At 49.8% G+C, this 57,671-nt stretch carries 49 protein-coding genes and 1 riboswitch (2 of these 50 cut by a window edge); of the genes, 38 read left to right on the forward strand and 11 right to left on the reverse strand.

Annotated elements, in window-relative coordinates; all coding sequences use genetic code 11:
* The 14 genes from mraY to FYJ34_RS09685 form a co-directional block, all read left to right on the forward strand.
* Window positions 1–164: the end of a phospho-N-acetylmuramoyl-pentapeptide-transferase gene (gene mraY / locus FYJ34_RS09620; protein ID WP_154478204.1), read on the forward strand. 793 nt of this gene lie to the left of the window's left edge; the window shows 164 of its 957 coding nt (coding positions 794–957); its start codon lies off the left edge, out of view; its stop codon occupies window positions 162–164.
* A gap of 12 nt (window positions 165–176) precedes the next feature.
* Window positions 177–1,517 carry a UDP-N-acetylmuramoyl-L-alanine--D-glutamate ligase gene (murD, locus tag FYJ34_RS09625; protein WP_154478206.1) on the forward strand — a complete coding sequence of 447 codons (1,341 nt, stop codon included), beginning with the start codon at window positions 177–179 and terminating at the stop codon, window positions 1,515–1,517.
* A gap of 12 nt (window positions 1,518–1,529) precedes the next feature.
* Window positions 1,530–2,294 (forward strand): cell division protein FtsQ/DivIB, encoded by a 765-nt coding sequence (locus FYJ34_RS09630; RefSeq protein WP_154478208.1) that lies wholly within the window; start codon window positions 1,530–1,532, stop codon window positions 2,292–2,294.
* Between the two features lie 138 nt (window positions 2,295–2,432).
* Window positions 2,433–3,635, forward strand: a complete 1,203-nt coding sequence (gene ftsZ / locus FYJ34_RS09635) for a cell division protein FtsZ (protein ID WP_154478210.1) — start codon at window positions 2,433–2,435, stop codon at window positions 3,633–3,635.
* Between the two features lie 177 nt (window positions 3,636–3,812).
* Complete coding sequence (locus FYJ34_RS09640) at window positions 3,813–5,429, forward strand: MBL fold metallo-hydrolase RNA specificity domain-containing protein (RefSeq protein ID WP_154478211.1); 1,617 nt, start codon at window positions 3,813–3,815, stop codon at window positions 5,427–5,429.
* Between the two features lie 138 nt (window positions 5,430–5,567).
* Window positions 5,568–6,254, forward strand: coding sequence for an HAD family hydrolase (locus FYJ34_RS09645; protein ID WP_334296368.1), 687 nt, complete (start codon window positions 5,568–5,570; stop codon window positions 6,252–6,254).
* A complete protein-coding gene (locus FYJ34_RS09650) occupies window positions 6,241–6,504 on the forward strand; it encodes a glyoxalase (RefSeq protein WP_154478214.1) in 264 nt (87 codons plus the stop codon). Before FYJ34_RS09645 ends, FYJ34_RS09650 begins: the two co-directional genes overlap by 14 nt.
* 12 nt (window positions 6,505–6,516) lie before the next feature.
* Window positions 6,517–7,104, forward strand: coding sequence for an aminoacyl-tRNA hydrolase (gene pth, locus FYJ34_RS09655; protein ID WP_154478216.1), 588 nt, complete (start codon window positions 6,517–6,519; stop codon window positions 7,102–7,104).
* Window positions 7,101–10,433, forward strand: coding sequence for a transcription-repair coupling factor (gene mfd, locus FYJ34_RS09660; RefSeq protein WP_154478218.1), 3,333 nt, complete (start codon window positions 7,101–7,103; stop codon window positions 10,431–10,433). The genes pth and mfd overlap by 4 nt, the downstream gene beginning before the upstream one ends.
* A gap of 81 nt (window positions 10,434–10,514) precedes the next feature.
* Window positions 10,515–11,564 carry a peptidyl-prolyl cis-trans isomerase gene (locus FYJ34_RS09665; protein ID WP_154478220.1) on the forward strand — a complete coding sequence of 350 codons (1,050 nt, stop codon included), beginning with the start codon at window positions 10,515–10,517 and terminating at the stop codon, window positions 11,562–11,564.
* Window positions 11,565–11,576: 12 nt separating this feature from the next.
* Window positions 11,577–12,554, forward strand: coding sequence for a LacI family DNA-binding transcriptional regulator (locus FYJ34_RS09670; protein WP_154478222.1), 978 nt, complete (start codon window positions 11,577–11,579; stop codon window positions 12,552–12,554).
* A 381-nt stretch (window positions 12,555–12,935) separates the two neighbouring features.
* On the forward strand, window positions 12,936–14,906 hold the full coding sequence (locus FYJ34_RS09675) for a PTS sucrose transporter subunit IIABC (RefSeq protein WP_330582577.1): 1,971 nt from the start codon (window positions 12,936–12,938) through the stop codon (window positions 14,904–14,906).
* Window positions 14,878–16,254 (forward strand): glycoside hydrolase family 32 protein, encoded by a 1,377-nt coding sequence (locus FYJ34_RS09680; protein ID WP_154478224.1) that lies wholly within the window; start codon window positions 14,878–14,880, stop codon window positions 16,252–16,254. The genes FYJ34_RS09675 and FYJ34_RS09680 overlap by 29 nt, the downstream gene beginning before the upstream one ends.
* Before the next feature lie 245 nt (window positions 16,255–16,499).
* The gene (locus tag FYJ34_RS09685; RefSeq protein WP_154478226.1) at window positions 16,500–18,296 is read left to right on the forward strand and encodes a glycerophosphodiester phosphodiesterase family protein; all 1,797 of its coding nucleotides are present in this window, start codon (window positions 16,500–16,502) and stop codon (window positions 18,294–18,296) included.
* 319 nt (window positions 18,297–18,615) lie between these two features.
* Here FYJ34_RS09685 and FYJ34_RS09690 read toward each other — a convergent pair whose 3' ends face one another.
* The 6 genes from FYJ34_RS09690 to FYJ34_RS09710 form a co-directional block, all read right to left on the reverse strand.
* The gene (locus FYJ34_RS09690; RefSeq protein ID WP_154478227.1) at window positions 18,616–19,062 is read right to left on the reverse strand and encodes a GatB/YqeY domain-containing protein; all 447 of its coding nucleotides are present in this window, start codon (window positions 19,060–19,062) and stop codon (window positions 18,616–18,618) included.
* A 149-nt stretch (window positions 19,063–19,211) separates the two neighbouring features.
* Complete coding sequence (locus FYJ34_RS13205; protein ID WP_235899433.1) at window positions 19,212–20,003, reverse strand: sirohydrochlorin cobaltochelatase; 792 nt, start codon at window positions 20,001–20,003, stop codon at window positions 19,212–19,214.
* Between the two features lie 12 nt (window positions 20,004–20,015).
* Window positions 20,016–20,864, reverse strand: coding sequence for an energy-coupling factor ABC transporter ATP-binding protein (locus tag FYJ34_RS13210; protein WP_235899434.1), 849 nt, complete (start codon window positions 20,862–20,864; stop codon window positions 20,016–20,018).
* The gene (gene cbiQ, locus FYJ34_RS09700) at window positions 20,861–21,643 is read right to left on the reverse strand and encodes a cobalt ECF transporter T component CbiQ (protein WP_154478229.1); all 783 of its coding nucleotides are present in this window, start codon (window positions 21,641–21,643) and stop codon (window positions 20,861–20,863) included. The genes FYJ34_RS13210 and cbiQ overlap by 4 nt, the downstream gene beginning before the upstream one ends.
* Before the next feature lie 42 nt (window positions 21,644–21,685).
* Entirely contained in the window at window positions 21,686–22,018 is a 333-nt protein-coding gene (locus tag FYJ34_RS09705; RefSeq protein WP_154478231.1) for an energy-coupling factor ABC transporter substrate-binding protein, read from the reverse strand.
* A 4-nt stretch (window positions 22,019–22,022) separates the two neighbouring features.
* Entirely contained in the window at window positions 22,023–22,769 is a 747-nt protein-coding gene (locus FYJ34_RS09710) for an energy-coupling factor ABC transporter permease (protein WP_154478233.1), read from the reverse strand.
* 83 nt (window positions 22,770–22,852) lie between these two features.
* Window positions 22,853–23,033: riboswitch (cobalamin riboswitch) on the reverse strand.
* A gap of 167 nt (window positions 23,034–23,200) precedes the next feature.
* Between FYJ34_RS09710 and FYJ34_RS09715 the strand changes: the two genes are divergently transcribed.
* From FYJ34_RS09715 to hemB, 4 genes are all read left to right on the forward strand, one after another.
* Window positions 23,201–23,671, forward strand: a complete 471-nt coding sequence (locus tag FYJ34_RS09715) for a precorrin-2 dehydrogenase/sirohydrochlorin ferrochelatase family protein (protein ID WP_154478235.1) — start codon at window positions 23,201–23,203, stop codon at window positions 23,669–23,671.
* On the forward strand, window positions 23,668–24,552 hold the full coding sequence (gene hemC, locus FYJ34_RS09720) for a hydroxymethylbilane synthase (RefSeq protein WP_154478237.1): 885 nt from the start codon (window positions 23,668–23,670) through the stop codon (window positions 24,550–24,552). Before FYJ34_RS09715 ends, hemC begins: the two co-directional genes overlap by 4 nt.
* A 136-nt stretch (window positions 24,553–24,688) precedes the next feature.
* Window positions 24,689–26,269 (forward strand): uroporphyrinogen-III C-methyltransferase, encoded by a 1,581-nt coding sequence (gene cobA / locus FYJ34_RS09725; protein WP_154478238.1) that lies wholly within the window; start codon window positions 24,689–24,691, stop codon window positions 26,267–26,269.
* Window positions 26,235–27,212 carry a porphobilinogen synthase gene (gene hemB / locus FYJ34_RS09730; RefSeq protein ID WP_154478240.1) on the forward strand — a complete coding sequence of 326 codons (978 nt, stop codon included), beginning with the start codon at window positions 26,235–26,237 and terminating at the stop codon, window positions 27,210–27,212. Before cobA ends, hemB begins: the two co-directional genes overlap by 35 nt.
* A 24-nt stretch (window positions 27,213–27,236) precedes the next feature.
* Here hemB and aroA read toward each other — a convergent pair whose 3' ends face one another.
* The gene (gene aroA / locus FYJ34_RS09735) at window positions 27,237–28,550 is read right to left on the reverse strand and encodes a 3-phosphoshikimate 1-carboxyvinyltransferase (protein ID WP_154478242.1); all 1,314 of its coding nucleotides are present in this window, start codon (window positions 28,548–28,550) and stop codon (window positions 27,237–27,239) included.
* Window positions 28,551–28,581: 31 nt separating this feature from the next.
* Window positions 28,582–29,286 (reverse strand): FadR/GntR family transcriptional regulator, encoded by a 705-nt coding sequence (locus FYJ34_RS09740; protein WP_154478244.1) that lies wholly within the window; start codon window positions 29,284–29,286, stop codon window positions 28,582–28,584.
* A 210-nt stretch (window positions 29,287–29,496) separates the two neighbouring features.
* Between FYJ34_RS09740 and hypB the strand changes: the two genes are divergently transcribed.
* The 6 genes from hypB to FYJ34_RS09770 all read left to right on the forward strand — a co-directional run bounded on the left by hypB (window position 29,497) and on the right by FYJ34_RS09770 (window position 35,572).
* Window positions 29,497–30,165 (forward strand): hydrogenase nickel incorporation protein HypB, encoded by a 669-nt coding sequence (gene hypB, locus FYJ34_RS09745; protein WP_154478246.1) that lies wholly within the window; start codon window positions 29,497–29,499, stop codon window positions 30,163–30,165.
* Window positions 30,166–30,213: 48 nt separating this feature from the next.
* Window positions 30,214–32,958 (forward strand): FAD-dependent oxidoreductase, encoded by a 2,745-nt coding sequence (locus FYJ34_RS09750; RefSeq protein ID WP_154478248.1) that lies wholly within the window; start codon window positions 30,214–30,216, stop codon window positions 32,956–32,958.
* A gap of 9 nt (window positions 32,959–32,967) precedes the next feature.
* Window positions 32,968–33,333 (forward strand): hydrogenase maturation nickel metallochaperone HypA, encoded by a 366-nt coding sequence (locus FYJ34_RS09755; RefSeq protein ID WP_154478250.1) that lies wholly within the window; start codon window positions 32,968–32,970, stop codon window positions 33,331–33,333.
* Between the two features lie 33 nt (window positions 33,334–33,366).
* Window positions 33,367–34,350: a DUF5692 family protein gene (locus FYJ34_RS09760; RefSeq protein WP_154478252.1), complete on the forward strand. Its 984-nt coding sequence runs from the start codon at window positions 33,367–33,369 to the stop codon at window positions 34,348–34,350.
* A gap of 75 nt (window positions 34,351–34,425) precedes the next feature.
* Entirely contained in the window at window positions 34,426–34,920 is a 495-nt protein-coding gene (locus FYJ34_RS09765; RefSeq protein WP_173017095.1) for an ABC transporter permease, read from the forward strand.
* A gap of 10 nt (window positions 34,921–34,930) precedes the next feature.
* Entirely contained in the window at window positions 34,931–35,572 is a 642-nt protein-coding gene (locus tag FYJ34_RS09770) for an ABC transporter ATP-binding protein (RefSeq protein ID WP_154478255.1), read from the forward strand.
* Window positions 35,573–35,766: 194 nt separating this feature from the next.
* On the opposite strand, the gene trhA is transcribed toward FYJ34_RS09770, so the two are convergent.
* The gene (trhA, locus tag FYJ34_RS09775; protein ID WP_330582578.1) at window positions 35,767–36,465 is read right to left on the reverse strand and encodes a PAQR family membrane homeostasis protein TrhA; all 699 of its coding nucleotides are present in this window, start codon (window positions 36,463–36,465) and stop codon (window positions 35,767–35,769) included.
* A gap of 197 nt (window positions 36,466–36,662) precedes the next feature.
* On the opposite strand from trhA, the gene FYJ34_RS09780 reads away from it, so the two are divergent.
* The 5 genes from FYJ34_RS09780 to FYJ34_RS09800 all read left to right on the forward strand — a co-directional run bounded on the left by FYJ34_RS09780 (window position 36,663) and on the right by FYJ34_RS09800 (window position 44,351).
* Window positions 36,663–37,247: a DUF1836 domain-containing protein gene (locus tag FYJ34_RS09780; protein WP_154478257.1), complete on the forward strand. Its 585-nt coding sequence runs from the start codon at window positions 36,663–36,665 to the stop codon at window positions 37,245–37,247.
* A gap of 85 nt (window positions 37,248–37,332) precedes the next feature.
* On the forward strand, window positions 37,333–39,411 hold the full coding sequence (locus FYJ34_RS09785) for an elongation factor G (protein ID WP_154478259.1): 2,079 nt from the start codon (window positions 37,333–37,335) through the stop codon (window positions 39,409–39,411).
* 246 nt (window positions 39,412–39,657) lie between these two features.
* Window positions 39,658–41,016 (forward strand): Trk system potassium transporter TrkA, encoded by a 1,359-nt coding sequence (gene trkA / locus FYJ34_RS09790; RefSeq protein WP_154478888.1) that lies wholly within the window; start codon window positions 39,658–39,660, stop codon window positions 41,014–41,016.
* A 16-nt stretch (window positions 41,017–41,032) separates the two neighbouring features.
* On the forward strand, window positions 41,033–42,478 hold the full coding sequence (locus FYJ34_RS09795; RefSeq protein WP_154478261.1) for a TrkH family potassium uptake protein: 1,446 nt from the start codon (window positions 41,033–41,035) through the stop codon (window positions 42,476–42,478).
* Between the two features lie 208 nt (window positions 42,479–42,686).
* A complete protein-coding gene (locus FYJ34_RS09800; RefSeq protein ID WP_154478263.1) occupies window positions 42,687–44,351 on the forward strand; it encodes a CvpA family protein in 1,665 nt (554 codons plus the stop codon).
* A gap of 121 nt (window positions 44,352–44,472) precedes the next feature.
* On the opposite strand, the gene FYJ34_RS09805 is transcribed toward FYJ34_RS09800, so the two are convergent.
* Window positions 44,473–44,895: an ATP-binding protein gene (locus FYJ34_RS09805; protein ID WP_154478264.1), complete on the reverse strand. Its 423-nt coding sequence runs from the start codon at window positions 44,893–44,895 to the stop codon at window positions 44,473–44,475.
* Between the two features lie 313 nt (window positions 44,896–45,208).
* On the opposite strand from FYJ34_RS09805, the gene leuS reads away from it, so the two are divergent.
* The 5 genes from leuS to FYJ34_RS09830 all read left to right on the forward strand — a co-directional run bounded on the left by leuS (window position 45,209) and on the right by FYJ34_RS09830 (window position 51,420).
* On the forward strand, window positions 45,209–47,635 hold the full coding sequence (gene leuS / locus FYJ34_RS09810) for a leucine--tRNA ligase (protein WP_154478266.1): 2,427 nt from the start codon (window positions 45,209–45,211) through the stop codon (window positions 47,633–47,635).
* A gap of 11 nt (window positions 47,636–47,646) precedes the next feature.
* Window positions 47,647–48,555: a LysR family transcriptional regulator gene (locus FYJ34_RS09815; protein ID WP_154478268.1), complete on the forward strand. Its 909-nt coding sequence runs from the start codon at window positions 47,647–47,649 to the stop codon at window positions 48,553–48,555.
* Between the two features lie 190 nt (window positions 48,556–48,745).
* Complete coding sequence (locus FYJ34_RS09820; RefSeq protein ID WP_154478270.1) at window positions 48,746–49,777, forward strand: methionine ABC transporter ATP-binding protein; 1,032 nt, start codon at window positions 48,746–48,748, stop codon at window positions 49,775–49,777.
* Complete coding sequence (locus FYJ34_RS09825) at window positions 49,767–50,426, forward strand: methionine ABC transporter permease (RefSeq protein WP_154478271.1); 660 nt, start codon at window positions 49,767–49,769, stop codon at window positions 50,424–50,426. Before FYJ34_RS09820 ends, FYJ34_RS09825 begins: the two co-directional genes overlap by 11 nt.
* A gap of 160 nt (window positions 50,427–50,586) precedes the next feature.
* Complete coding sequence (locus tag FYJ34_RS09830; RefSeq protein WP_154478273.1) at window positions 50,587–51,420, forward strand: MetQ/NlpA family ABC transporter substrate-binding protein; 834 nt, start codon at window positions 50,587–50,589, stop codon at window positions 51,418–51,420.
* Between the two features lie 205 nt (window positions 51,421–51,625).
* On the opposite strand, the gene FYJ34_RS09835 is transcribed toward FYJ34_RS09830, so the two are convergent.
* Window positions 51,626–52,240 (reverse strand): DUF1836 domain-containing protein, encoded by a 615-nt coding sequence (locus FYJ34_RS09835; protein ID WP_154478275.1) that lies wholly within the window; start codon window positions 52,238–52,240, stop codon window positions 51,626–51,628.
* Between the two features lie 169 nt (window positions 52,241–52,409).
* On the opposite strand from FYJ34_RS09835, the gene pcrA reads away from it, so the two are divergent.
* The 4 genes from pcrA to FYJ34_RS09855 form a co-directional block, all read left to right on the forward strand.
* Window positions 52,410–54,662 (forward strand): DNA helicase PcrA, encoded by a 2,253-nt coding sequence (pcrA, locus tag FYJ34_RS09840; RefSeq protein ID WP_330582580.1) that lies wholly within the window; start codon window positions 52,410–52,412, stop codon window positions 54,660–54,662.
* Window positions 54,663–54,869: 207 nt separating this feature from the next.
* Complete coding sequence (locus FYJ34_RS09845; RefSeq protein ID WP_154478279.1) at window positions 54,870–56,657, forward strand: aminopeptidase P family N-terminal domain-containing protein; 1,788 nt, start codon at window positions 54,870–54,872, stop codon at window positions 56,655–56,657.
* A 27-nt stretch (window positions 56,658–56,684) separates the two neighbouring features.
* A complete protein-coding gene (locus tag FYJ34_RS09850; protein ID WP_235899435.1) occupies window positions 56,685–57,545 on the forward strand; it encodes a YitT family protein in 861 nt (286 codons plus the stop codon).
* Between the two features lie 72 nt (window positions 57,546–57,617).
* Window positions 57,618–57,671, forward strand: partial view of a DUF4366 domain-containing protein gene (locus FYJ34_RS09855; RefSeq protein ID WP_154478281.1) — the 5' portion only. It continues 192 nt past the right edge of the window; 54 of the gene's 246 nt are visible here — the first part of the coding sequence; the start codon lies at window positions 57,618–57,620; its stop codon lies off the right edge, out of view.

A 57,671-nucleotide genomic window follows, 5' to 3' on the forward strand; every position in this document is an offset into this window, starting at 1 on the left:
TGATACAGGTAACTTACTTTAAAAAAACAGGCGGAAAGAGAATTTTTAAAATGGCTCCCATTCACCATCATTTTGAGCTGTGCGGATGGTCGGAGACCAGAGTGGTAGCCGTTTTTGGGATCCTGACGATCCTGCTTTGCATCATCGGATTTTTGGCAGTGTAAGGAGATGAGAACATGAAATTTACCGGGAAGAAGGCACTGGTATTTGGAACGGGACTAAGCGGGATTGCAGCGGCGGATCTGCTCAGTGAGAACCAGATAAAAGTAGTGTTGTACGATGAAAAACAGGTAGAAGAGGAAAAACTTCTGGAGAGACTGAAGCACAGGGAGCTTGTGCAGATCTATAGCGGAAAGCTGCCAAAGGAGGTAAAAGACGGGATAGATTCTGTTATTCTAAGTCCGGGAGTACCCTTAGACAGTCCGCTGGTGGAAGAGCTGAAGGCCTCCGGAAAAAGCATCCTGGGGGAAGTGGAACTGGCATACCGATTTGCAAAAGGAGATGTGCTGGCGATCACGGGAACCAACGGAAAGACCACTACCACGGCGCTTCTGGGAGAGATCATGAAGGGCTTTCAGAGAGAGGTATTTGTGGTGGGAAACATAGGAAATCCCTACACCTCCGTAGCGGAACAAATGACGGAAAACTCCGTCACGGTAGCAGAGGTCAGCAGTTTTCAGCTGGAGACCATAGAGACCTTCCGCCCCAGAGTCAGCGCGATCCTGAATGTGACGCCGGATCATCTGAACCGTCATCATACGATGGAGGCATACTGGGAGGCGAAAGCTGCCATTACACGAAATCAAAGGGCGGAGGACACCTGCATTTTAAATTATGAGGATCCCTATACCCGAAATCTGGCGGAAAAAATCCCGGCCAGAGTCGTTTTCTTTTCCAGCCGGAGAGTGCTGGAAGACGGGATCTATCTGAAAGACGGAAAGATTTTTGTGGGACAGGAAGCCTTTTGCGATACGAAAGATCTGCAGATACTGGGCACACACAATTATGAGAATGTGATGGCGGCAGTCGGAATGGCCATCGCCTATGGGGTTCCAAAGGAGACGGTGAAAAAAGCGGTGCTGGCCTTTGGCGGTGTGGAGCACCGGATCGAGTATGTGGCAGAAAAGCATAAGGTGGCTTATTATAACGATTCCAAGGGAACCAATCCGGATGCGGCAATCAAGGGGATCCAGGCTATGAACCGGCCTACCGTGCTGATCGGAGGAGGATATGACAAGGACTCCCATTACAAAGAGTGGATCGAGAGCTTCCAGGGAAAAGTAAGAAAGCTGGTACTGGTGGGAGATACCAAAGAAAAGATTGCAAAAGAAGCGGAAGCGTGTGGATTTTTTGAGTATGTGTTTGCGGATACCTTCCAGGAGGCGGTAGCTCTTGCAGCCGATCTGGCGCAGGAAGGAGATGCGGTCCTGCTGTCGCCGGCCTGTGCAAGCTGGGACATGTTTCCAAACTATGAGGCGAGAGGAGAAACGTTTAAAGAACTGGTGCGGGCTTTGTAGAAAGGGAAGAGTATGGGACAGATCAAGGAACAAAAGACAAAGAAAAAGAGATACCGCCTGTATGGAGCTTTGGTACTGCTTTTGGGACTGGCTATCATCGTCCTCAGCTTTCTGATCCTTTTCCACACACAGGCGATCGAGGTGGAAGGAAACGAATATTCTTCCAAAGAAGAAATTGTGCAGTTGATAAAGAAAGATAAATATTCTTTTAACACGGTTTATGTGTGGGTAAAGTACATGGCGGGAAAAGGAGAGAAGATTCCCTGTCTGGAAAAAATGGAAGTCCGGATCCGGCGACCGTGGATCCTGCAGGTGAAAGTCAAAGAAAAGCCCATTTATGGATACAGAGAAGGAAAAGACGGGTATGATTATTTTGACGGGGACGGATATCTCATCCATCAGGACGCAAAGCAGATAGAGAAGGTACCTGTTTTTGAAGGAGTGGAATGGAAAGAGATGAAACTCTATGAAAAGGTCAAAACAGACAAGGATCAGCTTTTTGAAAAAATGCTGCAGGTGTCCGGAGAGATGAAGGAACGGGAGCTTTATCCGCAGAAGATCAAAGGAGAAGATAACCGGATCTCCCTGCTTTTGGGAACGGTCTGGGTGCAGCTGGGATCGTCGGCCACAGCCGAGCAGATCGCGCAAATTCCGCCGATCCTGGAGAAGCTTGGAGACCAGTCGGGAACTCTGCATTTGGAAAATTACGAAAAGAACAGTAAAATTATTACATTTCGTATCGGAGAGCTTCCGGAAGAAGTGAAAAATACAGAATAAAACAAGAAAAATAAAGGATTTCTATTGAAATTTTCAAAAAAAGCCGATATGATAGAACATATATAGCAATTCAAGAAATGTATTGTTTTATGTATGGGATGTATAATATGAATGAGGAAGATAAAGGAGGACAAACCCTTGCTGGAGATTAAAACAAACGAATCCGAAGCGGCAGCAAAGATCATAGTGGTCGGAGTTGGCGGCGGCGGAAATAACGCAGTAAACCGAATGATTGCCGAACAGATCGTCGGCGTGGAATTTATAGCCATCAATACAGATAAACAGGCGCTTCAGCTGTGCAAGGCGCCTACCCTGATGCAGATCGGAGACAAGATCACAAAGGGGCTGGGAGCAGGAGCGAGACCGGAGATCGGAGAAAAGGCAGCAGAGGAAAGTGCGGAAGAAGTTGCTGCAGCGTTAAAGGGAGCCGACATGGTGTTTGTGACCTGTGGTATGGGCGGAGGTACCGGTACCGGTGCGACGCCGGTAGTAGCAAGGATCGCAAAGGAGCAGGGAGCCTTGACGGTAGGAGTGGTGACCAAGCCGTTCCGTTTTGAATCCAAGACCCGTATGAACAATGCATTGACCGGTATAGAAAAGCTGAAGGAAAGCGTGGATACGCTGATCGTGATCCCAAATGACAAGCTTCTGGAAGTGGTAGACAGAAGGACGACGATGCCGGAGGCTCTGAAGAAGGCAGACGAAGTACTGCAGCAGGGTATTCAGGGTATCACGGACCTGATCAATGTTCCGTCCCTGATCAATCTGGACTTTGCTGACGTTCAGACTGTTATGACGGATAAGGGTATCGCCCATATCGGTATCGGACAGGGACGCGGCGACGACAAGGCGCTGGAGGCAGTAAAGCAGGCAGTAGCAAGCCCGCTGCTTGAGACGACTATCGCAGGAGCTTCCCATGTGATCATCAACGTATCCGGAGATATTACCCTGATGGATGCTTCCGATGCGGCTGAGTATGTGCAGGAGTTGGCGGGAGAGGATGCAAACATCATCTTTGGTGCTATGTACGACGACTCCAGAGCAGATGAAGCGACCATTACAGTGATCGCTACCGGGCTGCATAACGTGGGAGGAAGCACCAACAAATTAAAATCCCGTTTGGACAGCACGAGAAATGCAGGAGTGTCCCGTCCTTCAGGAGTCGGACTTTCCGGGTATGACAGACAGGCATCTCCCGTTTCCAGGGCTTCTGCAGCAGAGAGACCGGCAGCGCCTGCCAGAACCGGCGGCACCATGCCTACTCTGGAAACGCCAAAGGCACCTTCCAGTAAGGTAAAAGAACAGTCCATTAAGATTCCGGATTTCTTTAAAAAGTCATAGATCATAATACAAAAGGAAAGCCGAATGTGTGTAGGATGCATACATTCGGCTTTATTTGTAAAAGCGACGAGCCAAGGTCCGAATTTCTTCGGACTTTGGCGAGCGCATTCAGCCCCGGAAGAGCAGAGCGATTCCGAGGGATTCCGGGGAATGAAAAAGCGACAAGGAGGTATGTATATGAAGTTGACATGTATAGGGGCGGCACATGAGGTGACGGGAAGCTGCCATTATCTGGAAGCGTGCGGAAAAAATATCCTGATCGACTGCGGGATGGAACAGGGACCGGATATTTATGAAAACCAGTCGCTTCCCATAGAATCAAAAGATATTGATTACATTCTTTTGACTCATGCACATATTGATCACTCCGGTTTGATTCCCCTGCAATGCAAGCAGGGATTTCAGGGAGAAGTCGTTACAACCTTTGCTACGGCAGATCTGTGCAGGATCATGCTGAAGGACAGCGCGCACATCCAGGAATTTGAAGCCGGCTGGAGGAACCGGAAAGCGAAAAGAAGCGGAGGAGAACATTTTGAACCTCTTTATACCATGACGGATGCGATGGCGGCCATCGACTGTCTGTCTCCCTGTGAGTATGGGGACAGGATCCGCCTTTGTGAAGGAATCGAGATCCGCTTTCAGGATATGGGGCATCTGCTGGGATCTTCCTGTATCGAGGTGTGGATCACGGAGGAAGAGGTGACCAAAAAGATCGTTTTTTCGGGAGATGTCGGAAACAAAAATCAGCCGATCATTAAGGATCCCACAAAGGTGGCAGAGGCAGATTATGTGGTGATAGAATCCACCTACGGTAATCGTCTGCACGGGGAAGACCGGCCGGATTACGTAGAAGAATTTGCCAGGATTTTGCGGGAAACCTTTGCGAAAAAGGGGAATGTGGTCATTCCTTCTTTTGCAGTGGGCAGGATGCAGGAGATCCTGTATTTTATCCGGGAGATCAAAAACAGAGGGATGGTTCCGGAACTTCCGGACTTTGAGGTGTTCGTAGACAGTCCTCTGGCAGTGGAAGCAACGAATGTGTTTCATAAGAATGTAAAATCCTGCTTTGATACGGAAGCCTTGCAGCTGGTGGAAGCAGGGATCAATCCATTGACATTTCCGGGGCTGAAATTGTCGGTGACTACGGAGGACTCTATTGCCATTAACAACGACAGAAGACCCAAGGTGATTCTGTCTGCCTCCGGGATGTGCGAGGCAGGAAGGATCCGTCATCATCTGAAGCATAATCTTTGGAGAGAGGAGTGTACCGTCTGCTTTGTGGGATATCAGGCGGCAGAAACTCTGGGCAGAAGGCTGTTAGAAGGGATCAAGGAGGTAAAGCTGTTTGGAGAGCCTGTCATGGTACGGGCCAAGATCGAATCCCTGAAGGGAATTAGCGGACATGCAGACAAAGAGGGGCTGCTGGACTGGCTGTCCGGCTTTCAGACGGAAGTTCAAAGAGTCATTGTGGTTCATGGAGAAGACACCGTAACAGAAGAATTTGCACAGGCTGTGGAGGAAACTTTCGGGTATCCCACCTATGCACCTTACTCCGGAGGAAGTCTGGATCTGAGGACCAATGAGATTGTCAGAGAAGGCAGTATGCTGCGGAAACAAAAGGAAAAGCCGGCCGGATTAAAGGCGAAGGCTGCCTGGGAAAGAGTGATACGGGCGGCAGGACGCCTGTTGGAGGTGGCGACAGAATCCAGAGGAATGGCCAATAAGGATCTGGCAAAAATGGAAACGGAAATTTCCAACCTGATCCAGAAATGGGAGAAAAAGGGAGAATCCTGATGAGGAACAGGCGATACGCTGCAGGAGAGGATGCGGATCCGGGCAATACAGAAGGGTATCTGTCTGCAGCAATACAAAATCACAGGGATCTGTTTCCTTGATTTTTTCACGGTTCCGTACTATGATACCAAAGTGGAGGTGACGAACTTGAAAAAATTATGTATCTTTGATCTGGATGGAACCCTGGCAAACACCTTGGATTCTCTGGCCTATTCGGTGGAGGAGACCCTAAAGGCGATGGAGCTTCCCGCCATTACGAGAGAGCAGTGCCGGGAATTTGTGGGAAATGGAGCAAAGAAGCTGCTGGAGCTTGCGTTGGAAGCCTCCCGGGAAGGAGCGTCCAAAAGACTTCCGGAGGCGATGCAAATATATGAAAAAATTTTTGATGAGAATTGCGATTATCATGCAGAGGTGTATGAGGGAATGATGGATGTGGTGCAGACGCTGCACAGACAGGGGATCCGGCTGGCAGTTCTGACCAATAAACCGGACAGGCAGGCAAAAAAAGTCATGAAAAAATTGTTTCCGGAGGGACTGTTCCAAAAAGTATGGGGACAGAAGGAAACGATGGAAAGAAAGCCAAGCCCTGAGGGGATCAGCCTGCTGCTGGAGCACTTTGGCGTAGAGAAGGAGGCGTGTCTGTATATCGGAGACTCTGAAGTGGATATCCATACCGGAAGAAACGCACAGGTGGAGACGCTTACGGCAACGTGGGGATTCAGAAGCCGGCAGGAACTGGAAAAATGCGGGGCAATCACTCTGGTAGACCATCCAAAAGACATATTACAATTTACAGGTGGAGGAATGGAACATGTATCAATATGATGAAGAATGCATAGCAGTATTTTTAAGAGACCAGGGACAGTTGTTTGACGAGCCGGTAGCGGAAACACCGGAGGAGGCGGAGACTTTCCTGGAGGACTGTATGGCCCTGATCGCAGGGAACATTCAGGAGGTTCGGGAGATCCTGTCAGAAGAGGGCATGGACGTAGACGGGATGACGAATGAAGAACTGGAAGAGGCAGCGGAGATTTTCCCCTTGTCGGGAGGCCGCTATTTGATCGTGGAAGGATAACAGGGAAGATAGATGTGGATCATTGCAGGATTGGGAAATCCGGGAGAAAAATACGACGGAACGCGTCATAATGCAGGGTTTGAGGTGATAGAAAAACTGGCGGAGGCACATCAGATTTCCGTGGCGGAAAGAGAAGGCAGGGCTTTTGTAGGAAAGGGCCGGATCGCAGGGCAGAGGGTTCTGCTGGTAAAACCGCAGACCTTCATGAACCTGAGCGGGGAAAGCATCCGAAAACTCAAAGATTACTATAAGGTGGAAGAAGATCAGGTGTTGATCATCTACGACGATGTCAGTCTGGAACCGGGAAAGATCCGGATCCGGAAAAAAGGAAGTGCAGGCGGTCATAACGGGATCAAAAGCATCATTGCACATCTTGGCACGCAGACCTTCCCCCGGGTAAAGGTGGGGGTGGGGAAAAAGCCGCCGGCCTATGATCTGGCAGACTATGTGTTGGGAAGGTTTTCCCGACAGGAAAAAGAGAAAATGTGTGAGGGATATGAAGCAGCGGCGGCAGCGACAGAAAAGATCGTAGCAGGAGAGATGGAGTCGGCTATGAATCTGTTCAACAGAAAAGGAAAAGCAGAAGAGGTATCCGAATGAAAGCGTTGACGGAACCTTTGGCAGAACTGACACAGCTGGAGGAAGTCTGGCAGCAGACAAAAAAGAAGCCGGGAATGCTGTATGTTTCCGGTTGTGTCCGGTCACAGAAAACACATATGATGTATAAAATGGGCGATGGCTTTCTCTATAAAGTCATCGCTTGTTCCGGTGAGGACAGAGCAAAAGAGATCTATGAAGAATACCGGTCGCTGGACAGGGAGGTCTATCTGTATCCGGCAAAGGATTTTCTGTTTCACCATGCAGATGTCAGAAGCAAAGAACTGACCAGGGAAAGGATGGAGGTTCTGCAAAAATTAGGGAACAGGGAGGGCATGACGGTGATCCTGACCTTTGACGGGTTTATGGACGGCCTGGCTCCCCTGGAAGAGATGAAGCAGCAGGTGATCCGGATCAGAGAAGGGGAAAGCCTCCTTTTGGAAGAGGTAGAAACCAGACTGTCAGGGCTTGGCTATGAACGTGCCGCCCAGGTGGATACGCTGGGACAGTTTGCGATCCGGGGAGGGATCCTGGATGTATTTCCTCTGACTATGGCAGACCCCGTCCGGATAGAGCTGTGGGGGGACGAGGTGGATTGCATCCGTACCTTTGATACGGAAAGCCAGCGTTCTCTGGAACGTTTGAAGGAAGCCGAGATCGGATCTGCCACGGAAACACCGGATAAAGACTATAAAAAAGTTTCTTTTTTACAATATTTTTCTCCGGAAGAAACCTGTTTGTTTCTGGATGATCCCATCCGCCTGTTGGAAAAAGGAGAACTGATCCAGCAGGAGTTTTTGGAAGCTGCAAAAAGGCGGAAAGAAGCAGGAGTCGAGATGGAAGAAGAGCTGCTGCTATATGGAGCAAACGAAGTGGTCCGGCAGATGAACCGGTTTTCCATGGTGGGCTTTGCGGCGTTGGAGAGACGGTGCAAGGGCTTTCACAGAAAAGAAAGCTGCAGTCTCCAAGCTGTGGGAGTTACGTCCTACAACGGAAGCTTTGACGCCCTTACCAGAGACCTGAAAAGATGGAAGCGGGAAGGATACAGAAGTATCCTCTTTTCCGTATCCAGGACCAGGGCGAAGCGTCTGGCAGAGGATCTGAGGGATTATCAGATCAACAGCTTTTATACAGAGGATATCGAAAGAAACGTAAATCCGGGAGAACTGATGGTTACCTGCGGGTATGTGGCGTCCGGTTATGAATATCCCAAGATCCGTCTTGCCGTGGTGACGGAGTCGGATATCTTTGGGAAGAAGCAAAAGCGCAAGCAAAAGAAACAGGAGGGAAAGCCCCGGTTAAACTTTTTGGATCTGCACGTGGGGGATTATGTGGTTCATGAAAATCATGGGCTTGGGATCTACCGGGGGATCGAAAAGATAGAGGTGGAAAAAATTTCCAGGGACTACTTGAAGATTGCCTACGCGCAGGGCGGCAACCTCTATATTCCTGTGACGCAGCTGGATCTGCTTCAGAAATATGCCGGTGCGGACGCCAAGACGCCGAAGCTGAATACACTGGGAACGAGGGAATGGGAAAAGACGAAGACCAGGGTAAAGGGGGCGGTGGCTGAGATCGCAAAAGAACTGGTGCAGCTGTACGCACAGAGGCAGCAGGAGGAAGGCTTCGTTTACGGGGAGGACACTGTCTGGCAAAAAGAGTTTGAAGAATTGTTTCCCTATGAGGAAACTCAGGATCAGCTGGCGGCCATTCAGGCAGTGAAAGAAGATATGCAAAGCAGGAAGATCATGGACCGGTTGATCTGCGGCGACGTGGGGTACGGAAAGACGGAGATCGCCATTCGGGCAGCCTTTAAAGCCGTACAGGAAAATCGGCAGGTGGTCTACCTGGTGCCTACCACCATCCTGGCGCAGCAGCATTATAACAACTTTGTCCAGCGGATGAAAAATTTTCCGGTAAGGGTGGATCTGATGTGCCGGTTCAGAACCCCTGCCCAGCAGAAAAAGACAGCGGAAGACGTGAAAAAAGGCCTGGTAGACATTGTAGTGGGAACCCACCGGGTACTGAGCGACGATATGACGTTTAAAAATCTGGGTCTGATGATCGTGGATGAAGAACAGAGATTTGGAGTACGGCACAAGGAAAAGATCAAACAGATGAAGAAAAATGTGGATGTCCTGACACTGACGGCCACCCCCATTCCCAGAACCCTTCACATGAGCCTGATCGGGATCCGGGATATGAGCGTGCTGGAAGAGGCCCCGGGAGAACGTCTGCCCATCCAGACCTATGTGATGGAATACAACGAAGAGTTGATTCGGGAGGCAGTGGAGAGAGAGTGCCAGAGAAACGGGCAGGTCTATTATGTATATAACCGGATCGAACAGATCGCATCTGTGGCTGCCAGGATCCAGAAGCTGGCGCCGGACGTTCGTGTGGCTTACGCCCACGGAAGGATGCCGGAGCATAAGCTGGAAAAGATCATGTACAGCTTCGTCAACCGGGAAATCGATGTTCTGGTATCTACCACCATTATCGAGACAGGACTAGACATCCCCAACGTAAATACCATGATCATCCACGACGCCGATCAGCTGGGGCTTTCTCAGCTTTACCAGCTGCGGGGAAGGGTAGGAAGGTCCAGCCGCATGGCGTATGCCTTTCTTCTGTACCGGAGAGACAAGCTGCTAAAAGAGGTGGCGGAGAAACGCCTGGCAGCCATCCGGGAATTTACGCAGCTGGGAGCCGGGTTCAAGATCGCCATGCGGGATCTGGAGATCCGTGGAGCAGGCAACCTTTTGGGAGCTGCCCAGCATGGTCATATGGAGGCGGTGGGATACGATCTGTATTGTAAGATGCTGAACCTGGCAGTGCAGGAGCAAAAGGGAACGGGAGAGGCAGAGACGTTCCAGGTAACGCTGGATGTGGCCGTAGACGCCTATATTCCGGATACCTATGTAGAGGATACAGGGCAGAAGCTGGAGCTTTATAAAAGGATCGCATCCATTGAGAATACAGAAGAAAAAGAGGAAATGATCGATGAGCTGGCAGACCGCTACGGCGATCTTCCCAAAAAGGTGGAAACGCTCCTGGAGGTGGCAGTTTTAAAGGGGATGGCAAAGGAGGTCTATGTAACCGCCATTGAACAAAAGGGAGATGCCTACCACTTTCTCCTGTATCAGAAGGCGCGGTTTCAGGTGGAGAAAATACCGGGATTTTTGGAAACCTTCCGGGGAGATCTGCAGTTTAAGACAGATGGGAAGGGAAGCCGTCTGATCTATCGAAGAAGGAACCGGGCGGCAGAAGAAGAGCAGCCGGTAGAACTATTGAAAAAAGTGTTAAATGAGATGAAAGGATTGCTTGAAGCTTAGAAAAAAGCTATACTGATACCATACTGTTTTTACGGGCAGAACAGACCCGGCAGGGATCAAATAACATCAGGGGGAAAACCAATGAAAAGAAAAATCGGGGGCATCCTTCTGGCAGGAGCGTTATTTTGCGCTTCCCTGACAGGATGCGGCATGAAAGAAAACGAAGTGGTAGTAACGGTCAACGACACTAAGGTGACGGCGGATGTGGCAAATTTTTATGTCAGATATGTCCAGGCACAGTACGAGGCTTATTATGGCGCTTATCTGGGAGATCAGCTTTGGACTACCAAGGCAGAAAAGGGAAAGACCTACGAAGAAACGGTAAAGGCTTCCGTACTGAAAGAGCTGGAAACGATGGTACTTTTGGAGGAGCATGCAAAAGAATACGGCGTGGAGCTGACCGATGCGGAAAAACAGGTGATCAAAGCGCAGGCAAAAAAATTTGACAAGGCAAACGGAGCCAAAGAAAAAAAGAAGGTATCCGGCAGCAAGAAGACGGTGGAGAGGGTGCTGACGATGCTGGCTCTGCAAAACAAGATGGCAGAGGCGATCCAGAAAGAGGCGGATACCAACGTATCCGATGAGGAAGCGGCACAGAAAAAAATGGAATATGTAAAGTTTTCCTACCAGACCACCGATGGCTCCGGAAAAGTAAAAAATCTGTCGGAGGAAGAAAAGCAGACTGTCAAGAAATCGGCGGAAGCCTTTGCGGCAGGGATCCCGCAGGATACGACGGATTTTGATCTGCAGGCATACGCGGCGGAAAACGGATATGAAACGGTGCCGCTGACATTTGACAAGACGGGAGAACAGCCGGCCAAAGAAGTGGTAGAGGCGGCAGATCAGCTTCCGGAGGGAGGAATCACTTCTCTGATAGAAACAGAAGGAGGCCTTTATGTGGCAAAGGTCACCAGCCTGTTTGACCAGGAGGCGACCAATACGAAAAAGGGAGCCATTGTAGAAGAAAGAAAAAACGAACTTTATCAATCTAAAATCGAAGAGTGGACAAAGGCTGCCAAGATCAAAGAAAACAAAAAGGTATGGAAGAAGATCAAGCTAAGCAAGATGAGCGTAAAGATGAAGACGGAAGGACAGAAGGATTCGCAGACAACAGAATCCCAGGAGAAATAGACGGTAGATCATATGAACATCAATGAGATTGCAAAATTGGCAGGAGTGTCCAGGGCGACGGTATCCAGATATCTCAATCAGGGATACATCAGCGAGGAAAAGCGAGAGAGGGTGCAAAAGGTGATCCGGGAAACCGGGTATACTCCCTCTTCCCACGCCCAGGTACTGCGTACCAAGAAAACAAAGCTGGTGGGGGTGATCATTCCGAAGATCAATTCAGACAGTATCGCAAGAATGGTTTCCGGTATCAGCAGAACCCTTTCGGAAAAGGGCTATCGGCTGCTGTTGGCAGTGACGGAAAATGATGAAAAAAAAGAACTGAATTATCTGCAGGTATTTCAGGAAAATCAGGTGGACGGGATCATTCTTTTGGGAACCATCTTCACCGGAGCGCATAAGAAGCTGATGAAAGCATCCAAGGTACCGGTGGTGGTACTGGCGCAGAAACTGTCTTCTCATAGCTGCGTCTATCAGGATGAGGAAGGTGCGGCGCACGACCTCACCGCCCTGGGAATCCGGCAGGGCGGTAGACAATGGGGCTATATCGGAGTGGATATCCAGGATGAGGCAGTAGGGACCCGGAGAAAAAAGGGGTTTTTAGAGGCGCTGAAGGAGGCGGGGCTTGTCTGCGGGGACAGACTGCAGAAGACGGGACCGTTTCGGATGGAAACCGGTTATGAGGGAGCAAGAGACATCCTGAAAGCAGGACAGGTGGACGCATTGTTTTGCGCTACGGATACCATAGCGGTAGGGGCTATGAAGTATCTGAAAGAGGCGGGAAAGCGTATCCCGCAGGACGTCAGGGTGGTAGGATTCGGGTATTCAGAAATCAGCCGGCTGCTTACTCCCAGACTTACGACGGTAGAATTTCACTACGAAGAAAGCGGAAGCCGGGCGGCAGAACTCCTGATAGAGGCGATAGAGGAGGAAATGCCGAAGATCGTCCAAAAGAAGATGGGGTATCGTATCATTCAGGCGGAAACCACCTGATCCTTTCCGAGCAGGGATGAAAAGGCAACAGCAGACTTTGGCGGAGAAGGAAACAGAAACAGAGAGAAAAGAAAAAAGAAAGAAACAGCACAGACAAGGGTGCTGACAGAAACGGCGGTGTAATCTCAGGAAAGGAGACGGCACCGTCGTTTGCTTTGCAGCATCCGATGGGATGGAGAGATCCGGCAGTTTGAAACGGAAACAGGAAGGAGGGGGAACGACAGAACAGAAAGAGAAAGGACGGATTGTTTTGGAAAAAATACACAAAAAAGAAAGGAAGAAATTGGCACTATTGCGGATTTACAAACGACGGGAAACTCCGTATGATAAAGACAAATGTGAAATCGTTCTCACATATAGGCGTTCATAGGAGCAAACGATGTGATTCGGAAGGGAAAGGGTGGAAGAAGTATGGATTATAAGAAGACGGCACAGCAGGTGTACAAGCTGATCGGAGGGAAGGAGAATCTGGTTTCAGGCGCACATTGTGCCACGAGGCTGCGGCTTGTCATCGTGGACAATGACAAGTGTGACAAGGATGCCATAGAAAATCTGGAAGGAGTTAAGGGTGTTTTCTTTGCATCCGGGCAACTGCAGGTGATCTTTGGAACGGGAGTAGTCAATAAGGTATATGCAGAATTTGCCCAACTGGCGGATCTGGGAGAAGTGACCAAGGAAGAGGTCAAGAAGGCGGCGGCCAAAAATCAGAATCCTCTGCAGAGAGCCGTCAAGGCATTGGGAGATATTTTCGTTCCCATCATTCCGGCTATTGTGGCCAGCGGACTTTTGATGGGACTGCTGGAAGGGCTGGCAAAGGTATTTCCGGCCATGACAGAGTCCGGAACCTATACCATCATCCATCTGTTCAGCAATGCGGCGTTTGTATTTCTGCCGATCCTGATCGCTGTCAGCGCAGCCAGAGCCTTTGGAGGAAATATCTATCTGGGAGCCGTTATCGGGATGATCATGATCCATCCGGATCTGATGAACGCTTGGGTAGCTGTTTCGGAAAAAACCCTTCCCTCTGCAGAGGCCTGGTTCGGACTGTATGACATCCATCTGGTAGGATACCAGGGACATGTGATCCCGGTGGTGATCGCCGTATGGTTCATGTGCTTTTTGGAAAAGAGGCTGCATAAGATCGTTCCGGAAATGTTTGATCTCTTTGTAACCCCGCTGGTAACGGTTCTGGTAACAGGATACTGCACCCTGACGATTTTCGGACCGGTGTTTTCTGTACTGGAAAACGGAGTGCTTTCTGCGATCCAACAGTTGATCACATTGCCCTACGGGATCGGAGGACTGATCTGCGGAGCCGTTTATGCCATTACGGTAGTGGCAGGCGTGCACCATATGTATAATGCGCTGGAAGCGGGACTTCTTAGCGCAACGGGATTTAATATCTGGATGCCCATCGCTACGGCAGCGAATGTGGCGCAGGGAGGAGCCGCCCTGGCTTTGGCATTAAAGACGAAAAATAAAAAGACAAAAGCAATGGCGCTTCCGGCATCTCTGTCTGCCTTTTTGGGGATTACGGAGCCGGCGATCTTTGGAGTCAATCTCCGGTTTATGAAACCATTTGTTGCAGGCTGTATCGGAGGAGGCGTAGGCGCTCTGTTTGCATCCATGATGCGTGTAAAAGCCACTTCTTATGGGATCACCGGAATTTTCGGAGTACTGATCACCACAGACTTTCTGGTGGCGTATCTGCTGACGATGCTGATCGCAGCAGGTGTATCCTTCCTCCTTTCCTGGTTCCTCTATAAAGAAGTGCCGGAAGGACAGGAAAGCGGCAAGGAAAACACAAAAGAAACGAAAGAGGAACCGGAAACACAGAAAGCAGGAATAGAAGAAGCAGAGGCAGTGGAGGAAGAGAACGCAGGATTGCCGGAGACAGATACGGCGGAAATCCTGGGAAGTCCTTTGAAGGGACAGGCGATTCCCTTGAGCGAAGTGCCGGATGAAACGTTTGCCTCCGGTGTACTGGGACAGGGAGCAGCGGTGATCCCCACGGAAGGAAAGGTGGTGGCGCCCTGTGACGGAGAGGTTGCAACCGTATTTGACACCAGACACGCCATCGGACTTGTCAGCGATAAGGGAGCAGAGATCCTGATTCATGTGGGGATCAACACAGTGGATCTGAAAGGAGAACCTTTTACCGCACATGTAAAGGATGGGGATCGAATCAAAAGAGGGGATCTTCTTCTGGAATTTGATATGGATGCCATCAGGGAAAAGGGACTGTCTCTGGCAACGCCGGTCATTCTTACCAATGGGGACAGCTACGGACAGATCTGCCTGAAAAAGGAAGGAACCATAGAGTATGGAGAAGATTTTATCGAAGGAAGATAACTGGAGACTGGGATTTCATCTGATGCCTCCCGTAGGCTGGATGAATGACCCCAACGGGCTTTGCTGGTATCAGGGAGAGTACCATGTGTTTTTTCAGTACTGTCCGGAAAGTGCAAACAATGGGCTTAGCAGATGGGGACATTATGTCAGCCGGGATCTTTTGAACTGGCAGTTTCTGGGAATCGGGGTAGAGGCGGATACGCCCTGGGAAACGGATGGGGCGTATTCCGGCTGTGCCTTTGTGGAGCAGGATGTGATGCATTTGTTTTATACGGGAAACGTAAAGCAGCCGGGAGATTTTGATTACATCCTGAGAGGACGTGAAGCAAACACCATTCACGCTGTTTCCAGGGACGGCCGCAGCGTTGAGGGAAAAGAGTGCGTTATGCGTAATGCGGACTACGGAAACAGGTACAGCTGCCATGTAAGAGATCCTAAGGTCTGGAAGGAAGCGGATACTTACTATATGGTACAGGGAGGACGGACCAAAGAAGGGACGGGAGAGGTGCTATTATTTTCTTCCAAGGACCTGAAACGGTGGGAACGGATCCATATCCTGACAGATCCCTCTCTCTCCGGTTATATGTGGGAATGTCCGGATCTGTTTTTTCTGGAAGGATCCACCTTTCTTTCCGTATCGCCTCAGGGCTTGCAGCAGGAGGAGTTCCGGTTCCAGAATGTATATCAGTCCGGCGTATTTTCAGTAGAAGGCGACTACAGGAAGGAAAGCCGTCTGAAAAATTTCCGGGAATGGGATATGGGATTTGATTTTTATGCACCGCAGACCTTTGAAGATGGAAGCGGCCGCAGGATCCTGTTGGGCTGGATGGGACTGCCGGATATTCCCTACACCAACCCTACGGTAGACAGAGGCTGGCAGCATGGGCTGACGATGGCAAGAGAACTTCGGATCACAAAGGGAGAACTGACCCAGACACCGGTAAAGGAGTATGAAAATCTCCGCCTGCAGGAAGAAGCCATGGAATCCGGAGAAGAAAAAAAAGTTACGCTGGCGGAAATCCTGTATGAAAACCCCGACAGTGAGGGATTTCAAGTCAGCATAGAAGAGGAACTGCAGCTTTCCTTTGAAAAAGAAACCGGAATCTTTGCCATGAAATTTACAGGAGATCTGGGACGGGGAAGGACTGTCAGGAAAACGAAGATCAAATCGTGTACCCATGTAGATATCTGGGTAGACACGTCGGCAGTGGAAGTATACCTGAACCATGGAGAGCAGGTCCTGACCACAAGGTATTATGCCGATTCTTCGGTCGTTACGGTAAAAGGAAGCTACCGGAATGGAAGGATGAAGCTGTGGCGTCTGAGGGCAATGGAGGTGTCCTTTTAGGCGGAAAGGCAATTTCTTCAGGAAAAAGAAACGTTTAAAAAATTGGAAAGAGGATAGAGGCAAACTGGAAACTCCCCCGTTTATGAGGGAGTTTTCTGTTTTCGGGAAATGAGAGATATGGAGAAGGAGAACACGGGAAGACATGGTAGGAGATATAGTGGCATAGTGGGAGAGAGAAAAAAAGGTTAAAAAAATTGTGGGAATGTGATACAATCAAAAGCAAAAAGTATTTGAGAGGTTGAAACATGTGGTGGAAAAAGAAACAGAATAACAAGGTAACGCTTCTGGCATATCGGGAAGGGATATGGGAACTTCTGATTTACCAGTTTGTTACGAAGCTTCTGCTGGCTGTATGCGTATGGGGAATGAAACAGCTGGCAGGGCTTTTGTTGTGGCGGGCAGGAAGGCCGGCCATTACCAGCGGGGACATTCCTTATCTGTTCCGAAGCTGGGAAGGATGGACGCTGGCGGCGATAGGGATCGTGGTGCTGATCTTGTATATTTCCTTTGAAATACACATTATGATCTTAATGAGCGACAATATCCTGAACCAGCGAAAGAAGAAGTTTTTGGGAATGGCGTGGGAGGCCCTTTCAAAGCTGCGGTATTACCTGCATCCCATGGGAGTGTTGGTGATCCTGTACGTGTCGTTTCTGGGACCGCTTGTGGGGAGTAAGCTGGGGATTTCTCTCACCAGTACCTTTAAGATCCCGGATTTTATCCTGTCATTCATTTTGAGCAAGATGTGGTTGAAACTACTTTACTACGGTCTTTTGGCGGTGTTGTTTTGCGCAGGGATCCTGTACATCTTCACCTTCCATTTTATGGTGCTGGGGAACCGGAGGGTAACGCTTGCGATGAAAGAATCCAGAAGATTTGTCCTAAAAGAAAAGGGGAAATTACTGAAAGCCGCAGGGAAGCTTATCGTGTCAGGAACTTTATGGCTGGGAGCAGGCTTTGTAATCGTGTTTTTGATCCTTTTGGAGGTGGCAGGATCTGAGCAGATGGAGCTTTTTTGGCGCAGATTTGTTATGATCGAATCTGTTGCCGGACTGGGGGCGGTACTGGCTTTAGCCGGCATTCTATTTCCGATCGTGTTTTTCCTGACGATGACAATGCTGTACCAGGAGCATGTAAGTCCCGAAATAGCCTTTCAGGTACCGGAAAAAAAGAAAAAAAGGAAATGGATCCTGATTCCGATAGTAGTCGGAGCGGCGGGGATAACGGCCATGAGCGTTTTGTCAGCAGTATTTTTTGATGAATTTTTTCCGAAGAGCAGCACGGTAGAGCTGATCGGACACAGGGGCGCAGGGACCTATAGCAGTGAAAATACGGTGGAATCTATTGAGGCAGCCGCACAGTTGAAGCTGTTTGCCACGGAGATCGACGTGCAGCGGACAAAGGACGGACAGTATATTTTAAATCATGACAATGACTTTATGCGGCTGTGTCAGGATGACAGGACGCCGCAGGAAATGACCTTGGAAGAGATTAAGGAACTGCGGATCAGGAATACGGGCAAAGGGAAGAATAAGGAGCCGCAGGAAGTGGCCACGCTGGAAGAGGTACTGGACGCTGCCAAGGGAAAGATCCGCCTGTATATCGAGCTAAAGGGGAAGACGGCAGATAAAAGGATGGCGGAAGAGGTGTACCAGCTGGTAAAAGAGAAGGAGATGCTTTCCCAGTGTACCTTTATTTGCCTGAATTATCCACTGATAAACTATCTGGAATCCAGACATCCGGATGCAGACACCGGTTACCTATGCTTCTATTCCTTTGGAGATCTGGAAGAAATGAACTGTGACCGGCTTCTTCTGGAGATGGAGACGGCTACGGAATCCAATGTGGAAAAGATCCATGAGGCAGGAAAAAAAGTAGATGTGTGGACCATCAATTCAGGAGAAAAGCTGCAGCAGTACCTTCTTCGCAGCGTGGACGGCATCATTACCGATGAAGTAAAAGAGGGAGTGAACACCCGCAAATTTTTAAACGAGAGAGAGGATCTGGGAAGAGTTCTGGGGATGCTGGCAGAGTGGTTCTGATAGAGTGCAGCATCGGATAATAGGGGACGTTTTTTTGCAGATGCTGCAAAAAAAGCCGCCATTTCAGGGGGCTGCCTGGATATCAAAAGAAACCCTTAGCGGAAAAAGAGGAAAGAAGATAAAAGAGAAAAGAAGATAAAGAGGAAAGACGATACCATAGAGTGACAGACAGGATACGCCCACTGCTTCTCCGAAAAAGAGAAGCAGCGGGCGTATTGTATGCCGATCAGAAATTTTTTGCGTGTCAGAAATCTGTAGAAAAAGTTCCGGAGGATCTGGCAAAGAATCATTTCCGGATATTATGCCACGTTTCCGGATATTATGCCAGAAAGGAAGCCAGAACTTCATTGACCAGTTTCCCGTCTGCCTTTCCCTTTACCCGGGGCATCAAAGACTTCATGATCATCCCCTTTTGCTTGGCAGTGGGAGCGGAAAGATCAAGCTCTGTCAAAACGGCGGTGATCTCTGCCTGGATCTCCTCCACATCCATCATTTTGGGGGCATATTCATTTAACACAGCCAGTCTGTTGGTGCATTCCTCCAGGATGGCCGTTCTGTCCGGCGGGGTCAGTTCCAGTGTTTCCTTGGTCTGCTTGATCTCCTTCAGGATCACTTGTACTTCCTCTTCGGGAGTCAGATCCCCTCTTTTGTCGATGGCTTTATTTTTCAGGGCGGACAAAAGAAGTGATAAAGTTTCTTTTGTTTCCTTGTCCCCGGCTTTCATGGCGCGGATCATGTCTTGACGTACTTCTTCGATTTTGCTCATAATTCTTACTCCTTTTTTAAAGATTGGCGCTGCATATCTATAGTATCTTATTGAAGCAGACGACTGTCAACGGATATTTTCAAAAAGCAATATTTCCATTGCTGTCGAGACTGCCGTACTTTCTGTAAAAGTATTGCGTGGAAAAAAGCTTATGCATTTTCAGGAAGGATCTCCCGTAAGTGTGCCAGGAACAGATTCTGTACCGGAAACAATTCGCCCAGTCCCGTAAGATGGCAGGTCACGTCAAAGCCTTCCGTCTGCAGGATGGATTTCCAGGAATCAGGATCGTCGGAGGCCATATCATTTGTGGCGTGATCGCCGGCCACCACCATAAGAGGAAACAGATGGATATGGGTGGTGCTGGAAGCCTTTAGCCGCGGAAGGATGTGGGCAAGCTTTGGATAGGCCTCCACAGTTCCCACATAAATCCCGTCAAATCCTTTCTCCTCCAGAATGAAATTCAAGGCAGCGTAGGCAGCATTGGAAAAATGTACGCTTCCGTGGCCCATGAATACGAGAGCTTCATGAGGGGCCAGAGTAGGAAAGGTATGCTTCAGGATGACTGCCATCTCCTCCAGGTCGCCCTGGGAGGTCAGAAGAGGAGCGCCAAAAGAAATAGACGAAAAAACGGAAGCAAACATAAGAGCATCCTCTTTCATCTGATCGTTTTCAACCCCGTTTAAAATATGGGTGGGCTGAATATATACATGAGAGATCCCATCCTGGCGCATCTGTTCCATGGCTTCTGTCACAGAAGGAATATGTTCGCCCGTCGTATGAAGGAGCTTCTGTCGGATCATGTGGCTGGTCCACGCACGATACAGCGGAAAATGAGGGAAGGTTTTCTGGATCTTCTCTTCGATCGCCTGGATCGTCCGTTTTCTGGTGTCAGGATAGCTGGTTCCAAAGCTGACAACTAAAATGGCTGAAGTATGATTCATAGTGATCTCCTTTCAAATTTGGCCAGAGTGCTGCAGATAACAGGTGATGTCTTCAAAGGTCCTGGGCATAGGGAGCGCAGGAGAAAGAAGACCGGTTTCGCAGAGGCGGAAGAAAAGAGACAGCACAGACGGCTGTGTTAAAGAGGTCTGTTTCAGCAATGCCCTGTTGGAAAACACAGAGGCAGGGCTTCCCTTTTCCAGGATTCTCCCCGCGTGAAACAAAAGGATCTCGTCCGCCCAGTGATAGGCATAGTCTACGTCATGGGTGGCCATTAGGATGGTAACTCCCTGATCGGCTATCCCTTGTATAATATCACGGATCAGTCCGGTATGTAAGGGGTCTAAAGCAGAAGCCGGTTCATCCAGGATAAGGAGCCGGGGCTCCATCACCAGAATATCGGCGATGGCCACCAGCTTTTTCTGCCCGCCGCTGAGGGCGTGGACCGGCTTGTCTGCAAAAGAAGAAAGGCCGAGACGCTCCATGATCTCCTCTGTTTTTTTTCTTACCACTTCAGGAGCCTCGCCCAGATTCAGGGGACCAAAAGCAATTTCCTGAAAAACGCTGGAGGAAAATAGCTGGGTATCCGGATCCTGAAAAACGATTCCGGTCTGTCTGCGCAACTGGAGAAGCCCTTTTTTTGAGTAGTCGAAAGGGCGGCCGTCGAACAGGAGGCGTCCCTTCTGAGGCCTTCGGATCCCGTTGCAGCAGAGAAAGAACGTGGATTTTCCGGAACCATTGGAACCCATACAGGCGATTTTTTTGCCCTTCGGGATCTTCAGGGAGAGATCGTTTAAAGCAAAGGCAGATTCTCCCTCGTAAGAAAAAAACAGATGATCAGCTTCTAACAGTAGATTGCTCATGATAACCTCCCTGACCGGATCAAAACGGTCCAGATTAATAATATGATTTCAAAGATCCCCAGCAGGATCCAGTCCTTCTTTCGGTGGTGGATCAAAGGGGGAAGCAGCGTAAGAGAACCGCTGTAGCCACGGGATTCCATGGCGTCAAAATTGCCGGAGGATTTCCGGATGGACAAAACAAAAAGACTGCCGAGCAGTTTGACAAAAGAGTTTCTGGACAGCCGAAGCGTGCGGTTTCCCAGGCGGGACTGCTGGGCAATGGAAATGGTGGAAGCCAGGGAAAGCAGAATAAAGATGTAGCGATAAGTTAAAAACATCAGATCCAGAAGAAAGGAAGGAATATGAAACGTCCTCAGTACGTGAAGAAGGTCGGGGATGGGAGTGGTGAGGGAAAGGAAGTAGAGGCAGGAGGTACAGGAAAGAGCGGTAAAAAACAGTCGGAGCGCCATCTGGATCTGACTGTCCCGGATGACCAGATAGATACTTCCCAGAGGGATGGAAAAACGTCCGGAAGGCACAGAGGACAGATCCAAAAGGACGGCCAGGACCCCTGTCAGAAGGAATACCAGAGGAAGAGAAAGAAGGCGCAGATAAAGAAAGGGGGAAAGTCCCCCTTTCAAAACAGTCATGCTTCCCATAACAAACAAGAGGATCACGGCCATGATAACAGACCGGTTTCCGATACAGAAACACAGTGAAGTCATGGCAAAGAGAAACTTGATGTAGGGATTGGCGTGACGTAAACGGGATTGATAACAAAGCTTGTCAATGAGAATCATATCGGTCCCTGCCTTTTTGCCGAAATTGAATTGCCGGGCAGTTTATCCGGCGTCGTTGGAAGTCCTGTCGGTTTCTTTCAGTTTTTTCCTTTCATAGAATCGTCCCAAAAGAAAGGCGATGATCCCGACGCCGATCCCTGTCTGTGTACAAAAGAGGAGACTTTCGATCTCTCCGGAAAGTTCGCCCCCCATAAAAACTTCAATGGGAGAGGTAAACCAGGGCGTATAGTCTTTGTTAATGGTTTCCACAACCGTACCGCCCTGGTCGTCGGAGCCGCCAAACTCTGCATTTTTTACGAGACAGAGAGGAAGAAGGGCGATCAGGACAGAAGAAAGAAGCAATGCCAGTACGATTTTTTTGGTATGTTTTTTCATTCTCTTACACCTCCGTTTGATAACCTACAGCCGCCAGTTCCGGTTTGGCGAAGGATTCCAGGCAAAGCAGGAGAGCCGCCGTCAACAGACCTTCCACAAATGCAATGGGAACCTGAGTGGGGGCAAATACTCCCAGAAACTTTACGGCAGAAGCCAAAACCCCGCCGGTGGGAGAAGGATGTGCCAGAGCCAGTTGAAGGCTGGTCACACAGTAGGTGAAAAGATCTCCCAAAAATGCGGCAAGGAAAGCGGCCAACGCTTTTTTCATCCCCAGCTTTGTGGAAAGCTTATAAAGGCCAAAGGTCAGAAGAGGACCTGCGATCCCCATGGAAAAGGTGTTGGCTCCCAGGGTAGTGACGCCGCCATGGGCAAGAAGCAACGCCTGAAAGATCAGGACGATCAGTCCCAGGACGCTGGTAATGGCAGGGCCAAACAGGATGGAGCCAAGCCCTGTCCCCGTCATGTGAGAACAGCTCCCTGTAACAGAAGGGATCTTTAAAGAAGACAAAACAAAGATAAAGGCGCCGGCCATGGCAAGGAGCGTGATGGAACGCGGGTGTTCCCGCAGACTCTTTTTGGTCTTCATAAGACCTGCAAGGAGAAAGGGCAGACAGAGCGCCCCCCAGGCAATGCAGTAGGTCAGTGGAAGATATCCCTCCATGATATGCATGGCGTTGGCAACCGGTGTGACGGAACAGCCAAAACTTAAGATGGCGATCCCGGCGATGCATTTTTTTTGTGTGTGGGTCATAAAGCTACTCCTCCTTTAGAATGATGTGGGAGCGATGGTGGTTGTTGCACGAAAAAAACACGGGATCATCGCTCGTAATCCTGTGCGAAGCGTTACAAAAGGCAGGTCTTCTGACTTGGGGATCCACATATGGCAGAGCCTTCCCAGATGTCTGGTGGCAAAAAACTGACATACTCCTCCGATACAGCGGCGTGACCGTGCGGGATTTACACCCGGCTTCCCTATTCTCCTGACTTTACAGGCACCTTTCGCATTTCATTCCATTTTATCATAGCCCAGAGTGAAATTTCTGTCAATCATCATTCCCGGAGAGAAGGGCGGATATGGAGACGGGTACTTTGGGGGGACGGCGGCAGAAAAGAAGAAAGGCTTGCATTTAGAAAAGGGTATGCTATCATAGAAAACGAAGAAAAAAGAGAGAGGAACCGAATATGAAACAACCATATTTTCCCGTTTTTTTAGATCTCTCCCGGAAGGAGATCCTGGTGGCAGGCGGAGGGCAGGTAGCAGAAAGAAGAGTCAGGTCTCTTCTTTTATTTACGGACAGAATCTGCCTGGTGGCACCGGAAGCGACAAAGGATCTGGAAAAGTGGGCCGCTGAGGGACGGATCGTCTGGAAAAAAAGAAAGATCCGGGCAAAGGATCTGGAGGGAAAGGATCTGGTGCTGGCGGCGACAGACGAGGCAGACTGTAACGAACAGATCGTGAAAGATTGCCGGGAGAAAGGAATTTTGGTGAACACATCGCATAAGAAAGAATTATGCGACTTTTTGTTTCCGGCCCTTGCCTGGAATGAAAAGGTGGTGGCGGGAATTTCCTCCGGTGGAGAAGATTGTCACGCTACCGTGGAGGCAAGAAAACATATACAGAAATTACTGGGGAAAGACGGGACATCCATATGAAGAGACAAATTGTGATCGGCAGCAGAGGAAGCAGGCTGGCGCTTGCTCAGACAGCGCAGGTGGCGTCTTATATTGAAGCGGCGGATCCGGAGATCATAGTAGAAATAAAAAAGATAGAGACGACAGGAGACAAAAGACTGGACGTCACCCTGGACAAGATCGGAGGAAAAGGGCTGTTTGTCAAAGAGCTGGACAAAGCTTTGATGGAAGGAGAGATCCATCTGGCCGTACACAGTCTGAAAGATATGCCCATGGAGGAATCAGATGAGATCCCGGTGGTAGCCTACTCCAAAAGAGAGGATCCAAGGGACGTGCTGGTACTGCCCAGAGGAAAGCAGGAAGGAAAATACGGGGGGCGGATCGGCTGCTCTTCTTTCCGGAGAAGACTTCAGGCAGAGAGATTGTTTCCGGGAGCGGACTTTGTTCCGGTTCGCGGAAACATCCTGACACGGCTGGAAAAGCTGGACAGAGGAGAATTTGATGCTCTGATTCTGGCGGCTGCCGGCTTGAAACGGGCAGGTCTTTCCCACCGGATCTCCAGATATTTTTCCGTGGAAGAGATCCTGCCGGCGGCAGGGCAAGGGATTCTGGCAGTCCAGGGAAGAAAAGGACAGGACGTTTCGTTTCTGGCAGGCTATGGACGGCCGGCGTCTGAGGCGGCGGCTTTGGCAGAGAGAGCCTTTGTCAGGCGGCTGGACGGAGGATGCACTTCACCGGTGGCAGCCTATGCGGAAACGGTGGAAGGCAGACTTCATTTGAAAGGACTGTTTTATAACGGGACCGGATCCTATTTTATTGGAGAAAAGACAGGTCGCATGGAGCAGGCAGAGGAGCTGGGCATTTTGCTGGCAGAGGAAATGGAGAGAAAATATACCCGTTGAAACAAACACTCTGGCGGAAAAACAAACAAACCGGAGGAGCGGACGACAGGAAGGGAGTTCCGGAAAGGAAGCCGGGGAGGAAACACCGGAAAACGGGAAACAAAGAAGGACGGAAAAGGGAAAGCAAGGGGAAAAGATGGCGGAGAAACAGGGAAAAGTATGGCTGGTGGGAGCCGGCCCCGGAGCAGTGGGACTGCTGACATTAAAAGGAAAAGAACTGCTGGAAGAGGCGGATGTGATCGTATATGACCAGTTGGTGGGAAAGGAAGTTCTGTCTGTGATCGACACGAAGAAGGAGATGATCTTCGTGGGAAAGGAATCCGGCCACCATGCCGTTCCCCAAAAGGAGATCCAACAGATTCTCGTTCAGGCTGCCAGAGAAGGGAAACGGGTCGTCCGGCTGAAAGGGGGAGATCCCTTTTTGTTTGGCCGGGGAGGAGAAGAAGCCAGACAGCTGCGGGAAGAAGGGATCCCCTTTGAGGTGGTGCCGGGAGTCACCTCTTCCCTGGCTGTTCCTGCTTACAATGGGATTCCGGTGACGCACAGGGACTATGCGTCCTCCTTGCAGATCATTACGGGACATAAGAAGCAGGGAGAAAAGGATCCCCTGGCTTATCAGGAGATCGTAAAAGCAGGAGGTACCCTGGTGTTTCTCATGGGAGTTACAGCTCTTCCGAAACTGATGGAAGGCTTGATACGGGGCGGCCTGCCAAAAGAAACCGGGGCGGCTGTTCTGCAGGAAGGAACGACGGCCCGGCAAAAAAAGGTTCTTGCTACGATAGGCACTCTGGCAGAGGAGGCGGCTCGGGAGGGCATCCGACCACCGGCTCTGATCGTAGTGGGGGAGGTCTGTCGGCTTTCAGAGGAACTGGACTGGTATGAAAAGTTGCCTCTTTCCCATACCCGGATCCTTTTGACCAGACCGCGGGAGACGATCCGGGAGACGGCGCGGAAACTGCGGCAGCGGGGGGCGGAAGTGCTGGAAGTACCGGCGATCTGCGTTTCTCCCGCAAGAGAGAGTGAAGAACTGAAAGAAGTGGGCCGCTCTCTGGAACGCTGGACCTGGATCGTGCTGACCAGCCAGATCGGAGTCCGGATGTTTTGGGAGCAGATGAAAGTGTGGAAGAAAGATATCCGGAGTCTGGCAGGAGCCAGATTTGCAGTGATCGGACCGGGAACCAGAAGGGAACTGGAAGAACGGGGGATCTATGCGGACTTTATGCCGGAAGTTTATACGATAGAGCAGTTGGCAAACGGATTAAAGGACAGGATCCGCCGGGAGGACAGGATCCTGATTCCCAGAGCCGGGAGAGGGAATCCTGTATTGCCGCAGACCTTGAAAGAGGTGTGCAAAGACGTAAGAGACGTTGCACTGTACGACACCGAGTGCCAAAGGCCGCCCAGGATCTCCTTGTGGAAAGAGCTGAAAGAGGAAGATACCTATGTGATGTTTACCAGCAGCTTCGGAGTGGCCTGCTTTGTGGAACAGCTGGAGAGGGAAAGGGCAGAAACAGGCAGGAAAGAGCAGGAGACGGACGGCAGACGGTACGACCATATCCGTGCCCTCTGTATTGGAGAAGAGACGGCAAAAAAGGCGCGGGAGTACCGGATGCAGTGTTATGTGGCAGAGGAGGCGACCGTAGACGGATTGCTGGAATTGACGGAAAGGATCAGACAGAAGAATGGAAAAACGACCGAGAAGATTAAGAAGCAATGAGATCATAAGAAGGATGGTCAGGGAAACCAGGGTGGATAAGGCCTCTTTGATCTATCCGATGTTTGTAAAGGAAGGGGAGGGGATAGAAGAACAGATCCCGTCCCTGGAAGGACAATACCGATACAGCGTGGACAGACTGGCTTATGGGCTGGAGGAGGTGGAGCGGGCAGGCGTTTCTTCCGTTATGCTGTTTGGGATTCCGGGGCAGAAGGACGCTTGTGGGAGCGGCGCCTATGCGGACGATGGGATCATTCAGAAAGCGTTAAGAGAAGGGAAAAAACGATTTCCCGGTCTATATTTCATTACAGATGTCTGCCTGTGCGAGTACACATCCCATGGGCACTGCGGTATGCTGCAGGGCGATGGGGTAGACAATGACAGCACCCTGAAAGTATTGGAAAAAGTGGCTCTGTCCCATGCAGAGGCGGGAGCGGACATGGTAGCGCCATCGGACATGATGGACGGGCGTGTCAGAAGTATCCGGGGAGCTTTGGACAGACAGGGATTTACGGAAATCCCTATTATGTCCTATGCGGTGAAATATGCGTCCGGTTTTTATGCTCCCTTCCGGGAGGCGGCAGGCTCGGCGCCCGCCTTCGGAGACAGGAGAGGGTATCAGATGGATTATCATAATCTGCGGGAGGGCTTGAAGGAGGCTCTTTTGGACGAGGAGGAAGGGGCGGATATCCTGATGGTAAAACCGGCCATGACTTATTTGGACGTACTGACCAGAGTAAAAGAGGCCACCCACCTTCCGGTGGCGGCCTACAGCGTCAGCGGAGAATATGCCATGGTAAAGGCGGCGGCCAGACAGGGGTGGATCGATGAGGAAAAGATCCTGTGCGAAATGGCAGTAGCGGTATTTCGGGCGGGAGCCTCCAGCTATCTTACCTATGGAGCCAAAGAGCTGGCCAGGTGGATGGACGAAGGCAGACTGGGTTAAAAAGACAAAAGAAAGCAACAAAGCTTACAGATCCTGTAACCGATCGATTTCCCGGAAGAAGCCGGGATAGGAAATGCTGCAGCATTCCCAGTCATCCAAAGTGGAGGGGGTTGCGGCGGCAAGGGCGGCAATGGCAAAGGCCATGGCGATCCGATGATCTTTGTAGGAGGAAAAAGCGGCGCCGGATGGGTGCTGCTTTCCGTGGATACAGATCTCTTCTTCCGTAAAGGACACCGAAACTCCCATAGCACGCAGGTTGGAAACGATGGAAAGGATCCGGTTGGACTCCTTAAACCGAAGTTCTCCGATCCCCCGAAGGACGGTTTCTCCCCGGGCAAAAGCGGCGAGAACGGCAAGCATGGGAAGCTCGTCAATGAGAGAGGGAATCTCTTCCGGAGAAACTACCGTTCCCTTCAGGAGAGAATGACGGATCAGAAGATCGGCGCAGGGCTCCCCCAGGAAGGTCTGCGTCCGGGAAAAGGTCAGATCGCCCCCCATCCGCCGGCAGACGGTGAGAAATCCGGTACGTGTGGGATTGATTCCCACTCGGGGAAGGAAAAGGCGGGAACCGGGCAGCAGCAGGGCGGCGCCGATCCAGTAGGCGGCAGAAGAAATATCTCCGGGAACGGGAACGTCCCGGCCAAGCAAAGGAACAGAAGGAACAAGCGTGGTGATCAGACCGCCCTTGGGTCTTTTTTTTGTGGAAATATTTCCGCCAAAAGCAGACAGCATCCGTTCCGTATGGTCTCTTGCAGGAATAGACTCGCAGATGGAGGTTTTTCCCTTTGCGTAGAGCCCTGCCAGTAAAACGGCAGACTTCACCTGCGCAGAGGCAACCGGAAGCGTATAACGGATCCCTGTCAGGACAGAGGGGCGGATGGAAAGGGGCGCTTTGCCGCTGCCATCCAAAGAGGAGATCTCTGCGCCCATCCGGCGTAGCGGGAGCAGGATCCTGTCCATGGGACGGCGTTTTAAAGAGGAGTCTCCGGTGATCCGGGAAGGAAAAGCCTGCCCGGAAAGAATGCCGGATAAAAGCCGTAAAGTGGTACCGCTGTTGCCGGCATCTAGTATAGAAGCAGGCGCAGCAAGACCGTCCGGGCCTTTCCCCTGGATTGTCAGATGCGGGTCGCTTCCGGGGGAAAGGCGAATGTCAATGCCAAGCTGTTTCAGGCAGTTTAAGGTGGAAAGACAGTCTTTTCCCCTGGAAAAGGAGAAGATCCGGGTAGTTCCGGAGGAGATCGCCCCCAGCAGAAGGGCGCGGTGGGTAATGGATTTGTCGCCGGGAACGACCACAGAGCCTTTCAGGCGGGAAGCAGGCAGAATGGTTTTGAGCTGCATAGGATACCTCCAAATGATTGTGCGATGGTTTTTAATAATAGATCCGGCTGTTGCCGTGTATCACGTCCTGGGTGCAAAGAAGGAGCCACGCGTTGGCGCCTTCGATATCCTTGCGTTCAATATACTCATACAAGGTAATGCTGACGGCATAAAGCTTTTGAATTCCGTGAAGATCACAGAAGCGTTCCCAGAGGGAGAGAATAGAAGAGTAGAAGGAACGGAAGATTAAAGGCAAAAGGGAATTGCCGGAAGCAATGGCCAGTTCATGCTGAAATTCAAAGGCGGCCAAAGCAGCGGCAGAGCCGGTGGGGGCGCTTCCGATGGCTTCGGCTTTTTCTTTCAAAATAGAAAGGTCATAGTCAGGGTTGTCCTGGATCAGGCAGGAAATAGCCAGACGATCCAGGGAATCTCTGACCTGCAGGATGGAACGGATCTCTCCCTCTCGCAGACGACCTCTGTTGTAGTGCATAATAGCCTTTAAGGTTTCCAGGGTTCCCTTTCTCCGGTAGTCGGCAACGAAGGTGCCGATCCGGGGACGCACCTCTAAAAATCCCATCCGCTCCAGTTCTATGATCCCGGAGTTGACTACAGAGCGGCTGATCCCCATCTGCTGGGAGATGGTGCGCTCCGGCGGAAGAGGATCTCCCACCCGGATCTCGCCGGACAGGATCATGGTCTGTATGTGTTCAATAAAAATTTCTTTCAGGGTGGGCGATACGATTTTTTTAAATTCCATCTACATCCTCCAAATACTGGCTTGTGGTTCAACCAAAAATATACAGTATGAATTCATTATAGGACAGTTATTACAAAAACACAATAGAAAGATAGAAAAAACACCTAAAAATAGACAAAAAATCTTGACAATAGTTTAACGAAAAGGTATGATTTTTGTAATAAAAAAGATGGACTTCTGGTTGAATCAGAAAATACACGGAGGGTTTTTATGGAAAAATTTAAAGTATTGGAAGTCAAGGAAAGCATTTTTCAGAAAAACGACGAAAGGGCGGAGCTTTTGCGGAAGGAGATGAAGGAACAGAAGACGTTTCTGCTGAATCTGATGTCTTCTCCGGGATCCGGAAAAACCACGACTCTGACCCGCACGATCCAGGCACTGCGGGAAGAAATGAAGATCGGCGTAATGGAGGCGGACATTGATTCCGATGTGGATGCACGGACCATCCAGCAGACAGGAGCCAAAGTGATACAGCTGCATACCGGGGGCATGTGCCATCTGGATGCAGAGATGACCAGACAGGGCATAGAGGCTCTGGGAACGGAGGAACTGGATCTGGTGGTGTTGGAAAATGTAGGGAATCTGGTGTGCCCGGCGGAATTTGATACAGGCGCCACAAAAAACGCCATGATCTTAAGTGTGCCGGAGGGGGACGACAAGCCGTTGAAATACCCGTTGATGTTTTCCATCTGCGACGTGCTTCTGGTCAACAAAATGGACGTGGCTCCTTATTTTGATTTTGATCTGGACGCCTGTAAAAAAAGGGCCAGAGAGCTGAATCCTGATATTCAGGTGATTCCGATTTCCGCCAGGACGGGAGAGGGACTGGAAGAATGGCTGGACTGGCTGCGGGGACAGGTAAAGAAGGCGAAAGCATAAGAAAGAAGTGGTGATCGAAAACACCAGAGAAAGAGGAGGAAAAGAGGAATGGGAAGTCAAACGACAAAAATGATTTTTCCGCCGGGATATGTATGCAGATACGACGAACAGGTGATGCGGCTTGCCAATATGATGGGACGAAAAAAGCCAAATGTCCGGCCGGGAGGAAAAGGTTCCCTGCAGTGGGACGACCCGGAGTATGTGATCCTGGAGGCAGGCGTCACCAGCGAGATGGCAGAGGTGGGGCTGTGTCTGGGCTCCTATGAAAAGCATTCGGCGGCGGAGGTGGCGAAGAAGCTGGGAAAAAGCGAGGACTACTGCCACGAGCAGCTGATGAAGCTGGCAGTTTACGGAGCCTGTTTTGTAAACCGGGTGGAAGGCGTGGATCTGTTTTGGACAGAAACCTGGATTCCGGGCACCATGGAGATGATCGTCAACAATATGGATAATATTGAAAAATATCCCATTGTGGCCTATGCGATGGAGGCCTACGGAAGGGTACGGGGGCCCTTAAGCTCCGGAGCCTTTCCAGTGGGAGTGGGACTGATGCGTGTCATTCCGATCGAATCTGCCATTGACGGGGAAAGCCGGAAGGCAGGGTATGAAGAAATCTCCAAATACCTCAATGAGAATGATCTGTTTTCCGTATCCAACTGCTCCTGCCGAACAGACCGGGAGGTGATGGGAGAGGGCTGCGGACACCTGAAAGAGGATATGTGCATCCAGATGGGACATGCGGCGGAGTATTACATCCGTACAGGAAGAGGCAGGCAGATCACCAGAGAGGAAGCCTTTGCGATCCTGAAGCGGGCGGAAGAAAACGGACTGATGCATGAGATCCCTAATACCGACGGACCGGGGCATACCCATGCTATCTGCAATTGCTGCGGCTGCGGATGCCTTTCCATGCGGACGGCGACCATGTTTAAAAATGTAGACATGATCCGCTCCAACTACAGAGCGGTGGTGGACCGGGAAAAATGTGTCGCTTGCGGACGATGCGTGGAAAACTGCCCGGTGAATGCATTAAAGCTGGGACAAAAGCTCTGCTCTTCCACACCGGTGGTAACGGACATCACCACTAGGATCACGCCGAGAGACGAGGTGTGGGAAGAGGATAAATGGAACGAGGAGTACCGCACCAACCGGGAAAACGTGGTGGATTCCGGGACGGCTCCCTGTAAGACCAACTGTCCGGCTCACATTGGGGTACAGGGGTATATCAAACTGGCGGCACAGGGCAGATACCAGGAAGCGCTAGAGCTGATCCGGCTGGAAAATCCTTTGCCGGCAGTCTGCGGCAGGATCTGCAACCGCAGGTGTGAGCAGGCCTGTACCAGGGGCGAGGTGGACAGTCCGGTAGCGATCGACGAGATCAAGAAATACGTGGCGCAGCTGGAGCTGGATCCTGCCACGCGGAAGATCCCCGAAAAGAGGCACGATTACAGCGATAAGAAGATCGCCGTGATCGGATCCGGGCCGGCAGGTCTTAGCTGTGCGTATTTTCTGGCGCTGGACGGATATCAGGTAACCATCTTTGAAAAAGAGGAAAAACCGGGAGGGATGCTGACCCTGGGGATTCCCGGCTTCCGACTGGAAAAAGCGGTGGTGGAAGCCGAGATCCAGATCATCCGGGAACTGGGCGTGGAATTTAGAATGGGCGTAGAGGTAGGAAAGGACGTGACTCTGACGCAGCTGCGTCAGGAAGGCTATCGGGGCTTTTATGTAGCCATCGGGGCCAGCGGAGGCAGAAAGCTTGGGATTTTGGGAGAAGAGGCAGAAGGTGTTTTCACGGGAATTGATTGTCTGAAACGGATCAACCGGGGAGATGTGGTAGATCTGTCGGGCAATACCATTGTGATCGGCGGAGGCAATGTAGCGGTGGATGCGGCGAGGGCGGCAGCGCGACTTTCCCAAGGAGAAGTCAGGATGTATTGTCTGGAAAGCCGGGAGGAGATGCCTGCTTCCGAGGAAGAAATCCAGGAGGCTTTGGAGGAAGGTATCCATATCTGCAACGGCTATGGTCCGGTTCGGATCGCAGAATCCGGCGGAAAGGTAGAGGGCGTGCTGTTTCAGAAGTGCCTGTCTGTGTTTGACGAAGCAGGGCGGTTCGCACCGGTGTTTGACGAAACAGATACGATCCTGGTGCCGGCGGATCATGTGGTGGTAACGGTAGGGCAGTCTATTCAGTGGGGAGATCTTTTGGAAGGAACAAAAGCAGAGCTGCGCAGAAACAACACGATCGTGGCAGATGCGCTGACATACCAGACGGGGGAGGCAGATGTGTTTGCCGGAGGCGACTGCTGCAGCGGGCCGGGCTTTGCTATTGACGCTATCGCAGCCGGAAAGCAGGGAGCTATCTCTCTTCACCGGTTCGTACAAAACGGACAATCCCTTGTGATCGGACGGGATCGAAGGATCTACAAAGAACTGGACAAAAAGGGAGCGGTACTGGAAGAGTACGACAGAACGCCCAGACAAAGACCGGACAATCTGGATGGTGTGGGACACAGAAGCTTTGCAGACGGAAGAGGCGTGCTGACAGAGGAGCAGATCCAGAAGGAAACAGCAAGGTGTCTGGGCTGCGGAGCAACGATGGTAGACGAATATATGTGTGTAGGATGCGGACAGTGCACCACCAAGTGTAAATTCGACGCCATTCATCTGGAACGGGTCTATGACGGAGCGGGAGTGGAGTTTACAGAAATGAAGCCGGTGGTCATCAAACAGATGGTAAAAAGAAAAGGAAAGATTGCGTTTAAGAAGATCAAGAAGAAATTCGGCGCAGTATAGGAGGCTGCCATGCATGAGCTGGGCATTGTATTTGAAATCGTAAAAAAGCTGGATGAGGTTGTCAGGCAGTCTGGGATAGACCCTTCCGAGATCGCAGAAATCCTGCTGGAGCTGGGAGAAGCCTCCACCATCGTGCCCAAGTACCTGAAGGAATGTTGGCCGGCGGCGACAGACGGAACAGAGTTTGAGCATGTGGAAATGGAGATCCAGGTGGTGACGGCTACCGTCCGCTGCAAGCAGTGCGGGAAGGTTTACGAATATCTGAATCAGGGAAAGGTCTGTCCCGGGTGTGGAAGCGAAGCCTGTTCCATTGTGACAGGAAGAGAGTTTTATCTGAAGGAGATCCATCTGTTTTATGAGGAGGAAGAAGTCTGAAAAAGCAAAAGCAGACGAAGAAAGGAGAAGAGTATGTTTACGTTTCACGGAACGAATACGATTTTAATGTGGGTGGTCTGGATCTGTGTGTTGGCCACGTTGTTTGTACTGAATGAAGTTGCAAGGAAGTCAAAGGAACTGGGATTTGTGTTTTTTGTGATCCTGCCGGTGGTGCTGTCGATCCTCTGGTTTACCGTATTGAAGGGACGCTCCTACACCGACTGGTTCCATCTGGCGAAGGTGTATTCTTCCACGGCCGGATGTATCGGATTTTGGGCCATCCGGTTTGTGGAAGGAAAGAGAAAGGACGGAAGTGTGTGGAGGCTGCGGGACTACAAGCTGGCCCTGGCTTTTCCGCCGTTGATCCTGGCTATCAACATCCTGGAGGCCTGCGCTAGAGATATTGAGGTGGGAATGGTCTACCCGGTGCTTACCAGAGTGCAGGAAGAGGGCGCGGCCCATACCGTCTTTCAGTTGATGGGAGGATCCTGGAACTTTATGAACGCAGCGGCAGGAATCCTGAATATCCTGACCATCACCGGCTGGGTAGGGATCTGTGTTCGGAAGAAGACAACAAAGGATCGCAGCAGGGATATGGTGTGGCCGGACATGCTGTGGTTCTGGATCATAGCCTATGACCTCTGGAATTTTGCCTATACCTATAACTGCCTGCCACATCACGCATGGTACTGCGGGTTTGCCCTGCTTCTGGCTCCCACCATCTGCTCCTTTACTGTGGGGAAGGGAGCGTGGCTGCAGCACAGAGCCCAGACGCTGGCTATCTGGTGTATGTTTGCCCAGACATTTCCAACATTCCAGGATAACAGTATGTTCCGGGTGGATTCTACCTACCATCCCATGATCTATGCAGCGGTCAGCTTCACCGCTCTGATCGTCAACCTTGCCGTCTTTGTATACATGCTGCGGAAGGTCAGACAGACCGGAAAGAACCCCTACAAGGAGGAATTGTACACAGATCTGAAACAGTATCAGGAATTTAAATCCCTGGCAGAATAAAGAGAGACAGAGCATCCGAGTCATCATGGTTTGAAGATGGCCGGGTGCTCTTTTTGCGGTGGGAGAATGTTTGGTTTGGGAATTGATTTGCTTCGGGAATTGGATGGGAGCAGCGAAGGACAGTTTATGTTTTTGGCGGGAAATATGGATCAGGGTATGCAAGAGATCTTTCAGAGGGCAATCGCCATTCCGGTGTATCTGGGGAAGATGGCTGGGATCCTGCTGGTTGTTTCCTTATTCGGAATCTGGGGAGCATTTTCCGTGATCCTGAAAAAAAGAGAACAGGAATTTGCGGTACGCATTGCTATCGGAGCTGGGAGAGGAAACCTGATCTGCAGGATGGTGACGGAGATTTTCCTGGTAGCATTCGGAGGGTGGGCGGCAGGCAGTCTGGCAGGCAGACTGTTGCTGATCCTTGTTCCCTATGATCAGATGCTTACAGTGCGGGCACACCTGGAAACCCAGGGAGTAACCTTTCTTCTCCTCCTTCTTTTGACGGGGTACCTCTCAGCGCTGCCAGTCCACAGACTGTTAAACTTACGGCCGGAAGAGTTACTGACAAAGCCATAGGAGAGAACAAATGATACAGATGAAACAGGTTTCAAAAACATATTACGGCGATCAGGTGGAAACAAAGGTGCTGGAATCGGTGGATCTTACGGTAGAAAAAGGAGAGTTTGTCAGTCTGTATGGGAAATCCGGCTGCGGCAAGACGACTCTTCTGAACCTGTTGGGACTGATCGATACGCCCACCGCTGGGGAATACTGGTTGGATGAAGTAAATACAGGTACCTGTAAGCCAAAGGAACTGGCAGGGCTGCGCAACAGGAAGATCGGGTTTATCTTTCAGTCTTTCTACCTGATTTCAAGACTTTCGGTGCTGGATAATGTGATCCTGCCTATGAAATATGCAGGAGTGCCAAGGAAAGAGCGGGAAGAAAGAGCAAGGATTTTGCTGGCAGAAGTAGGGTTGACAGAACGAATGAACTATCTGCCTTCCCGACTGTCCGGAGGAGAAAAACAAAGAACGGCCATCGCCAGAGCTCTGGCAAATCATCCGGCGTATATTCTGGCAGACGAGCCTACAGGGAGTCTGGATGGAGAGAATCGGGATCGTATCATGGAAATCCTGACCGGACTAAACCAAAAAGGGCACACCATCGTGATGGTTACCCATGATAAGGAGCTGGCCGGATACAGCAGCCGGATCATTCAAATGTAAGGACTCCTTTGGTGGAAATACTTATTGTTTTATGATGGCTGGGCTTTTCGGCAACAAGAAAATAGACCTGCAAAAAACCGCAACTTCATCAAAGAGGTGGCGGTTTTTGCAGTACAGGCTTTAGCCTGTTGATGGTATTGGAGTTTTTCATGTTCCGAAAAATGGAAATGCCTTTCTTACCTGGAAGCCGAAGCTTAAACGATATAGTGATACATCAGGAGATAGTGGCACAGGCTTCCGGCCAGCACGAATACGTGAAAGATTTCGTGGGAGCCGAAAAAAGGATGACGCATATTCCAGGCAGTCAGCTTTTGGGCGTAGAGAACGCCTCCAGCTGTATAGGCCAGTCCTCCCAGGAACAACAGAAGAAATCCGGTGGTGGGAAGGATGACAAATAACCGAGGGATCACAAAGATGCATGCCCACCCCATGCCAATGTAAAGGACGGAGGAGATCCATTTGGGACAATGCACGAAAAACAGCTTAAACAGCATACCCAGAAATGCAATGCTCCAGATGACGATCAAAAGAGGACGCCCGCTTTGTTGAGGGAGGATGCTGAGACAAATGGGGGTATAAGATCCGGCGATCAGCACAAAGATCATCATGTGATCCAGCTTTTTCAGGATCTGCCTCCGGGGAATAGCAAAGGTGTGATAGGTGGTGCTTGCCCCGTAAAGCAGGATCAGACTGATCATAAAAATGCCCAGTCCGACAAGGTCGGAAAAGGCAGCTCCCCGGGCGGAAGCATGGAGCAGGATCAGGGGCGTCAAAAAGATCCCCGCCAGAAAGCCGATCAAGTGGGTCAGGGCGCTTCCGGGATCTTTGACAGAAAATCTGTGGTTCTGAGAAGAAGCGGAAGAACCTGGAGAATGTGGCAATGGTTGTTTCAAGGAAGACACCTCCTGTCATATCGATATAACATGATAAGTTTTTGGATAACTTATAAAGTATCATAGGATACATTCATAACGATGTCAAGAGTTTTCGAAAAACCGATAAAAAGATTCATTGAACTTCGTTGCAAAAAGGCATACAATGGGAACAGAGGCAGGAAGGAAAATGCCGAAGGATACAGGGGAGGAAAAAGATGAAAAAAGACGGAAAATCAGAAATGTGGGAGGAACCAAAGCGGTTTGAAATACCGGCATATCCGGAAATACCCGATGTGGGGCTTTATCTGGAGCAGGTCACAAAATACGTATCCGGGTATATCCTGCCCATGCACAGCTTTTCCATTACCGCTTCCATGATCAGCAACTATGTAAAGAAGGGACTGATTGCAAAGCCGGTGAAGAAGCTGTATTACAGGGAACAAATTGCAGATATTTTTGTGATCGCCGTTTCGAAGCTGGTATTGTCTCTGGAAGATATACAGATCCTGCTGGCAGGGAAGAAAAAGGAAGAGCCGGGGCAGTTTTATACCCGTTTTTGTGGGGCTTTGTACAGCCGGTTTGATCAGGTATTTCCCGGAGAAAAGAAGAGAAGCAGCCGGCAGAAGGAGACGCTGTCGAAAAAGCTGTCGGAAGGACTGCCGGAAAAGCCGGAAGGGGAATTACCGGAAAACCGGTCGGAAACACCGTCAGAAATACCGGAACTTTTAGACTGGACGGCAAAAACCGTTATCTGCCGGATGTATCTGGAAACCTTGGTGAATTCAATAAAAAATATGTAGAAATTGCATAATATAGTTGTATTATCTTGCGAATTTTAGTACAATATATACATGAAAAATTACCGAGGTAAGGAGGCAGCAAAATATGAAGGTTTACAGAACGGACGAGATCAGAAACGTTGTACTTTTGGGGCATGGCGGAAGCGGAAAGACCAGTCTTGCAGAAGCTATGGCATATGTGTCAGGAGCCACCAGTCGTATGGGCAAAGTAACAGACGGCAATACGATCAGTGATTTTGATAAAGAAGAACAAAAGAGACAGTTTTCGATCAGCACCACCCTGATTCCCATTGAGTGGGAGAAGGCGAAAATCAATGTGCTGGATACGCCGGGATATTTTGACTTTGTCGGCGAGGTAGAAGAGGCGGTAAGTGCGGCGGATGCAGCAGTGATCGTGGTATCCGGGAAAGCAGGCGTAGAAGTAGGGACGGAAAAGGCGTGGGAGCTGTGCGATAAGTATGACCTGCCCCGTATGGTCTATGTGACGGAGATGGACGTGGACGACGCCAGCTTCAGGCAGGTGGTGCAGGATCTGACGGAGCGGTACGGTAAGGTGATCGCACCTCATTTCCAGCCTATTCGGGAGAATGAAAAACTGGTAGGGTATGTCAATGTCATCAAGAATGCAGGCAGACGCTATACAGGAGTGGCACAAAGGGAAGAGTGCGAGATTCCGGACTATTGTATGCCGAATCTGGAGATTTACCGGGAAAAGCTTTTAGAGGCAGTGGCGGAGACTAGCGAAGAGTTTATGGAACGTTATTTTAATGGAGAAGAGTTCTCGGTGGAGGAGATCCGTTCCGCCATGCGTACAGAAGTGATGGCGGGAGACATCGTACCGGTGGCCATGGGATCCAACATAGAAGCACAGGGAGTTTCCAATCTGCTGTCGGATATCGTGCGGTTTTTCCCCAGTCCGGCCAATAAGACCTGCGCGGCTATCAACCGCAAGACCAATGAGATCTATCAGGCGGACTATGATTTTGCAAAAGCCAAATCCGCTTATGTATTTAAGACCATGGTAGATCCTTTCATCGGAAAATATTCTTTCATCAAGGTGTGCTCCGGCGTTCTGAAAGGAGAGGATACCCTCTATGATCCGGAGACGGATACAGAGGCAAAGCTGGGCAAGATCTATACCATGTCCGGCAATAAGCCGTCAGAAGTCAGCGAGCTGTTTGCCGGGGATATCGGTGCGGTTGCCAAGCTGTCAGAAGTGAAAACGGGAGATACGCTTTCTACCAAGGCCACTCCTCTTTTGTTTGGGCGCACAGAATATTCCAAGCCCTATACCTACATGAAATATACGGTAAAAAACAAGGGAGATGAGGATAAAGTATCCCAGGCGCTGCAAAAGATGATGGCGGAGGATGTGACACTGAAAACGGTAAATGACAGCGAGAACCGCCAGACCCTGCTCTATGGAATGGGCGATCAGCATCTGGAGGTAACGGTTAGCAAGCTTCTGGCCAGGTACAAATGCGAAGTGGTGCTGGAAACACCCAGAGTTGCCTTCCGGGAAACGATCCGGAAGACCTCGGACGTGGACACCAAATATAAAAAGCAGTCCGGCGGGCACGGGCAGTACGGCCATGTAAAGATGAAATTCGGCCCCTCCGGAGAGATGGAGCAGCCCTATGTATTTGAGGAAACGGTGGTAGGAGGAGCCGTTCCTAAAAATTACTTCCCGGCTGTGGAAAAAGGATTGCAGGAAGCGGTGCTGAGAGGACCTTTGGCAGGCTATCCGGTAGTCGGCGTAAAAGCTACGCTTTACGATGGCTCCTATCACCCGGTAGATTCCTCGGAGATGGCATTTAAGACGGCTACTTTACAGGCGTTTAAGAAGGGCTTTATGGAAGCGGGGCCCATTCTTCTGGAACCCATTGCTTCCCTGAAAGTGGTAGTTCCGGATGAATATACCGGAGACGTGATGGGAGATCTGAATAAGCGAAGAGGACGGGTCCTGGGAATGAATCCCGTTGCAGGCGGAAGCCAGGAGATCATGGCGGACATTCCCATGACGGGATTGTTTGGCTACTGTACCATCCTTCGTTCCATGACAGGCGGAAGAGGCAGCTATTCTTACGAATTCGCCCGCTACGAGCAGGCGCCTTCCGACGTACAGGAAGCAGAGATCGCAAAACGGGCGGCAGCGGAAGCGTGATGTTTGGGACCGGCAGGGAAACTTCTGCTGTCTTCACAAGAAAATGAGACGCAAAAAGGCAAAGGTATCTGCACAAAAGAGGCAGGTGCGTTTGCCTTTTATATATTGTATTACAGGGAAGAAGATCCGGGGGTGCACAGGAGATTCTTCCGTGCAGGAATTAGTACTTTTTTTCTCGGAATAAAAGTGCTATAATCTCCTTGCCGTTTATGAAAAAGAGAAAGAGGTTGTAAAACAAATATGGATATGAACATTGTAATCATAGGAGACGGGAAGGTTGGGCACAAGCTGACGAGTCAGTTGTCGGAAGAAGGATATGATATTGTGCTGATCGACCAGAACGCCGGAAAGTTAAAGGCAGCTCTGAACGAGCTGGATATTTTCTGCATTGCCGGAGACGGAGCGGATGTGGAAGTGCAGAAGCAGGCGGGAGTTCCCCATGCAGACCTGGTGATCGCATGCGCCTCCACAGACGAATTGAATATGTTCAGTTGTCTTCTGGCAAAGCGGCTGGGGGCAAAGCATACGATAGCCAGGGTCAGAAATCCTGTGTATTACAGGCAGATCGATCTTTTGAAAGAAGACCTGCACCTGAGTATGGCAGTCAATCCTGAGCTGACGGCAGCCAACGAGATCGCAAGGATCCTGCTGATTCCGGAGGCCTGCAAGGTGGAGACCTTTATGAAGGGCAAGGTCGAGCTGGTAGAGCTGAATGTGCGGGAAGAGAATCCTCTGGTAGGACTGTCTCTGGCAGAGGCTTATCAAAAATACCAGGTAAAGATACTGGTGTGTGCGGTAAAACGACAGAATGAGATCATCATTCCCGACGGAAGCTTTGTGATCGAAAAGGGAGATAAGATGCATGTGGCGGCCACCCACCAGAATCTGGAGAATTTCTTTAAGGCTACCAAAAGGAGAAAAGCGCCTATCAAAAAGGTACTGATCTGCGGCGGAGGGCATGTGTGCTTCTACCTGGCCAGCCAGTTGCTGCGTGTGGGCATGCAGGTAAAGATCATTGAGAAAAATGAAAAAAGATGCGAATTTCTCTGCGAGCATTTTCCGGATGCAACCATCATCCACGGAGACGCTGCCAATCAGGAGCTTTTGCTGGAAGAAGGGATTGGAGAGGCGGACGCAATGGTGGCACTGACAGGGATCGATGAAGAAAATATCATCATGGGACTGTTTGCCAAGACCAAGGGAGTAGACAAGATCATTGCGAAAGTCAATGAAGATTCCCGGGCGCAGATGGTGGAAGGTCTGGGGATCGACAGTATCATTTCCGCTAAAAGTGCAACGGCAGATCTGATCATGAGTTATGTAAAGGCGCGGAACAATTCTTACGCAAGTGCAAATATAGAGACCAGCTACCGGCTTCTGGGAGGCAAGGTGGAGGCGCTGGAGTTCATCATCCGCAAGGAATGTGAGTTTACCAACATCCCTCTGCGGGAGTTGAAGACCAAAAAGAATCACCTGATCGCCTGCATCGGGCGGAAACGCAAGATCATCATTCCTCACGGAGACGATCACCTGGAAGTGGGCGACAGCGTTGTGGTGGTAACCAAGGATTCTGTGATCAATGACTTTAGAGACGTAATGCAATAAGGGATGGAGAAAAACGATGAACGTAAAAATGATACGCTACATACTGGGAAAGATGCTGGGTGTGGAAGGGGTGCTGCTGCTCCTTCCCGCTTTTGTATCTCTCCTGCTGCGGGAGGCAGAGGGGGTCTACTTTCTGGTACCCTCCGTCCTTCTGATAGGGATCTATCTGATCTCAGGGATGAAAGCCCCTGAAAACCGGACGATTTACGGAAAAGAAGGCATGGTGATCGTGGCGGGGGCGTGGATCCTCTGGTCTTTGTTTGGAGCGCTGCCATTTGCCTTATCCGGCAGTATCCCCAACTACCTGGACGCATTATTTGAAACCATATCCGGCTTTACGACGACAGGATCCAGTATTTTAAAGGATGTGGAAGCCCTGCCCAAAAGCATGCTGTTCTGGCGAAGCTTTACCCACTGGGTAGGCGGAATGGGAGTGCTGGTGTTTGTAATGGTCCTGACAAAGCTGGACAAGAAGAACACCATGTACCTGATGAAAGCGGAGGTTCCGGGACCGGAAAAGGATAAGCTGGTGCCCAAAGCGATGGATACCGCCCGTATCCTGTACGGGATGTACCTGGGAATGACGCTGATCGAGGTGGTGCTGCTGCTTTTGGGTGGAATGAATGTGCTGGACAGCTTCATTCACGCCTTTGGAACGGCAGGTACCGGAGGGTTTTCCAATTACGGAGCCAGCGTAGGACATTTTAACAGTGCCTATATTGATGGAGTGATCACCGTTTTTATGATCCTGTTCGGAGTCAATTTCAACCTGTATTTCTTCCTGCTGATGCGAGAGTTTAAGCCCATCTGGAAGAATGAGGAGCTTCGGGCTTATCTGGGGATCATTGCGGCAGCCACTCTGATCATTACCTGGAACATCAGCTTTCACTATGCCAACCCGCTGCAGGCATTCCGCTATGCCGTATTCCAGGTGGGATCCATTATCACCACCACCGGATATGCGACGGCAGACTATACCATCTGGCCTATGCTGTCCCAGTGCATCCTGATGATGCTGATGATCATAGGAGCCTGCGCTTCTTCTACCGGAGGAGGGATCAAGGTTTCCAGATTCCTCATGCTGCTAAAATGTATTAAGAGAGAAGTAAAGCAGATGGCGCACCCTAAGTCGGTGAGTATCATACGGGTCAACGGCAGGAAGGTGGAGGCGGACGTTTTAAAAAATCTGAGTATTTATTTTATGGCATATGCGGGGATCGTAGGATTGTCCATCCTGATCGTCTCGCTTGACAACAGGGATTTTGGAACGACCTTCAGTTCGGTGCTGACCACCATCAACAATATCGGTCCGGGAATCGGTCTGGTGGGACCAAGCGGTAATTTTGCCGACTTTTCACCACTTTCCAAGATCGTGTTCTGCCTGGATATGCTGGCAGGACGTCTGGAGATCTTCCCATTTTTGATGCTGTTTACCATGACGGCATGGAACCGTAAATTTTAGGCGGAAATCCCGGCCTGCGTCAACCTGAAGCAGCATCCGGGGCTGTGCCGAGCCGAAGGAGAGAATCCCGGCCTGCGGGATTGGCAGGAGATGGGAGAAGCCGACAGATTTCCTGATCTATGTCAGTGTGTAAAATGTTGCAGAAACAAGGAAATGAAAGACAGCGACAGATCATTTCGCTGGAACCTACATACAAGGAGGAGCTTCTATGAAACAGGGAAAGCCGATAAAAAAAGGATGGCTGGTGGTAATGATACTGGTGGCGCTGGCACTGTACTACTATATGGCGCTTCCGGTCATCAATATCCATGCCGCGGAGACCTGGGTATTTCTGGTGATCTTGATCATCCTTCCTGCCGGATTTTATGGGAGAAAAAAGCGGATCGGGATCAGAGAGATCCGACAGGACAAGGGAATGCGGGTATTTGGAGGAATCTTTCTGGCAGTGGTGGCAGCTTATCTGATAGGAAGCCTGCTGTCTTCTCCCATCATCAATGCCAAAAAATATCAGAAGCTGATGGCGGTGGAAAAGGGAACCTTCTCCAAGGATGTGGAGGAACTGTCCTTTGATAAGATCCCTCTTTTGGACAGAGATACGGCTGAGATTCTGGGAGACAGAAAGATGGGAAGCATGGTGGATATGGTATCCCAGTTTGAGGCGGATAATATTTACAGTCAGATCAATTACAAGGGAAACCCGGTGCGGGTAACGCCGCTTCGCTATGCCAGCTGGATCAAGTGGCTGACCAACCGAAGCGAAGGGATCCCGGCTTATATCCGCATCAATATGGCAGACCAGACCACAGAACTGGTGAAGTTGGAAAAAGGCATCCGCTATACGACCAGTGAGCATTTCAACCGTAATATCTACAGGCATCTGCGGTTTGCCCATCCTACTTACATTTACGGAGAACTGAGCTTTGAGATTGACGAGAGGGGAGTTCCTTATTGGATCGCTCCGGTAAAGAAATATAATATCGGCCTGTTTGGCGGGGAGACCATCGGAAAAGTGGTTCTTTGCAACGCCATTACGGGAGAGACGAAAACCTATGCAATTGACAAGGTGCCCCAGTGGGTGGACCGGGCCTATTCGGCAGATATGCTAGTGAAGCTGTTTGATTACCACGGGACACTAAAGCATGGATTTTTCAACAGTATCCTGAGTCAGAAGGACTGTCTGGAGACTACGGACGGCTACAACTATCTGGCGCTGGACGATGATGTGTGGATGTATACAGGCGTTACTTCTGTCAATGGAGACCAGTCTAATGTGGGGTTCGTGCTGTCCAATCAGAGAACGATGGAGACCAAATACTACGAAGTAGAAGGAGCCACGGAATCGGCGGCGATGTCCTCGGCAGAAGGGCAGGTACAGCATTTAAAATATCAGGCCACTTTCCCGCTGCTTTTAAATATTTCGGACGAGCCCACGTACTTTATCGCCTTGAAAGATGAAGCAGGTCTGGTAAAGAAATATGCCATGGTCAATGTACAGAAGTATCAGATCGTGGCCATCGGAGACAGCGTCAGCCAGTGCCAGGAAGAGTATCTGTCCCTTTTGTTCCGGGACGGGGTAAAAAAAGAAGAGCCAAAAGGAGAGGCAGAACAGGCTTCCGGGACGATAGAAGCAGCGGCAGCCGTGGTTCTGGACGGCAATACACACTATTATCTGACGCTCCAGGGAGACGACAGGATCTATGATGTGGCGGTGCAGGAGTTTCCGGAGATCATCCGGTATCAGGCAGGAAGTCCGGTGACATTGGAGTATCAGCCGGGGGAGAAGGTCAATCAGGTCACAGCTCTGGGAGAGACAGGGCAGGAAGTGTCACGGGCGGAAACTGAAAAAGAACAGACAGCGGACAAAAAAGAGTAAAGAAACAATCAGCTTACAAAAGTCCAAAGAAGCAATCAACCTGTAAAAAAGAGCATCTGTCACAGGAGTTCTAAAAGAAGCCTGCGAAAGATGCTCTTTTATTCTGTTAGCTGCCGTCCGGTTAGTTCAGATAATTGCAGTCCGCATAGGCGTCGCCGGATACCTGGGCTTTGTCGGCGCTGATGCTGACATAGAATTCGATGTTACATTCTTTAGAGAGTTGGTTTAAACGGGAAACAAACTGAGGCATATTATCCAAAGAGATATCCGCATGCTTCAGGATGCCGTCGATAAATACACACTCCGTGTCCTGATTGGAGCTATAGATCCCGTAGAGGAATCCGATATACTCGTCGATATTGGCGATAGCAGGGTAATCATCCATACAGATGGTGCGGATGTCAAAAGAAACGCTTGAGGTATCACGATGGGTTTTTTTGATGAAGACAACGCTTCCGTTCAGTTTTTTTGCCTGCCCATTGGCAAGGGCAATCATTTGTTGTGTTTTTCCGGTACCTTTTGGACCAGTTAATACATTTACCATGGCAAACTCTCCTTTTGTAGATAGATTATACTGAAGCCTTCTTCAGTACCAATACTTTATGGTTCTATTATACACGAAAAGGTCTGCTCTAACAACAAAAATTGTGAAATTTGAACAAGAAAATACGGGCAACTTTCAGAAAACAAAACTTGACTATTTTCAATATTCTACTTATAATACAACGATAGGTGGAAAGAAATAAAAGACGGTAATATACCGCCAAAATGCAGTATAACACTACTAAAAGATGAGTCTTTTCGTCTCCCGGGAGATGGAGCGGCTTTTTTTAACTTATAAGAGAGGATGAAAAACCATGGCAAACACACCGTACAACCACAAAGCAATCGAAAAAAAGTGGAAGGAGAGATGGGAAAAGAACCCGGTCAATACGAAGGTAGACAGAGACGGGAAGGAAAAAGAAAAGTACTACTGTCTGGATATGTTTCCCTATCCTTCCGGAAACGGCCTGCATGTAGGACACTGGAGGGGATATGTGATCTCTGACGTCTGGAGCCGTTATAAGCTGCAGCAGGGATACTACATGATCCATCCCATGGGCTGGGATGCTTTTGGATTGCCGGCGGAAAATTATGCCATAAAAAAAGGAGTGCATCCGGCGATCTCCACGGAAGAGAATGTCCGCAATATCAAGCGTCAGATCAATGAGATCTCTGCGCTGTACGACTGGGATCGGGAAGTGAACACCACAGATCCGGAATTTTACAAATGGACCCAGTGGATCTTTGTGAAGATGTTCCAGGAAGGTCTGGCATACGAAAAGGAATTTCCCATCAACTGGTGTCCCTCCTGTAAGACGGGACTTGCCAACGAAGAAGTGGTGGGAGGTCAGTGCGAACGCTGCGGAACGGAAGTGACCAAGAAGAACCTTCGTCAGTGGATGCTGAAGATCACCAATTATGCAGAGCGTCTGCTGGCAGATCTGGACGGACTGAACTGGCCGGAAAAGGTAAAGAAAATGCAGGCGGACTGGATCGGCAAATCCTATGGATCAGAGGTTGATTTTGCCATAGAAGGCCGCGAGGAAAAGCTGACGGTCTATACCACAAGACCGGATACGTTGTATGGAGCCACCTTCATGGTACTGGCTCCGGAACATGCTCTGGCAAAAGAACTGGCAACAGAAGAGACCAGGGAAGCGGTGGAACAGTATATCTACGACGCTTCCATGAAGTCCAATGTAGACCGGATGCAGGATAAAGAAAAGACCGGCGTCTTTACGGGAAGCTACGCCATCAATCCGCTGAACGGAGAAAGAGTGCCTATCTGGCTGTCAGACTATGTATTGGTGGATTATGGTACGGGAGCGATCATGTGCGTACCGGCTCACGATGAAAGAGACTTTGCTTTTGCTACAAAATTTGGCCTGCCCATCGTTCAGGTGATCGCAAAGGACGGAAAGGCGGCCGAGAAGCTGGAGGAAGCCTATACGGAGTCCGGAATCGTAGTAAATTCAGGAGAATGGAATGGAATGGATTCTGCGGTCCTGAAAAAAGAAGCTCCCCATATGATCGAGAAGAGGGGACTGGGACGGGCAACCGTTAATTATAAACTGAGAGACTGGGTATTTTCCAGACAGCGTTATTGGGGAGAACCGATCCCCATCATTCACTGCGAGGATTGCGGGGCGGTAGCGGTGCCGGAGGAAGAGCTGCCTCTGCGGCTGCCGGAAGTGGAATCCTACGAGCCTACCGGTACAGGAGAATCCCCTCTGGCAGGAATCGAGGAATGGGTCAACTGTACCTGCCCCAAGTGCGGAAAGCCGGCAAAGCGGGAGACCAATACCATGCCTCAGTGGGCCGGATCTTCCTGGTACTTCCTGCGTTATGTGGACAACCACAATGATGAGGCGCTGGTATCAAAGGAAGTGGCCTCCAAAATGCTTCCGGTGGATATGTATATCGGAGGAGTAGAGCATGCGGTACTGCATCTGCTGTATTCCCGGTTCTATACCAAGTTCCTGTATGACATTGGGGCGGTGGATTTTGAGGAACCCTTCCAGAAGCTGTTTAATCAGGGAATGATCACCGGAAAAAATGGAATTAAAATGAGTAAATCCAAGGGAAACGTGGTTTCTCCCGACGACCTGGTCAGAGACTACGGCTGTGATTCTCTCCGGATGTACGAGCTCTTTGTAGGGCCACCGGAGCTGGATGCAGAGTGGGACGACAGAGGGATCGACGGAGTCAATCGTTTCCTGAAAAGAGTCTGGAAGCTTTTGATGGACAGCAAGGAGGCAGAGGTTGCAGCGACACAGGAGATGATCAAGGAGAGACATCGCCTGATCTACGATATTACCAACCGTCTGGAGACATTCAGCCTGAACACTGCCATCTCCGGGTTTATGGAGCACAACAACCGCCTGCTGGAGATTGCCAAGAAAGAAGGCGGCATTGACAAGGAAACTCTGTCTGTAATGGCAGTGCTTCTGTCACCTTTTGCACCTCATATGGCAGAGGAGATGTGGGAGCAGCTGGGACATGACACCAGTGTGTTTGAAGCAGGATGGCCGACATATGAGGAAGCGCTGATGAAGGATGATGAGATAGAAATTCCGGTGCAGATCAACGGAAAGACCAAAGCGGTGATCTCGGTTCCGGCGGAGATCTCCAAAGAAGACGCCCTTCTGGCGGGAAAAGAAGCGGTGGCAGATAAGCTGACGGGCACTCTTGTAAAGGAAATTTATGTTCCGAAAAAGATCATCAACCTGGTTCAGAAATAGGAGGAGATTCCATGACACTGACGCAGCTTCGTTATGTCATTACGGTAGCAAATGCCAAATCCATGAATGAAGCGGCAAGACAGCTGTTTATCTCACAGCCAAGCCTTTCCGCTGCCATCAAGGAGCTGGAGGAAGAAAGCGGCGTGGAGATCTTTCGCAGGACCAACCGTGGGATTTTTCTGACTCCGGAGGGAGAAGAGTACATCGGATATGCAAGGCAGGTGGTAGAGCAGTACGAACTGATGGAAGCAAAGTTTGTGGCAAAGGAAAATACCAAGAAGAAATTCAGCGTGTCCATGCAGCACTACACCTTTGCCGTGAATGCCTTTGTGGAGATGGTCCGTCAGTTTGGCATGGACGAGTATGAATTTGCCGTCCATGAGACAAAGACCTACGATGTAATAGAGGACGTAAGAAAATTTAAAAGCGAGATCGGGATCCTTTACCTGAATGAATTTAACCGCCATGTGCTGACGAAGCTGTTCAAGGAATCCGGTCTGGAATTCCATGAGATCTTTCAGTGCAGCGTGTCTGTCTATATGTGGAAGGGGCATCCCCTGGCAAACCGGGAGGAGGTATCTCTGGAAGAGCTGGAAGAGTATCCCTGCCTTTCCTTTGATCAGGGAACCAACAATTCCTTTTATTTCGCAGAGGAAGTTCTCAGTACCTATGAATACAAGCGGCTGATCAAGGCCAATGACCGGGCCACCTTCCTGAACCTGATGGTAGGGCTGAACGGATATACCCTGTGCTGCGGGATCATCTGTGAGGAATTAAACGGAACGGATTACTGTGCAGTGAAGCTGAAGTCGGACGAGGTGATGACCATCGGGTATCTGATCCGAAAGGGGATCCATATCAGCTCTCTGGGGAAAAAATATCTGGAAGAGATCTCCAAGTACAAGGAGCATGTGCTGTAGGAGGGGCTCCGGTATCTATTATAAAAACTGATAAAACACCGCTGGGTATAGAATAAAGCTATAGCCAGCGGTAATTTTTTTAGATTAACACCTTTTTGGTAATCGTGCTATACTGTGAAAGTCAACGAAAGTTGAACGCAAAGGAAGGGGAACTTGCAAGTGAAATTCTTTTTTGCAGAGAGGAAAAGACATGTCGGAAATTGTAATTGAAAATGTAAGCAAAACATATAATACCAAGGACGGAAGGATCCACGCCCTAAAGCAGGTGAATCTGTCGGTGGAGACCGGAGATATATACGGGATCATCGGAATGTCGGGGGCGGGAAAGAGTACGCTGGTACGCTGTATGAATTTCCTGGAGGTCCCAAGCGAAGGACGGGTGCTGATCCGGGGGAAGTCCCTGGGGGATTATTCAGAAAAGGAGCTTCGCAAACAGAGGGAGCAGATCGGGATGATCTTTCAGCATTTCAATCTGCTGATGCAAAAGACCGTAGTGGAAAACGTCTGCTTTCCGCTGTATATTCAGGGAAAAAGTAAAAAGGAGGCCAGAGAGCGGGCAGAAGAGCTGTTGGATGTAGTGGGACTAAAGGACAGAGCCAATGCATATCCGGCTCAATTGTCCGGCGGGCAGAAGCAAAGGGTGGCGATCGCCAGGGCGCTGGCATCCGATCCCAGGATCCTGCTTTGTGATGAGGCCACCAGCGCGCTGGATCCCCAGACGACGGCATCCATTCTGGATCTTTTGAAAGAGATCAATAAAAACTTTGGAATCACCATTGTCATCATTACCCATCAGATGTCGGTGGTCCGCAAGATCTGCAGCCACGTAGCCATCATGAGCGACGGGGAAGTCGTGGAGCAGGGACTGGTGACGGACATTTTCACTCACCCTAAATCGCCGGTGTCAAAGGAGCTGATCCGCAAGGACAGTGGAAGTGATGAGAAAAAGCAAAAGCCGATTTACGATGAAATCCGAGGCAGCCAGAAGATCCGGATCGTCTTTTCGGAGAATTCTGCATTCGAGCCGGTCATTGCCAATATGATCCTGGAATTTCAACAGCCGGTCAATATTTTAAAGGCAGACACCAAGAATGTAGGCGGAACGGCAAAGGGAGAGATGATCCTGGGATTTCCGGAAGGAGGCACCAGGATCCGGGAGATGAAGGAATACCTGATCCAGAGAGGATTGGAGATAGAGGAGGCAGATGGATATGTGGACTAATGAAGTGACTTCAATGATCATTCGCGGGGTGGGAGAGACTTTGTACATGACTCTGCTGTCTACCATAGCCGGATACGTATTTGGCCTTCCTATGGGAGTGATGCTGGCAGTGTCGGACAAGGACGGGCTGGCCCCCAACAGATTCCTTTATAAGACGTTGGATGTGATCGCAAATGTGGTAAGAAGTATTCCGTTTCTGATTCTTCTGATCCTTTTGATCCCATTTACCAGGCTGATCATAGGACAGAGCTATGGCTCCACCGCAACGGTTATCCCTCTTGTGGTGGCGGCGGTTCCGTTTATCGGACGTATGGTGGAATCTTCCATCAAGGAAGTGGATGCAGGCGTGATAGAGGCAGCGAGGGCTATGGGAGCCGGAAATATGCGGATCATCTGCAAGGTGCTCCTGGTGGAGGCAAGAACCTCACTGATTACAGGCGCAACGATTGCGATAGGCACCATCCTGGGCTATTCGGCCATGTCGGGAGTGATCGGCGGCGGCGGTCTGGGAGACATTGCCATCCGTTATGGATATTATAGATATCAAATGGATATCATGGTGGTGACGGTAGTGCTTCTGGTGGTATTGGTGCAGCTGTTCCAGTCGGTGGGAATGCTTCTGGCTTCCAAACTGGATAAGAGAAAGTAAATTTCACATAAGAGAACCGCTCTTTTTCCCGCAGATATGCAGAAGAATCTGTGATCGGCGGAGAAACAAAGGAGAGAAACAGAAAAGATTTTTTACCGTCCGAAAAACAGACGGACAGAAAAATAGGCAGGAAACTGCAGCATTGAAGGAGGAAACGATTATGAAAAAATTAGTGGCAGTAGGATTGACGGGAGTGTTGCTGGCAGGTCTTTTGGCAGGATGCGGAGCAAAAGGCGGGGACAGTAAAAAAGAGGGAGAAGATTCCAAGGTAGTGAAAGTGGCAGCTTCCGCAACGCCGCACGCAGAGATCCTGGAGGAAGCAAAGCCTCTTTTGAAGGAAAAGGGATATGAGCTGGATATCAAGGTGTTTGATGATTATGTACAGCCGAATGAAGTGGTAGAAAGCGGAGACTTTGATGCAAACTACTTCCAGCACACACCATACCTGGAAAGCTTCAATGAAGAAAAGGGAACGCATCTGGTAGTGGCAGGAGAGATTCACTATGAACCGTTTGGAATCTATCCGGGAACCAAGAAGAGTCTGGATGAGATCGCAGAGGGAGACAAGATTGCAGTGCCGAATGATACCACCAATGAGGCAAGGGCGCTGCTGCTGCTTCAGGATAATGGAATCATCACATTAAAGAAGGATGCAGGGCTGGAGGCGACGGTCAACGACATTGAAGAGAATCCGCACAATGTGGAGATCGTGGAACTGGAAGCAGCGCAGGTGGCACGTGTGGTAGATGAGGCGGCTTATGTCGTATTGAACGGAAACTACGCACTGGAGGCAGGCTACTCTGTGGGAAAAGATGCTCTGGCTTACGAGAAATCCGATTCAGAGGCAGCAAAAACTTATGTAAATATCATTGCAGTGAAGAAGGGAAATGAAGAGCAGAAGGGAATCAAGGCATTGGTAGAGGTGTTAAAATCCGATGAGATCAAGAAATTCATCGAAGAAAAATACGATGGAGCCGTGATCCCGTTTGAATAGAGAGCCGGATAAGGAAATCTGATTTTCCGGGGGAAGCAAGCCGGGAAAAGAGTGGATCCCCGGGAAGAGAATGGATTTAGAAAAGACAGGCCGTTGGGAGACGGTGGTCAGAGAAACTAAAAAGATGTTCCTGAAGGAGGGGAAAACCCGTCTGGCAGGAGCATCTTTTTTGCGTCTACGCAGGCTGTAAAGCTGATCGCACAACCTAACGCTTTTTTTTCTTTTCTTTTTCCGGGGAAGGGAGTTGATCGATCAGCTTTTCCACCAGCAGTTTTTTTGCATAGATATCAAAACTCAGGCTGCAGATGAGAGAAAACAGCCGAAGATATTCCCGGTATTCCAAAGACGCATCGGAAAATAAAGCCGAGGATTCTTCGAAGGAGGCCAGGATGTTTTTTTCAAAGGTATTGATCTTGGACTGTTCCAGCTTCCGGACCTCATCATAAAGAGAGGCGATGGATACTTCTTTTTTCTTCCCGAACAACTTTTTGGAAACCGGAGACAACAGGGTTTCAATGTCCTTCAGGGAAAGAATATTTTTAAAATAATAGATGAACGTAAGAAGGATCATATGCTCCTTGGAGTATTTTTTGCTGGAGGGCGGCGGCAGAAGATTGTTTTTAGTGTAGTTATTGATCATGGTCTTGGTCAGGATCTTATCCTCTTCATGCCGCTTGTTGGAAGAAAGCTGTTCGTCCATGAATGTAGTTACCTGATCCATGTAGAGATCTATGTCAGGAACGTCTTCCGATTTCATATACTCGATCCGGGACAGGTGAAAAAGCGCCTGTTCCAGCATTTCTTTTGTGTCTATTTTCATGTGAACCATCCTCTGTGTCTTGCAAAACGGTAAGTTGTTACTACAATCTAGTATATAGTTTTCAATACTGGATGACAAGATATTTCCGGCAAAAATCAGAGGCTTTGTGAAGTGGGACTTCTGTGCTATAATGAGAAAACAGATAAAAGAGCAGGAAAGGAAGAAAGCTGTGAGCATATACGATACTTTGAATAACAAACAAAAGGAGGCGGTTTTTCATACGGAAGGACCACTCCTTATTTTGGCGGGAGCCGGGTCAGGCAAAACAAGAGTTCTGACGCACCGGATCGCCTACCTGATCGAAGAGAAAAACATCAATCCCTGGAACATCCTGGCAATCACCTTTACCAATAAAGCGGCGGGAGAAATGCGGGAAAGAGTGGACGATCTGGTGGGATATGGTTCAGAAAGCATCTGGGTCAGCACCTTTCACTCGGCATGTGTCCGGATTCTGAGAAGACACATTGAAAAATTGGGGTATGGATCAAATTTCACGATTTATGATACGGATGACCAGAAGACCCTGATGAAGGATGTATGCAAGAAGCTGGCCCTGGATCCGAAGGTATTTAAGGAAAGGGCGATCCTTTCGGCGATTTCCAAGGCGAAAAATGAGAGGATCTCCGCACAGGAGTACCGGCAGCAGACGGCGGGAGACTATGGCAGGCAGGGGATTGCAAGAGCCTATGTGGAGTACGAAAAGCAGATGAAGCTGAACAACGCCCTGGATTTTGACGATCTGCTGGGCAAGACGGTGGATCTGCTTCTGCAGGATCCGGAAGTCCTGCAATATTATCAAAATCGGTTTCGGTACATCATGGTGGACGAGTACCAGGATACCAATACCGTGCAGTTTGAAATGATCCGGCTGCTGGCAAAAGAGCATCGCAACCTGTGCGTGGTGGGGGACGATGATCAGTCCATTTATAAATTCAGGGGTGCAAATATTAAAAATATCCTGGATTTTGAGATGGTGTTTCAGGATGCCTGTGTGATCAAGCTGGAACAGAATTATCGTTCCACCAAAACGATCCTGGATGCAGCCAACTCCGTGATCCGTAACAACAGAGGCCGAAAGGAAAAAACTCTCTGGACAGAAAATGAAGAAGGGAACAAGATCTGTCTGAAGCAGTTTGAGTCCGGCTTTGATGAAGCGGAGTTTATTGCGGCAGACATTGAAAAAAGCCGGAGAGAACAGCAGGACGCTTACAGGGATTATGCCGTCCTTTACAGAACCAATGCCCAGTCCAGAACCCTGGAGGAACGGTTTGTGGCAGAGAGCATTCCTTACAAGATCGTAGGCGGAGTAAATTTTTATGCAAGAAGAGAGATCAAAGACATCCTGAGTTATCTGAAAACCATTGACAATGGACAGGATGATCTGGCGGTGCGAAGGATCATCAATGTGCCGAAACGGGGGATCGGACTGACCACTGTCAACCGGATCCAGGGTTATGCGGAAGAAAGAGGGATCGGATTTTACGAAGCGATTCGGGTGGCAGACTGGGTTCCGGGGATAGGAAGGGGCCTGACGAAGGTGGAATCCTTTGCGGCGCTGATAGAGTTTTTTAAAGCAGAGGCGAATGAAAAGAGCATAAGAGAGCTGACGGAGGATATTTTAAAACAAACCGAATACCTGGAGCGGCTGAAAGAGGAAGAAGGGGAAGAGGCGGACAGCCGAATTGAAAATATTCAGGAATTTATCAGCAAGATTGTGCTTTATGAAGAGGACTGTGAAAGCAGAAATGAGCCGGCGACGCTAAGCGGATTTCTGGAGGAAGTCGCACTGGTGGCAGATGTAGAGGAGGGGGAAGAGGAAAGAGACTATGTGGTTTTGATGACGCTGCACAGCGCAAAAGGACTGGAATTTCCGCATGTTTACCTGGCAGGGATGGAGGATGGACTTTTTCCCAGCTATATGACCATCACCGAAGGGGACGAGGAGGAGTTGGAGGAGGAAAGAAGATTGTGCTATGTGGGAATCACACGGGCGAGGAAGACTCTGACCCTGACCTGTGCCAGAAAGCGGATGATCCGGGGAGAATTTCAGTTTAACAAAATGTCCCGGTTTCTTCAGGAAATTCCCAGAGAGCTGATGGGGTTAAAGGAAGGCTATGGAAAAGGCAATGGGTCTGCCGGGAAAGGCGGGTTTGGGCAGACAGCCTTTGCAGACCGAAACTTTAGATACCGGGAACTGCAGAAAAATCCCTTTACAGCTTCAAAAGCCAGCAGAAACTTTGGAGATGCCGGAGCGAAAGCTCTTGATTACCAGGTGGGAGACCGGGTAAAACACGGAAAGTTTGGAGAAGGAACGGTGATGCAGATGGTAAAAGGCGGCAGAGATTATGAAGTGACGGTGGATTTTGATGTGGCAGGGACAAAAAAGATGTTTGCAGCATTTGCCAGACTGGAGAAAGTGTAGGGAAACGATGGCGCCCCCATCCGGAGGGCACGAAAAGAAGGAGCAACTTAAAAATCCGGAAAAAGAGCGGAAAAGACATAAGAAAGACACAGAAAACAGGTAGAAAAAATACCTGGAATTTTGGCAGAGGAGCGGTGTTGACATCCCTGATTTGGGTTCTTATAATGAGAGATAGCGAGATCAATAGTTCAGTCAAGGAGGTATGACATGAAGGTCAAAGAAAGAATTGAACAGTTAAGAAAAGTGATGGAAGAAAAAGGGGTAGACGCATATGTGGTCCCAACGGCGGACTTTCATCAGAGCGAGTATGTAGGAGAATATTTTAAGGCAAGAAAATTTATTACGGGGTTTTCAGGATCGGCCGGGACGGCAGTCATTACCCGGACGGAGGGGAAATTATGGACGGACGGAAGATATTTCCTGCAGGCGGGACGCCAGCTGGAGGGGACTACGGTAGAACTGATGAAAATGGGAGAGCCGGGAGTTCCTACGATCACAGAGTATCTGGCAGAGGCGCTGCCGGAAGGAGGCGTGCTGGGATTTGACGGACGTGTGGTATCCATGGGAGAAGGCAAAGCCTACGAAGCTGTCGCAAAGGCCAAAGGCGGACGAGTGTTCTATCAGGAAGATCTGATCGACGGAATCTGGACAGATCGTCCGGCCATGTCGGAAGAACCGGCGTTTTCTCTGGAATTGAAATATGCGGGAGAGTCCACGAAAGATAAACTGATCCGGATCCGTGAGGAGATGAAGCGGTGCCATGCCAATGTGCATATCCTGACGACCCTGGACGATATCTGCTGGACGCTGAACATTCGAGGAAATGATATCGACTTTTTCCCGATGGTGCTGACATACGCCATCATCACCATGGAGGAAGTTAAGCTGTATGTGGATGAAAGAAAGCTGAGTGAGGAGATGAAGGCCCTTCTGGCGCAGGATCAGGTCAGCATCCACCCGTACAACGATATCTATGAGGATGTAAAGAAGCTGGGGGCATCCGATACGGCTTTGATCGATTCCGGCAAACTGAATTATGCATTGTACAGCAACATTCCGGAAGGCGTGCAGGAAGTGGATGAAAGAAATCCGGAGATTCTGTTTAAGGCCATGAAGAACCGGGTGGAGATCGAAAATATCCGGAAGGCACAGATCAAGGACAGCATCGCCCATGTGCGGTTCATGAAATGGCTGAAAGAAAATATAGGGAAAACTGTGATCACGGAGATCAGCGCAACAGAAAAGCTGGATGCGTACCGGGCAGAAATGGGCAACTTTATCCGTCCGAGCTTCGAGCCCATCTCTTCCTTCGGAGAACATGCGGCGATCGTGCATTATACATCTTCAGAAGAGACGAACGTGGAATTGAAGGAAGGAAACCTGTATCTGAGCGATACCGGGGCAGGGTTCTACGAAGGATCCACGGACGTAACAAGAACCTTTGCGCTGGGAGAGATCCCGCAGGAAATGAAAGAGCATTTTACGCTGGTGGCCATCAGCAATCTTCAGCTTGCCAATGCGAAGTTCCTAAAAGGAACCATTGGTATGAATCTGGACATTCTGGCAAGAAAGCCTTTCTGGGACAGAGATCTGAATTTTAATCATGGAACGGGACATGGAGTTGGCTATCTGCTGAATATCCATGAAGGTCCTACCGGATTCCGCTGGCAGTATCGTCCGGGTGAGTCCCATGCATTTGAGGAAGGCATGGTCATCACGGATGAGCCCGGCATTTACATCGAGGGTTCCCACGGAGTGCGTCTGGAAAATGAACTGCTGGTTTGCAGCGGCACCAAAAATGAATACGGGCAGTTTATGTACTTTGAAGCGATCACCCTGATCCCGATGGATCTGGATGCCATCGACCCGGCCATGATGACAGAAGAAGAAAAGAAACTTTTAAATGATTACCACAAAAAGGTATATGACAGTCTGGAAGTACATTTGACAGAAGAAGAAAAAGAGTGGTTAAAAGTCTATACAAGAGCGATCTAAGAAGCCCGAAAAGCTAAAAGGAGAGTCATGGATACATTAAAGATGCGTGAGAACCTGAAGGAATACGGGATGCTGACCATTGTTACGATCGTGCTGATCCTGACAGATTATCTGATTTTGTTCCCCAATCACTTCACTTTTGGCGGAGTGATCGGGGTGGCAGTTTTGTTAAGCGGAGTGTTGGGAGGATCTCCCAATACCTACGCATTTATCATGAACGCCGTCTTGTTTGTGATTGGATTTAAGGTACTGGGGAAGGAATTTGGAATCCGCTCCGTCTATGTTTCGGTGCTGTTTGCAACGGGACTGGGGGCAGTCCAGTATCTGATCCCGGTACATGGAACCATTTCTGACCAGCCGATTTTGGAGCTGGTGCTGGCGGTGCTTCTGGCGGCGGCCTGCTCCGGCGCGATCTTCAATCTGTCCGCCTCAACAGGAGGAACGGATATCATCGCACTGATGCTGAAAAAGTATACGAACATCCATATCGGAAAGGCGCTGATGGTCACAGACTTTTTCGTGGTCGTATTGTCCTTTGTGATCTATGGAACAACGGTAGGAATGTTTTCTCTGGTGGGATATATCGTGAAGGCGTTGTTTATCGATACCGTGATAGAGAGTCTGAATCTTTGCAAGTATTTTACTATTATTTCTACGGATCCCAAGCCCATCTGCAGCTTCATCCACGAGGAGCTGAACCACAGCGCCACGCTCTATAGGGCCGAGGGAGCTTACTCTCACAAGGAGAAGATGGTGATCATGACGGTGGTGGGACGCAGGCAGGCGGTAAAGCTTCGGAATTTTGTACGGCAGCAGGATCCTCACGCTTTTATGATGATCACTAACAGCAGTGAAATCATTGGAAAAGGGTTCAGAGGTATGTTATAGTTGTCAAAAGAAACCTGTTCATGTATACTGTAGGTACAAGAGGATAAGCGCGAGCGGAAAGGAAAGAAGGGTATGAATAAGATGGAAGAACTTTTAGCGGCAACACGTTTGGGCGAACTGGTCAAT

Origin of the sequence: Suipraeoptans intestinalis, from assembly GCF_009696485.1 — a bacterium.
Taxonomy (GTDB): Bacteria; Bacillota; Clostridia; order Lachnospirales; family Lachnospiraceae; genus Suipraeoptans; species Suipraeoptans intestinalis.

Coding starts and splice junctions, on each gene's coding strand:
- FYJ34_RS09760 (WP_154478252.1), top strand. CDS start 33,367: ATGTTTACGTTTCACGGAACGAATACGATTTTAATGTGGGTGGTCTGG.
- FYJ34_RS09740 (WP_154478244.1), bottom strand. CDS start 29,286: ATGGAATTTAAAAAAATCGTATCGCCCACCCTGAAAGAAATTTTTATT.
- FYJ34_RS09650 (WP_154478214.1), top strand. CDS start 6,241: ATGTATCAATATGATGAAGAATGCATAGCAGTATTTTTAAGAGACCAG.
- FYJ34_RS09715 (WP_154478235.1), top strand. CDS start 23,201: ATGAAACAACCATATTTTCCCGTTTTTTTAGATCTCTCCCGGAAGGAG.
- FYJ34_RS09850 (WP_235899435.1), top strand. CDS start 56,685: ATGGATACATTAAAGATGCGTGAGAACCTGAAGGAATACGGGATGCTG.
- FYJ34_RS09780 (WP_154478257.1), top strand. CDS start 36,663: ATGAAAAAAGACGGAAAATCAGAAATGTGGGAGGAACCAAAGCGGTTT.
- pth (WP_154478216.1), top strand. CDS start 6,517: ATGTGGATCATTGCAGGATTGGGAAATCCGGGAGAAAAATACGACGGA.
- FYJ34_RS09805 (WP_154478264.1), bottom strand. CDS start 44,895: ATGGTAAATGTATTAACTGGTCCAAAAGGTACCGGAAAAACACAACAA.
- hypB (WP_154478246.1), top strand. CDS start 29,497: ATGGAAAAATTTAAAGTATTGGAAGTCAAGGAAAGCATTTTTCAGAAA.
- hemB (WP_154478240.1), top strand. CDS start 26,235: ATGGAAAAACGACCGAGAAGATTAAGAAGCAATGAGATCATAAGAAGG.
- FYJ34_RS09685 (WP_154478226.1), top strand. CDS start 16,500: ATGTGGTGGAAAAAGAAACAGAATAACAAGGTAACGCTTCTGGCATAT.
- cobA (WP_154478238.1), top strand. CDS start 24,689: ATGGCGGAGAAACAGGGAAAAGTATGGCTGGTGGGAGCCGGCCCCGGA.
- FYJ34_RS09800 (WP_154478263.1), top strand. CDS start 42,687: ATGAAACAGGGAAAGCCGATAAAAAAAGGATGGCTGGTGGTAATGATA.
- FYJ34_RS09795 (WP_154478261.1), top strand. CDS start 41,033: ATGAACGTAAAAATGATACGCTACATACTGGGAAAGATGCTGGGTGTG.
- FYJ34_RS09710 (WP_154478233.1), bottom strand. CDS start 22,769: ATGACCCACACACAAAAAAAATGCATCGCCGGGATCGCCATCTTAAGT.
- FYJ34_RS09630 (WP_154478208.1), top strand. CDS start 1,530: ATGGGACAGATCAAGGAACAAAAGACAAAGAAAAAGAGATACCGCCTG.
- hemC (WP_154478237.1), top strand. CDS start 23,668: ATGAAGAGACAAATTGTGATCGGCAGCAGAGGAAGCAGGCTGGCGCTT.
- leuS (WP_154478266.1), top strand. CDS start 45,209: ATGGCAAACACACCGTACAACCACAAAGCAATCGAAAAAAAGTGGAAG.
- FYJ34_RS09680 (WP_154478224.1), top strand. CDS start 14,878: ATGGAGAAGATTTTATCGAAGGAAGATAACTGGAGACTGGGATTTCAT.
- mfd (WP_154478218.1), top strand. CDS start 7,101: ATGAAAGCGTTGACGGAACCTTTGGCAGAACTGACACAGCTGGAGGAA.
- cbiQ (WP_154478229.1), bottom strand. CDS start 21,643: ATGATTCTCATTGACAAGCTTTGTTATCAATCCCGTTTACGTCACGCC.
- murD (WP_154478206.1), top strand. CDS start 177: ATGAAATTTACCGGGAAGAAGGCACTGGTATTTGGAACGGGACTAAGC.
- FYJ34_RS09670 (WP_154478222.1), top strand. CDS start 11,577: ATGAACATCAATGAGATTGCAAAATTGGCAGGAGTGTCCAGGGCGACG.
- FYJ34_RS09705 (WP_154478231.1), bottom strand. CDS start 22,018: ATGAAAAAACATACCAAAAAAATCGTACTGGCATTGCTTCTTTCTTCT.
- FYJ34_RS09755 (WP_154478250.1), top strand. CDS start 32,968: ATGCATGAGCTGGGCATTGTATTTGAAATCGTAAAAAAGCTGGATGAG.
- FYJ34_RS09770 (WP_154478255.1), top strand. CDS start 34,931: ATGATACAGATGAAACAGGTTTCAAAAACATATTACGGCGATCAGGTG.
- FYJ34_RS09825 (WP_154478271.1), top strand. CDS start 49,767: ATGTGGACTAATGAAGTGACTTCAATGATCATTCGCGGGGTGGGAGAG.
- FYJ34_RS09820 (WP_154478270.1), top strand. CDS start 48,746: ATGTCGGAAATTGTAATTGAAAATGTAAGCAAAACATATAATACCAAG.
- FYJ34_RS09750 (WP_154478248.1), top strand. CDS start 30,214: ATGGGAAGTCAAACGACAAAAATGATTTTTCCGCCGGGATATGTATGC.
- FYJ34_RS09785 (WP_154478259.1), top strand. CDS start 37,333: ATGAAGGTTTACAGAACGGACGAGATCAGAAACGTTGTACTTTTGGGG.
- FYJ34_RS09835 (WP_154478275.1), bottom strand. CDS start 52,240: ATGAAAATAGACACAAAAGAAATGCTGGAACAGGCGCTTTTTCACCTG.
- trkA (WP_154478888.1), top strand. CDS start 39,658: ATGAACATTGTAATCATAGGAGACGGGAAGGTTGGGCACAAGCTGACG.
- FYJ34_RS09830 (WP_154478273.1), top strand. CDS start 50,587: ATGAAAAAATTAGTGGCAGTAGGATTGACGGGAGTGTTGCTGGCAGGT.
- FYJ34_RS09665 (WP_154478220.1), top strand. CDS start 10,515: ATGAAAAGAAAAATCGGGGGCATCCTTCTGGCAGGAGCGTTATTTTGC.
- FYJ34_RS09690 (WP_154478227.1), bottom strand. CDS start 19,062: ATGAGCAAAATCGAAGAAGTACGTCAAGACATGATCCGCGCCATGAAA.
- FYJ34_RS09815 (WP_154478268.1), top strand. CDS start 47,647: ATGACACTGACGCAGCTTCGTTATGTCATTACGGTAGCAAATGCCAAA.
- FYJ34_RS09845 (WP_154478279.1), top strand. CDS start 54,870: ATGAAGGTCAAAGAAAGAATTGAACAGTTAAGAAAAGTGATGGAAGAA.
- FYJ34_RS13210 (WP_235899434.1), bottom strand. CDS start 20,864: ATGAGCAATCTACTGTTAGAAGCTGATCATCTGTTTTTTTCTTACGAG.
- aroA (WP_154478242.1), bottom strand. CDS start 28,550: ATGCAGCTCAAAACCATTCTGCCTGCTTCCCGCCTGAAAGGCTCTGTG.
- FYJ34_RS09640 (WP_154478211.1), top strand. CDS start 3,813: ATGAAGTTGACATGTATAGGGGCGGCACATGAGGTGACGGGAAGCTGC.
- FYJ34_RS13205 (WP_235899433.1), bottom strand. CDS start 20,003: ATGAATCATACTTCAGCCATTTTAGTTGTCAGCTTTGGAACCAGCTAT.